Genomic DNA, 57259 nt, shown 5'->3' with positions numbered 1-57259 from the left:
TATCAGGCAGCTCGGCGACGGGCGCAATTTCGGGATCGCGCAGTAACCCCAACAGCGCCGACGGTTGCGGATCACCCAGTTCAGCGAGCAGCGCCGCCTTGGCTTTCAGCAATTTTGGCCACGGAGTGTCCAGGCCCGCGTTGGATAAGCCATAAACACCGGCCTCCAGTCGTTGCGGCTGCGCATTGACGGCACTCAGGTAAAACAACGAATCCGCCGTCCCAAGCAGCAAATTGAAGCCGCCATATTCCCCGGCGCGCCCCGCGACCTCTGCCAGATACTCCTCAGTGGGCTGCTCACCGGTCAAAAACCGCGACACCAGTTCGCCGCGAGAGCGTCGCCCCAGCGGATGATTCGGGTCGCGAATATTGGTCAGCGCTGCGAATCGGCCGTGGTTTCCGACGCCGAGCCACGTGCCACCGGCTTCCAGATCGCGCCCCGCATACACCCCAGGTGCATCGAGCCATTCAGTCAGTGGTTGGGTCGGGCGGGCATAAAACTCGTCGCGGTTGGCAGCGACGATCAAAGGTTGGCGGTGGGTGGGGCGCCAAGCGAAGACGATCAGGCACATTGCGAGCCTCCTTTTTTTGCCACTCTACCGCAGATCGATCCGACACCCACCCGCTCACACGGGTAGAGCTGAGGGCCATGCTTCCGTTACCATGCCGCATCGCCAATCGCAGACGGCAGTCCGCTGTTGCCCGCGCGTTTTAATTGAGGAGTCGCAATGCTGCCTTACCCGCAGATTGATCCAGTTGCATTGGCCATTGGCCCGCTGAAAATCCATTGGTATGGCTTGATGTACCTGATCGGCATCGGCGGCGCATGGTTGCTCGCGTCACGCCGGATGAACCGTTTCGACCCAACCTGGACCAAAGAAAAACTCTCCGATCTGATCTTTTGGTTAGCCATGGGTGTGATCGTCGGTGGGCGATTGGGTTACGTGCTGTTCTACGACCTGAGTGCCTACATCGCCAATCCGCTGTTGATTTTCGAAGTCTGGAAAGGTGGCATGGCGTTCCACGGCGGCTTTATCGGCGTGATGATCGCGGCTTGGTGGTTCGGCAGGCGCAACGGTAAGTCGTTCTTCCAACTGATGGATTTTGTCGCCCCAATGGTCCCGATTGGGTTGGGCGCTGGGCGTATCGGCAACTTCATCAACGCCGAATTGTGGGGCAAGCCGACTGACCTGCCGTGGGCCATGATCTTCCCGCCGTTCAGCGATCCGGCGCAGTTGCCGCGTCATCCGTCGCAGTTGTACCAATTCGCACTGGAAGGTGTGGCGCTGTTCGTTATCCTGTGGCTGTTCTCGCGTAAACCCCGTCCGACCATGGCTGTTTCCGGGATGTTCGCGTTGTTTTACGGGATCTTCCGCTTTGTTGTCGAATTCGTCCGCGTACCCGATGCACAGCTAGGCTATCTGGCGTGGGGCTGGGTCACCATGGGTCAAATTCTGAGCTTGCCGATGATTATTGGCGGTCTGGTACTGATCTGGCTGGCGTATCACCGCGCATCCGCTGCCAAAAGCGCTGCGGTCTAACACCGAAACGCCGGGTGTTTTGGCTCCCGGCGGGTTCATCGATGCAGGGTAATGTATGAAGCAATATCTCGATCTAGTCGCCCATGTGATCCAAAACGGAACGCTGCAAGCCAACCGTACCGGGGTCAATACCATCAGTTTTCCCGGTGCCATGTTGCGTTATGACCTGAAAGAAGGCTTCCCGGCGATCACCACCCGGCGCATGGCCTTCAAGTCGGCCATCGGCGAAATGGTCGGTTTTCTGCGTGGTGTGAGTAACGCAGCCGAATTTCGAGAGCTGGGCTGTAAGGTCTGGGACCAAAACGCCAACGAAAACGCGCAGTGGCTAGACAATCCGTTCCGCAAAGGCGAAGACGATCTGGGCGAAATCTACGGCGTGCAATGGCGCAAGTGGCCTGCGTACAAGCGTATTGAATCTGGCAACGTCAAGGCCATCGAGCTTGCGATCAGCCATGGTTATCAACAGATTGCGCAGTCCGAAGAAGACGGTCAGGCCTACGTGGTGCTGTACAAGGCCATCGACCAGATTCGCCAATGCGTCGACACCATCATGAAAGACCCCGGCAGCCGGCGGATTCTGTTTCATGGCTGGAACTGCGCGCAATTGGATGAAATGGCCTTGCCGCCGTGTCATCTGCTTTACCAGTTTCACCCGAACCAAGAGACCCGCGAAATCTCTCTGACGCTGTACATCCGCTCTAATGATTTGGGCTTGGGAACGCCGTTCAACCTGACTGAAGGCGCAGCGTTGCTGTCGCTGATCGGCCGCCTGACCGGCTACACCCCGCGCTGGTTCACGTATTTCATCGGCGATGCCCATGTCTACGAAAACCACTTGGACATGCTCAATGAGCAGCTCAAGCGCGAGCCGTTCCCGGCGCCGCAACTGGTGATCTCCGAGCGCGTGCCAGCGTTCGCCCAGACTGGCGTGTATCAACCGGAATGGCTGGAACTGATCGAACCGACTGATTTCTCGCTGGAAGGGTATCAACACCACCCGGCCATGACGGCGCCGATGGCGGTTTGATGTACCGTTTGGGGTGAACGATTTCTGTAGAGCCAACTTGTTGGCGAGGCTTTTTTCAAGACAGACCGCCTCGCCAACAAGTTGGCTCCTATGAGGATTTGTATTAAGCGAACGGGCGATCAATGCCCATGACTTCTGCCCACATGAGAGTGTTCACTCTCCACCGCCACCACCCCGCCACTCACTTCCAGCTGCTGCAAAATCCCACAGTGTTTCAGCGTGCCGTCGGTGCAGCGTTGGCGCAGTTCCAGTAACTGCGCCTGCAACGCTTGCAGGCTGGCGACCCGGGCGTTGACGTGTTGGATGTGCTCGTCGATCAACGCATTAACGCTCTCGCATTGGTCTTGCGGGCTGTCGCGCAAATTCAACAGGCTGCGGATTTCTTCGAGGGTCATGTCCAGGCTGCGGCAATTGCGGATAAACGTCAGCCGCTCAACATGAGCCTGGGTGTAGACCCGATAATTACCGTCACTGCGCGCGGGGGGCGGCAGCAGGCTTTCTCGTTCGTAGTAGCGGATAGTTTCCACTTGGCAATCGGTCAGTTTTGCCAGTTCGCCAATCTTCATGAACGTTAATCTCAAATAGTTGCTTGACCCTATAGTGGCTACAGGGTGTTCACTTGGCAATAAGCGCCATCAAGGACACCTTTATGAATTCCCCTGAACACCGCCACGTCAAATTGCCCGTCGCCAATGATCACGGCCATGACCACGGCCATGCCTGCTGTTCGAGCGACAGCGCTCCAGCCATCGTCAAAATCAGCACATCGGTTACTTCGGCCAGCCGACTGAGCAGTTTTCGCATCGAGCAGATGGATTGTCCCACCGAGCAAACGCTGATCCAGAACAAGCTGGGCAAGCTTGCCGGTGTGCAGCAATTGGAATTCAACCTGATCAATCGGGTGCTGGCAGTGACCCACGATTTGCCCTCCGTCGATCCGATCATTGACGCCATCAAGTCTTTGGGCATGCACGCCGAACCGGTTGAGAGGGGCGCCGATGCCGCTGTACCTGCGCCGATCCCGTTAAAAAAATCCTGGTTGCCGCTGGCCGTGTCAGGCGTCGCCGCGTTGGCCTCTGAAGTGATTCACTTCACTCAGTTGGCGCCGACTTGGGTGGTTGCAGTAGTGGCGATCATCGCGATTTTAAGTGGTGGCCTGAGCACTTACAAAAAGGGCTGGATCGCCCTTAAGAACTTCAACCTGAACATCAATGCCCTGATGAGCATCGCGGTGACCGGTGCGGTGTTGATCGGGCAATGGCCAGAAGCGGCCATGGTGATGTTCTTGTTCACCGTAGCGGAATTGATTGAAGCTAAATCCTTGGACCGCGCGCGCAATGCCATCGGCGGTCTGATGCAGATGACCCCAGACATTGCCACCGTGCTGCAAGCCGCCGGAACGTGGGTTGAACAGGACGTGAAACACATCGAACTGGGCGCTCGGGTGCGGATCAAGCCGGGTGAGCGCATCGGCTTGGACGGCGATGTGGTCTCCGGCAATTCGACTATTGATCAGGCATCTATCACCGGAGAAAGCCTGCCCGTGGAAAAGGCCGTGGGCGATAAAGTCTTCGCGGGCACCCTCAATCAATCGGGTTCACTGGAATACACCGTGACGGCGGCGGCCAACAATTCGACCTTGGCGCGCATTATCCATGCGGTGGAAGCGGCCCAGGGTGCACGAGCGCCGACCCAGCGGTTTGTCGACAGCTTCTCCAAAATATACACGCCAGCGGTGTTTATCCTGGCCTTGGCCGTGGCAGTCATTGCGCCGCTGTTCATGGGCGCGGTCTGGTTCGATTGGATCTATCGGGCGCTGGTGCTGTTGGTGGTTGCGTGTCCTTGTGCGTTGGTGATTTCCACCCCGGTGACCATTGTCAGCGGTTTGGCGGCTGCTGCGCGTAAAGGGATTTTGGTCAAGGGCGGTGTGTATTTGGAAAGCGGGCATCGGCTCAACTATTTGGCGCTGGATAAAACCGGGACCATCACCCACGGCAAGCCAGTGCAGACCGACTTCTTGCTGCTTGAGGTGCTGGCGACCGATGCGGTCGCCATTGCCGCCAGCTTGGCCAGTCGCTCGGACCATCCGGTGTCTCAGGCCATCGCCAAGGCCGCCGCTGAGACGCATAGCGTGCGGCATGAGGTGCAGGCGTTCGAGGCATTGGGCGGGCGCGGCGTTAAGGGCGAAGTCGCGGGTCAGATGTATCACTTGGGCAACCACCGCCTCGTCGAAGAGCTGGGGCTGTGTTCACCTGAACTGGAAGAAAAGCTCGACGTGCTGGAAAGCCAAGGTAAAACCGTGGTTTTACTGTGTGATCAGTCCGGTCCGCTGGCACTGTTCGCAGTGGCCGATACGGTCAAGGACAGCAGCCGCGAGGCGATCCGCCAATTGCATGCACTGGGCGTCCAAACCGTGATGCTGACCGGCGACAATCCGCACACCGCCAAGGCGATTGCCGAGCAAGTGGGGATTGATCAGGCGCAGGGTAATTTATTGCCAGCCGACAAGTTGCAGGCCATTGAGCAATTGTACGCCCAGGGCCATCGGGTCGGGATGGTGGGCGACGGCATCAACGACGCCCCGGCGTTGGCGAGGTCTGAGATTGGTTTCGCCATGGCCGCTGCAGGCACCGACACTGCCATTGAGACCGCGGATGTGGCGTTGATGGACGATGATCTGCGCAAAATTCCGGCGTTTATCCGGCTGTCACGTCAGACGTCGGCGATTCTGAAGCAGAACATTGTGTTGGCGTTGGTGATCAAGGCGGTGTTCCTGGCTATCACCTTCGCGGGCATGGCGACCATGTGGATGGCGGTGTTTGCCGACATGGGTGTGAGTTTGTTGGTGGTGTTTAATGGGTTGCGGTTGCTTAGAAAGTGATCGCAGCTGGAAACGATTCCCGAATGAATTCGGTCCCACGGAATTTCGGCGATGCACAGATTTCTGTCGGCGTACCGAAGGCTGCGATCAGCCGAAATTTCTGTGGGAGTTGGCTTGCCAACGAAAGCATCAATGCCGGCGACTCAGGTTTCAGGGCGACCTCAGTGGCGCGATGACGGGCCTCTTCGCAGGCAAGCCTGCTCCCACAGAGCGAGTTGGTATTCATCTGGAATACCGCTTCTGCCCCCACTCAATCATAACGTGCAGCAGGTTTTTCAGAACCTTTTGCGTCGGTTCGGCCAAGTCCTGGCGGTAGTTGAACGGCTCGTATTCTTCCATGTACGTGCTTTGCGCCAGCTCAAGTTGCACGGCGTGGATGTTGTTGGCCGGGTCGCCGTAATGGCGGGTGATGTGGCCGCCTTTGAAACGCCCGTTAAGTACGTGGGTGTAATCGGTGGCTGCTGCGCAGGTGGCATCCAGCAAGGTGGCCAGCTCGGTGTCGCAGCTCAGACCATTGAAAGTGCCGAGGTTGAAGTCCGGCAAACGGCCTTCAAACAAATGCGGAATCGAGCCTCGAATCGAGTGCGCATCGAACAGCAGCGCATAACCAAACTCGTCGCGCAAGCGCGCCAATTCTTGCTGTAATGTCTGGTGATACGGCGTCCATATCTGCGCCAGATACGTTGCGCGCTCATTGGTGCTGGGCACCTGGCCTTCGCGAAACAGCGGCTCGCCATCGAACAGAATGGCAGGGTACAACCCCGTGGTCGCACCGACGTACAGCGGCTTGTCATCCGACGGTCGATTAAGGTCGATGACGAAGCGCGAATACTCGGCCGCCAAGGTGCTGGCACCCAGTTCTTCGGCGAAGTCATACAGCGTCGGGATGTGCCAATCGGTGTCCGGCAGGCTGTGCGCCGCGTCCACCAACCCGGTTTTTACCGCTGGGGTCAGATGCAACCCGGCGTGGGGCATGCTGATCAGCAACGGCAACCGGCCGCGTTTGAAATTCAGAACCTTATCCACAAATGCCTCCTGTTAAAAATACCTAACTATTCGGATCGATTTACAAGGGACTGCATTACCTACAACGACTCAATACCATGCCGCACGATCCGCTTGTCCAAATCACCACCGAGCCAGTAGGCCAGATCTGCGGGTCGTTCGATCTTCCATGCCACAAAGTCAGCAAACTTGCCCACTTCCAGCGAGCCATGGGTGTCGCCCAATCCCAGCGCTTTGGCGGCGTTGAGGGTCACGCCAGCCAAGGCTTCTTCCGGGGTCATGCGAAATAAGGTGCAGGCCATATTCAGCATCAACCGCAGGGACAACGCGGGGGAGGTACCGGGGTTCAAGTCGGTGGCGATGGCGATATCGACCCCGTGCTTTCGCAGCGCATCCATTGGAGGCAACTGGGTTTCGCGGAGGAAGTAATACGCGCCCGGCAGCAATACGGCAACGGTACCGGCTGCGCCCATGGCAATAGCGTCGGCCTCGGTCATGAACTCCAGATGGTCCGCCGACAGCGCTTGATAGCGTGCGGCCAGACTCGATCCGGCCAGCGCTGACAACTGCTCGGCGTGCAACTTCACTGGCAATCCTAATTCGCCCGCGCAGATGAACACTTGCTCGACCTGTGCCGGTGAGAACGCCAGGTGTTCGCAGAACGCATCCACTGCGTCCACCAAGCCTTCCGCTGCCAATGCCGGGAGCATCACGCTGCAGATGTGGTGAATGTAGTCGTCGGCGCGATCTTTATATTCTGGCGGCAATGCATGAGCGGCCAGGCACGTACTGCGCACCGTGACCGGCAGCACGGTGCCCAAACGCCGAATGACCCGCAGGATTTTGCGTTCGCTGGCGAGATCCAGCCCGTAGCCGGACTTGATTTCCACGGTGGTCACGCCATCGTCCAGCAAACGCTTGAGGCGTTGTTCAGCGCTGGCGAACAGCTGGTCTTCGCTGGCCGCCCGGGTGGCGCGCACGGTGCTGGCGATGCCGCCGCCTACCGCCGCAATGTCCGCATAGCTCACGCCGTTCAATCGCTGCTCGAACTCACCGCTGCGATTGCCGCCAAACACGGTGTGGGTATGGCAGTCGATCAAGCCGGGGGTCACCCAGGCGCCGTCCAGATCGACGACGCTGGTGAAGTCTCCGGTTGGCGCATCAGCCTGTGGCCCAATCCACTCGATGAGTTCGCCCGAGGTCACAATGGCGGCGTCTTCGATAATTGAGTAGTTGCCCTGCGCCATCGTCGCAACGTGGCAATGCTTCCAGAGCGTTTTCATCTAGGGTCTCCGCAGTCAACTGTAGGAGCCAACGTGTTGGCGAGGCGGCGTATCAGGCATACCGCGTCAAACCTTCGCCAACACGTTGGCTCTTACAGGGAGTGGTTTATAAGCTTGGCAATACTTTTGCCGGGATTAACGTGTTCAAGCAATTGGACGCCAACAACTGCATGGCGGCTTCGATGTCTGGCGCAAAGAAGCGGTCTTTGTCGTAAAACGGTACTTTGCTGCGCAACGCGGTGCGTGCTTGTTCCAGTTTTGGCGAGCTTTTCAAGCCTTCGCGGAAGTCTAGGCCCTGGCATGCAGCCAACCATTCCACGGCGAGAATGCCGCGTACGTTTTCGGCCATTTCCCACAGGCGTTTGCCCGCAGCCGGTGCCATGGAAACGTGGTCTTCCTGGTTGGCCGAGGTCGGAATGCTGTCAACGCTATGTGGATGCGCCAATGCTTTGTTCTCGCTGGCCAAGGCGGCTGCGGTCACTTGGGCAATCATGAAACCGGAATTCACGCCGCCATTGGCTACCAGGAACGGCGGCAATTGCGACATGTGCTTGTCCATCATCAACGAAATACGCCGCTCGCTAAGGGCACCGATTTCAGCGAAGGCCAACGCCAGGTTGTCGGCGGCCATCGCCACCGGTTCGGCGTGGAAGTTACCGCCCGAGATCACTTCACCTTCAGCGGCAAATACCAACGGGTTGTCCGATACGGCGTTGGCTTCCACACCCAGAACTTCAGCGGCCTGACGCAGTTGAGTCAGGCAGGCGCCCATGACTTGCGGTTGGCAGCGCAGCGAGTACGGGTCTTGAACCTTGTCGCAATCTCGGTGGGAATCAGAAATCGGGCTGCTGTCGCCCAGCAGGTCGCGGTAGCACGCAGCGGCGTCGATTTGGCCGTGTTGGCCCCGGGCGGCGTGAATCCGCGCGTCGAATGGTGCACGCGAACCCAACACCGCTTCCACGGTTAACGCACCACAGGCCATCGCCGCAGCGAACAGGTCTTCGCCTTCGAACAAACCACGTAGGGCGAACGCGGTGGACACTTGGGTGCCGTTGAGCAATGCCAGGCCTTCTTTTGCGGCCAGTGTCAGCGGCTTCAAACCCGCCACGGCCAAGGCTTCGGTCGCTTCTAGCCATTCGCCTTTGTAGCGGGCTTTGCCTTCACCAAGCAGCACCAGTGACATGTGCGCCAAAGGTGCAAGATCGCCCGACGCGCCCACCGAACCTTTGAGCGGAATATGCGGATAGACCTCTGCATTGATCAGCGCGATCAAGGCGTTGATGACCTGACGACGAATACCGGAGAAACCACGGCTGAGGCTGTTGACCTTGAGTACCATGACCAGGCGCACCAGCTCATCGCTGATCGGCTGACCGATCCCGGCGGCGTGGGACAACACCAGCGAGCGCTGGAGGTTTTCCAGGTCTTCGCTGGCAATGCGCGTCGAAGCCAGCAGGCCGAAACCGGTGTTGATACCGTAGGCGGTGCGGTCTTCGGCAAGAATTTGTTCAACGCAAGCCACGCTGTTTTCGATCTGCTGTGATGCGCTTTCATGCAGATGAAGGGCAACCGGGTGGTGATAAATTTCACGCAGTTGCGCCAGGGTCAGGGTGCCGGGAATCAGGTTCAGCTCAGTCACTTCGTTACTCCATCAAATGGTGGCCACCCGCCGCTGGACGAACCGATTAACGTATTCGTCGGCGGGTGAATATAGAATTTCTTTGGGCGTACCCACTTGGATCAACTGACCGTCTTTAAGGATGGCAATGCGGTTGCCGATGCGCAGCGCTTCGTCGAGATCGTGGGTGATGAATACGATGGTTTTGTGCAGGCTGGCTTGCAGCGCCAGCAGTTGGTCTTGCATCTCGGCGCGAATCAGCGGATCGAGGGCGCTAAACGCTTCGTCCATCAAAATGATGTCGGTGTCAGCCGCCAGTGCGCGGGCAAGTCCTACGCGCTGCCGCATGCCGCCCGACAGCTGATGAGGGTATTTGTCTTCGTAGCCTTTGAGGTCCACGGCGCCGATCCAGTGCATCGCGCGCTCGGCACAGAACGCCTTGGACTCGCCGCGGACTTTCAAACCATACGCCACGTTGTCGAGCACGGTTTTGTGCGGCAGCAGGCCGAAGCTCTGGAACACCATACTGATTTTGTGCCGCCGGAATTGACGCAAGGCCTCCATGTCGTAACTGAGGATGTCTTCACCGTCCACCAGAATCTGCCCGCTGGTGGGATCGATCAAACGGTTGATATGGCGCACCAAGGTTGATTTGCCAGAGCCGGACAACCCCATGATCACGAAGATTTCGCCGCTTTCAATAGACAGCGACAAGTCATTGACCCCAACCACGCAGCCGGTTTTCGCCAACACTTGATCCTTGGACTTGTGGTCTTGAATCATCCGCAGCGCCTCTGCCGAGCGATTGCCGAAGATTTTAAAGACGTTTCTAACGACGATCTTGCTCATCGCATCGCTCATTGTTTCGCCTCATGCCGTGGCCGACCGTAGGCCTGGGTGATGCGGTCGATGACCACCGCCAGAATTACGATTGCCAGACCGGCTTCCAGTCCTTTGCCGACGTTGAGGGTTTGAATCCCGACCAGCACGTCTTCACCCAGCCCGCGTGCACCAATCATTGAGGCGATGACCACCATCGACAGGGCCATCATCGTGGTCTGGTTGATCCCGGCCATGATGCTCGGCAGCGCCAGCGGTAGTTGCACGCCGAACAACTGTTGCCAGCGATTGGCGCCAAAGGCATTGATCGCTTCCATGACTTCACCATCGACCTGGCGAATTCCTAGATCTGTCAGACGAATCAGAGGCGGCGCGGCGTAAATCACCGTGGCAAAAATTGCGGGCACTTTGCCTAGACCAAACAGCATCAGCACCGGGATCAAGTACACGAAGCTGGGCATGGTCTGCATGATGTCCAGCAACGGCATCATCACCGAACGCAGGCGGTTGTTGCGCGCCGACAGGATGCCCAGCGGAATGCCAATCGCCACTGAAATAATCGTCGCCACCAGCATCAGGGCAAGGGTTTGCATCAGTTTGTCCCACAGGCCTACGGCGCCCACCAAAAACAACAGACCGACAATTACCACGGTGGTCAACAGCTTGCGTGTCGCGTGCCAAGCAATGCCGCCGACAATCGCCAACATCAGCCACCACGGCGCCACGCGCAGGAGGGCTTCGAGGTTGACGATGGCCCACAGCAGGGTGTCCGAGATCTGACGAAACACGTCGCCATAGTTGGTCACCAGCGTGTCGACCCATCGATTGACCCAGTCGGCGATGGAGAAAGTGAAGCTTTCGGGGAACATAGAAGGCTCTCGATCAATTAGGAGTAGCAAAACGGCGGTCAGGCCGATCAGCTTAGGCGATTCGCGACGTACGTTGGTCATCCATGCTTGATTCGTCTTAGACGAAAACATGCACAGTCCCATCGTTTCAGCGCGCTGAATCGCTTCGGCGTTCACTATTGTTCCCATTAACGAGTGCATTTTATGGCCGTCAGTTCATTGCTGTCCGGGCCGGCGAATGTGTTGCCAGTGATTGCGGGGCATCGGTGTCCACTGGAAGAATCAGTCGGTCGGGAATTGCGCTGTGCCATTTCTTCGCAATCAGGTAATACACGGCGGCAGGTACGACCAAACCGATGACCCACGAAATATCGGTATCACCCAGGCGCTCTACCAAGGGACCGGTGTAGAACTGTGTGGCAATGAACGGCATTTGAATCAATACACCGAACACGTACACGCCGATGCCAACCCAGTTCCAGCGGCCATAACGGCCATCGGGATCGGACAACGCTGGGATGTCGTAGCGCTCTTTAGTGACGCAGTAGAAATCCACCAGGTTGATCGCGCTCCACGGCGTGAAGAACGCCAGCAGAAACAGGATGAACGCCGAGAAATCCTTGAGGAACGAGTCTTTGCCCGCCAAGGCCAGCAGCGTGGCGACGCCGACCATGCCGAAAATATAGGCCAGACGCAGACCGCTGGAGATGTGCCGGTTGCCCCGGAAGCCGCTGACGATGGTGGCAATCGACATGAAGCTGCCGTACGCGTTGAGGGTGGTGATCGTGACCTTGCCAAACGCGACGCTGAAATACAGCAGGGCCGCGACTACGCCGGTGCCACCGAGGCTGACGATGAACGAGACCTCATGGTGGGCGAAGGTCTTGCCGGCTAACGCCGCCGCGAACACACCGAACACCATGGACGCCTGCGCGCTGATTATCGATCCCAGGCCAACGGCCCAGAAGGTTTTCACTGCCGAAGTGCTGCGCGGTAAATAGCGCGAATAGTCCGCCACGTAAGGGCCGAACGCGATCTGCCAAGAGGCTGACAACGAAATCGCCAACAGGAAACTGGCGAGGGAAAAGTGCTTGTTACCCAACAGCGCACCGATGTCATTTCCCGCCAGCAACGCGCCGAAGAGGTAAACAAAGGCGACGATGCCAATTACGCTCGCCACCCGGCCGATCACATGGATCACCCGATAGCCAAAGATGGTCGCCACCACGATCAGCGCGGCGAAAATAACAATGCCTTGCCAGTCGGGGACGTGAATCAGTTGCGCCACCGCCTGCCCGGCAAGCACTGAGCCGCTGGCGGAAAAGCCGATGTACATCAAGCACACCAACACCAACGGGATCACCGCGCCGTACACGCCAAATTGCACGCGGCTGGAGATCATTTGCGGCAGGCCCAGCTTTGGACCTTGAGCCGCGTGCAACGCCATCACGCCGCCGCCCAGTAATTGCCCGATCAGCAAACCCACCAACGACCAGAACACATCCCCGCCCAGCACCACGGCCAAGGCCCCGGTGACGATGGCGGTGATTTGCAGGTTGGCGCCCAGCCACAAGGTGAACTGACTGAACAGGCGCCCGTGTCTTTCGGCGTCCGGGATGTAATCGATCGAACGCCTTTCGATCAGGGATTGGTTGGCAACGCGATCATCTGGAACAGCCATGCGACCACCTCTATGGGGGAATGCGGTAGGGACATCAGGGCACAGCGTGAAAACCTGTGGGACCGAATTCATTGGGGAAGCGGCATGTCTGACACACCGCGTTTATCCATTCCCGAATGAATTCGGTCCCACAATGGCGGGGTTAGCGATTCAGCATCGGCAGGTTCAAACCCTGCTCGTTGGCGCAATCAATCGCGATTTGATAACCCGCGTCGGCGTGGCGCATGACGCCGGTCGCCGGGTCGTTGTGCAGCACGCGGGCGATACGTTCTGCCGCTTCGTCGGAACCGTCGCACACAATCACCATGCCCGAATGTTGCGAGAAGCCCATGCCGACGCCGCCGCCGTGGTGCAGGGACACCCAGGTCGCGCCGCTGGCGGTGTTGAGCAGGGCGTTGAGCAACGGCCAGTCCGACACAGCATCGGAGCCATCCTGCATCGACTCCGTTTCGCGGTTCGGGCTGGCCACTGAACCGGAGTCCAGGTGGTCACGACCGATCACGACGGGTGCCGACAACTCGCCGCTGCGGACCATTTCGTTGAAAGCGAGGCCGAGCTTGGCGCGCTGACCCAAGCCCACCCAGCAAATACGCGCTGGCAAACCCTGGAACGCGATGCGCTCACGGGCCATGTCCAACCAGTTATGCAAATGGGCGTCGTCCGGGATCAGTTCTTTGACCTTGGCGTCGGTTTTGTAGATATCTTCCGGGTCGCCAGACAAGGCCGCCCAACGGAAAGGACCTACGCCACGGCAGAACAGTGGACGAATGTAAGCCGGTACAAATCCTGGGAAGTCGAACGCGTTTGCCACGCCTTCGTCTTTTGCCATCTGACGGATATTGTTGCCGTAATCGAAGGTCGGCACGCCGGCTTTCTGGAAGTCCAACATCGCTTGAACATGAACCGCCATCGACTGCTTGGCGGCTTTAACCACGTTCGCAGGCTCGGTCACCGAGCGCGCGCGGTATTCGTCCCAAGTCCAGCCAGCGGGCAAGTAGCCGTTGAGCGGGTCATGGGCGCTGGTCTGGTCGGTGACCATGTCCGGGCGTACGCCACGGCGAACCATTTCCGGGAGGATTTCGGCAGCGTTACCGCACAGCGCGATAGAGATGGCTTTGCCTTGCGCGGTGTACTTGGCGATACGGGCCAGTGCGTCGTCGAGATCGATAGCTTGTTCGTCGACGTAACGGGTTTTGAGGCGAAAGTCGATACGGCTCTGTTGGCACTCGATGTTCAGCGAGCACGCACCGGCCATACCAGCGGCCAGCGGCTGAGCACCGCCCATGCCGCCTAGGCCAGCGGTCAGTACCCACTTGCCTTCCAGGCTGCCGTTGTAGTGTTGGCGACCGGCTTCAACGAAGGTTTCGTAAGTACCTTGGACGATGCCTTGGCTGCCGATGTAGATCCAGCTGCCCGCAGTCATCTGGCCATACATGGCCAGGCCCCTGGCATCCAGCTCGTTGAAATGTTCCCAAGTGGCCCAGTGCGGCACTAGGTTCGAGTTGGCAATTAGCACCCGCGGCGCGTTGCTGTGGGTCTTGAACACGCCCACCGGTTTGCCGGATTGAATCAGCAGGGTCTCGTCGTCATTCAGGTTGGTCAGGCTTTCGACGATCTTGTCGTAGCATTCCCAGTTACGCGCGGCACGGCCGATGCCGCCGTAAACCACAAGTTCTTTCGGGTTCTCTGCCACTTCCGGGTCGAGGTTGTTCATCAACATCCGCAGCGGCGCTTCGGTCATCCAGCTCTTGGCGGTCAGCTTGGTCCCACGTGCGGCGCGAACTTCAACGTCACGATGGCGGGTCCAGGTTTCAGGGGTCCAGTGGTTATTGTCAGTCACGAAAAAACTCCTCAGCGAAGTGGTCAAGCCGGCCTGTGTCGCGTTTCTCGAAACAGACGAAGCGGGTTTAGCCAATAAAATTCATCGTTCGGATGCAGGGGCCAGCGGGGTGGTTACCGTCACGGCTAAACGCACACATCTTTACTTGTACATACAAGCATATGCAATCGTAAGACCAACTTCATTTAGCCGTCCAGAAGAAAGTTTTTCAGAAAGACAAAAGGCCCGAGCTAGAAGGGTTGTGGCGGGATTAAAAGAGATGGGCGGTGGTTGGGCGCGGTCGCCGGTTGGCGAATAAGCGAGCGACTTTGCGCCGTGCTGGGGCGTTCGGTAACAACGTGCGAGGGGTTGGTGCGCGCCTAGATGCGTTTTTGGTGAGTGCTGGCTATACCGCCTTTAAAACCCAACGCCACTCTTCACATCCGCCAACTCCGGGTGCGCCACCAGCTTGTCGATGTGCAGTTCGCTGTTGTTCAGCCAGGTTTCGCTGAGTACGCGGTAGTGCTCCATGTCCCGGCAGCGCATGCGCAGGCTGTAGTCAAACGGGCCGCTGATGAGTTGGCAGCCGAAGACTTGGGGGCAGGCTTTGATGCAGGCTTCGAAAGCTTTTTGTGCGGCGCGCCCGCTTTGGTTTGAGAGCGCAACCATCACCAGCAGCGACAGGCCGGGTGACACGACTTTGAGGTCGATGATTGCGCCGTAGCCTCGGATAACGCCGCGTCGTTCGAGCTTGCGTACCCGTTCCAGGCAGGGCCGAGGCGTGAGGTGAACCAGTGTCGAGAGTTTTTCGTAGGTGATGCGACCGTCATGGCGCAGCGCCTCGAGAATAGCTTCGTCGATGCGATCCAACGGGGAGTGGCTTAGCGGTTCGTTGTCCTGGGTGGCCATCGGTGTTCCGTTCAATCGGGCTAGTGTTCTGCGGACTTATCAAATCGCAGTCAGTTCAACCACACAGCATGTTCCGCTGACCGACAATTCCAACAGGCCGGGGTTACCGTCTAGTTGCAGGCAGTCATGCTTGCCAAGACCGTGGGTGGCGGTGCCGGTGGTGACACTCAAGCCCTCTATTACGCTGAAGACCAGCACTGTGCCAGCGGAACTGAAAAAACGCTGACGTCCGTCGATCCATTGAAGGCGGGCATTGTATCGGTTAGGGGCGTAAATCAGATTGAAGTCACGTATGTGCCCGCCGAGCAACGTACAACTGACTTGGCTCTCACCGCTAAATGCCAACGGATCCAAGGTCAGCAGCGCACGTGTGGATTGGCCGTCGACCTGCAATGTCATGCCATCGCCCTGTAGCACGGTGATGATTCGCTGATAACCGGGGAAGCTGGAAAAACCGCCTGATTCGGCGATATCGGCTATCGACAGGCGCCAGCCAAAACCGTCCAGGCCGTTGCCCGCATCGCGGGTGATTTCTTCGGTGCTGCCGCCACCGTTTTTCCATGGCATGCGCGGGTAGTTGGCGGCGCGTAGAACGGTCAGTTGACTCATTTGCTGAAACGTCCTTCCAGCCGATGCCGGGAGCCGGGGTGGATCAGGCGGGCGGCCGTCACTGGCTGGCGGCCAGACCAAGTGCGGCGACGAATCAGCAGGCACGGTTCACCGCGTTCGATTTGCAGCAGCTCGCACTCCAGTTCTTCAGCCAAAATGGCTTCGACCACATGCTCACCCTCGGTCAGCGGTGCGACTTGCGACAGATAAGCGTAGGGTGTTTGTTTGGTGAAATCCTGCATCAGGTAGTGCGGCGCTACCTGAGCGTTGACGAAGCGGTCTTCGATTTGCACCGGGATGTCATTTTCGAAATGCACGATCAGCGAATGAAATACGCGCTGACCTTCACGCATGTCCAAGGCCAGGGCCCGTTCGGAGCCTGCGGCTTCTTCGTTCAGGATGATGACTTTGCAAGTATGAACATGGCCGCGCGAGGCAATTTCATCGGCGATGTTGTGCACTTCAAAAAGCGCTGACTGGCTTTTGGGCTCGGCGACAAACGTACCGACGCCTTGCATACGCACCAACAGGCCTTCGGCGGTCAGTTCACGCAGGGCTCGGTTGATGGTCATGCGACTGAAGCCCAGTTGGGTCACCAGTTCACTTTCCGACGGCACGCGATGATGCGGCGCCCAGGTTCCGTTTTGGATTTGCTGGGCGATCATCTGCTTCACGCGCGCGTATAAAGGCGCCGGACTGTCACCCATCTGGGCAGCCAGTGGAGAGAGGGCAGGCGGAGTCGGCACAGTGAAATCCTTGTTCGATAGGTGATGATTCGGGAATTGGGTCTAAGGCGCAGAAGCGCTCAAGCTAACCATTAACCCGACCGACGACAAGCTTGCCGCAGTTTACCGAGCAGACAAACGTCTGTATATGTATATACAAATTACACGATGGGGTGCAGGTCCATGTCCGTCTTCTTTGCCGAGCGCGCATTATTGCCCACCGGTTGGGCCAACAATGTTCGTCTCGATGTCAGCGCCGACGGGGTGCTAACCCGCGTCCAAGTCGATACCGATGCCCAGGGTGCCGAGATCCTCAACGGTGCGCTGGTGCCAGGAATGCCCAACCTGCATTCCCACGCGTTCCAGCGTGCGATGGCCGGTTTGGCCGAAGTGGCGGGCAACCCCAATGACAGTTTCTGGACGTGGCGAGAGTTGATGTACCGCTTGGTGGGGCAGATCAATCCAGAGCAGCTTGGGGTCATCGCTCGACAGTTGTACATCGAGATGCTCAAAGGCGGTTTCACCTCAGTCGCTGAATTTCATTACGTACACCAGGACACCACCGGCAAGCCTTACGCAAACCCTGCTGAACTGGCCCTGCACATCAGCCAGGCCGCGAGTTCGGCCGGTATCGGCCTGACGTTGCTGCCGGTGCTGTACAGCCACTCTGGTTTTGGCGGTCAGGCGCCAAATGAAGGTCAGCGCAGATTTATCCACACCACTGACAGTTACCTCGACTTACACGCGCGTCTACGGCCGATGCTTGCCCAGCAGCCCGCTCAATCATTGGGTCTGTGCTTTCACTCGTTGCGCGCGGTAACGCCGCGTCAAATCAGCGATGTACTGGCCGCAAGCGACCCACACTGCCCGGTGCATATTCATATCGCCGAGCAGCAGAAGGAAGTGGATGACTGCCTGAGCTGGAGCGGTCGGCGTCCGCTGCAATGGTTGTACGAAAACGCCTCGGTTGATCAGCGCTGGTGCCTGGTTCATGCCACCCACGCTAACCCGGAAGAAGTGGCGCTGATGGCTGATAGCGGCGCGATTGCCGGCTTGTGCCTGACCACTGAAGCCAACTTGGGGGACGGTATTTTTCCGGCGGTGGACTACATCGCCCAGGGCGGCCGTTGGGGGATTGGCTCGGACAGTCATGTGTCATTGAGCGTGGTCGAAGAGCTGCGCTGGCTGGAATATGGTCAGCGTTTGCGTGATCAACGACGTAATCGTTTGTACCGCAGTGATCAACCGATGGTTGGACGCACGTTGTTCGATGCGGCACTCAGCGGTGGCGCGCAAGCAATGGGGCAGGCGATTGGTTCGCTGAACGTCGGGCAGCGTGCAGATTGGCTGGTGCTGGACGGTAACGATCCCTACCTGTCGACGGCCGCCGGTGATGCGATTCTTAACCGCTGGTTGTTTGCGGGCAGTGACCGGCAGATTCGCGACGTCATGGTCAACGGGCGTTGGGTGATCCGCAACGGTCGGCATGCTGATGAAGAGCACAGTAATCGTGCGTTTGCTCAGGTGCTGCGGGAATTGTTGGGTTAGCTTGCGCCGAGCCCAAACCTCTGTAATTGCGAATTCCCTGTGGGACCGAATTATTCGGGAAGGCGACAACTCGGTTCATCAATTAAACCGCGTCCGCCGCTTCCCGAATGAATTCGGTCCACAGAGTGAGGTCTAGAGCCGGTCCGGTTTGATGATCATCGAATCATCCACCCGCCAGATCAGCTTGGTTGTGTCGTAACCCTGTTGCCTTGCTCTGGCCAACAAATCTTCTTTTGTCGCGTCGGACACTTTCGATGTCCGCGACAAGATCCACAGGTATTTGCGATCCGGGTTCCCCACTAACGCAGTCTTGTAGCCGTCGTCGAGGTACAGCACCCAATAATCGCCCTTGGCCAAACCCGGGAACAGCCGCGAGAACCCGTTATCGAAGACGACCCACAGCTTGTCGGTTTTGCCCGCTACCTGCGGCGATGCCGTGCCTGTCGCTTGCTCCCACGTGCCGTCGAGTTTCCGGCAACGATTGGTTACGCCGATATTGCCATCCTCTTTGAGCACGTAAAGCGCCTGCGATTGAGCGCAATTACGCTGAAAGAACATCGGTAACCGTGCCAGCTCGTACCACGTCCCTTGATACCGCTTGAGGTCCACATGATCGACCGTCTTCGGCTCGACCAGCTCGCTCGAAGAATGTGCGCAACCCGCCAGAAACAGACTCGCCATCAACCCAACCCATAAACGCATCACGCTCTCCCTAACGGCTTATTTCAAGCCTTGGCCCGAATAGATCAGCACTTTATCGCCGCCGTACTGGACGCTGATAAAACTCACTTTGTCGCCCCACGTGCAACTGGACATACCCAGCGCACCCGAACATTCGGTCGGGCTACCCAATAAATTCTCGACTTGCGCCTTATCCATGCCTGCCGACAACTTCGAATAATTTTCCTGAGTGACCTTGCTGCAAGCGGCCAACAACACACAAAACGACAACAACGCGACGGTGCGCAAAGACATGAACAGTAGCTCCAACAGATTAGGGGGTGTCGCCACGCAGAAAACGCGGGCTGACAGCACAAGGTTAGAAGAGAAATAAGGAAACTGGTTCCCGGCCGGTAAAAGAGGATGCGTCTTCGCGTGGTCCTGTTCGCGCGCAATGGCCGGGCGGCCTGTAATGGGTATGTGAGTTGTAGGCTTCTTCTCCGGTATTTGTAAGGGTTTACAGCGGCATTTGTAGGACGTCTCTCCATTTTTTTGGCGATATTTTACTTCGGTTTTTTGGCTGGTAGGGTGGCGAAATTCCTGTCCGGAGGCAGCGCCATGACCCAGTGTTTCAAAGACCACATATGCGACAAGCAGCTGTTGAACCACCCCACCAAACCGATCGAAGAGTGCGAGACGCACAGGATCGAGTTGTACGGGGTCATGCAGGACGTCGTTGACGTGCCGTTTTTGACTTGCTCGGGAATCTGGCGAGTCTTCCAGCGCGAAGCCGAAGAAATCGTCGCCCCCGGCGGTGTCCTGATCGCCGACCCCATCGAACGCAACCGCGTGATCAACGCCGCCTATGCCCGGTTGTGGCTGCACGACAACCGCTTTCAGTGGGCCGGGCTGGCAGCCTTTGCCTCCAAGCAAGTCGGTTGCGGGTTGTTGCATGCGGCCGATATGACTGACGTTATTCAGGCTGAGCGCGACGCCAGGCAGCGCTTGATCGACTCCAATGCGGCATCGAATCCCGGTTTCCTCGGGGCTCATATCTTCAACGATACGGATCAGCAGGCGCTGGAGGATTACCGAGCCGCCCGCAGCAATAATCCCGTTCCTCTAAGCGACCTTGCTTTGGGCGCGGAACCCTCATCCTTGATGCAGCAACAGTTCCAGCACGTCTACGAAATGATGGCGCTGGGCAACACCACGTTGTTCCTCGATATCTTCCCATTGCATGCGTTTTACAAAAAGCGTGGGATTGAAGAGTTAAGGACCTGTCTTAAAGAACGCGAGGGTATTTATGGCCATCCGAAGTTTCCGGTGTGGTGGCCGGTGGACAAGGAAAAGCTCAAGTTTGGTCTTAACCATGAAGAAATCCTGCTGGCTTTCGAGGCGATAGAAAGAGGGGATATTGCTGAGAGCGTTAGGAAGTTGGCGGTACATGAGCAACGTAATATTCTGCAACCGACCATCTACCAAGACCAACAACTTAAACTGCTACTTCGCGGTAACCATGTCTCCTATGTCACCGGTTTTCCATCGGGTGTGGCTCAAGCGATTGAGCTGACCCTGACGAGCCAATGCCAGCCAGTTGTGGATGGACGCACCCTCGAATTCAGCAGCAACCCGTTTGCAGACTTATCAATTTACGAGCAGCGCATAGCCTTCGTATTGCAAGCCGCGGAACGTTTCGATGAGATGCTGGGCGACGAAAATCGTGCATTGCTGGAGCAGTCAATAAAAGATATCGCCGAAGGGGCGGGTGTCCGATGAAGCGGCGATATTGGTTCTGCTTGGCACTGCTAGCGGTATGGGGCGCCGATGTCGCGCGGTCGTTGTACGAACGGGAGATCGCCCTGGTGATAGGTGGAACCTACGAAGACATGCGAAAGCGTTCGTCAGCCCGCTTTACTTCACCTTATCCCGGCGGGGGGATATGGCCGGCCGTACCACATTCCGACGCGCAATTACGATTCACCGACCCGCAATATGGATTTATCACTCCAAAAAGCGCTGAATTTTTAGTTGTATTCAAGGACGACATTGTTCAGAGCCTAACTATACATCCGTATATCGAACCCTTGCTGCTCGATGATGCATTGAAGGTTGTCTTGGATCTTCAGGATCAATGGCGTCGAGGTGGTTGGATGGGTAATAAGCAGCCGCAATTTCCCCCCTTTGCCGATACACCGCAATGGCGTGCTCAGTTGCGCGACAAGGGAGGCACGACTGATTGGTATGCGGGCGACAAGTATCAGGCCATGCTCATAATGCATCGCGTTAAGGACCGCAAACACCCGGAAGAAGAGCGCTATAAAATTATCTTGAGCGTTTCCAAACCTTGGACGCCTTACCCATGACTCGGCGTCCTTGGGCGTTACTTATCGTTGTGGCGCTATTGGCCGCCTATATGTTGCGGTCGTGGTACGAACGGGAGATCGCCCTCGAAATAGGTGGAACCTATGACGAGATGGTTAAGGGTTCGTCAGCGCGCTTTAGTTCACGTTTTCCAGGTGAGGGAACATGGCCCGGCCGGCCAAAGTCCGACGCGCAGTTACGATTCATCGACCCGCAGTATGGATTTGTCACTCCAAAGAGCTCTGATTTTTACGTTATATTCAAGGGCGACGTTATTGAAAGCCTGACTATATATCCGCACATCGAACCCTTGTTGCTCGATGATGCATTGAAGGTTGTCTTGGAACTTCAGGATCAATGGCGTCGGGGGGGGTGGATGGATAAAAAACAAAAAAGATTTCCACCCTTCGCTGACACACCGCAATGGCGTGCCAAGTTGCGCGACGGCCCCAACGGTGGAACAACCTATTGGTATGCCGGTGATAAATATCAAGCCCTGTTAAGCGTGAATCGCTTTAAGGACCGCAAACACCCCGAAGAAGAGCGCTACAGAATTTTCCTGAATGTTGGTAAGCCTTGGACGCCTTACCCGTAAGTTGGCGTCGTTGCGTCTGTCTAATCGGTTTCGATGTAATCATTTCGTAAAAGTTATACCTAAACTCACGCTGTTTAAAACACCTATAACAAACCAAGGAGTAACCCCCATGTCCATGCCAACCTACTTAACCATTATCGGCGAAAAACAAAAATTGATTACTGGAGGCTGTTCGTCGTTAGAATCAATTGGCAATAACTACCAGCTCGGGCGAGAAGATCAAATTCTTGTGGAGTCATTTGATCAACATTTTGGTCGACCCCAAGGGGCGCAATCCGGCCATCGGATTCATGGGCCTTTCACCATTACCAAGATGCTCGACAAGTCGACCCCGTTACTGTTCGAAGCGTGGCGCACGGGTGAAACACTTAGCCTATGCACATTGGATTGGTATCGAGTTTCACCCGGCGGCTTTCAAGAACACTATTTCACCATGGTATACAAAGACGCCCTCATTACCGATATTCATATTTCAATGCCGCGTTGGCGCGATCCTGCAGTGGCTCATATCACTCCCTTGGAAACTGTTACGTTTACGTATCGGACCATCGCCTCGACTCATGAAACCTGTGGAACGATGGGTTCCGACTACTGGGATGAGGGGACTTCGGCATGAAGTTGGTGCATCGTCGCACACTCCAAATGGATGAGAAAAAATACGTCCATCCTCCCGCTGAAGCATTGGTGATAGTCAAAAGACTGTTAGCGGGGCATCGGGAAATCGAAGGTCTGGCCGAATTACGGCGCGCGTCGATGGTCTATCACGATCGTTATGTCTGGGAACAAGTCGAGCGCGGCGAGTGGGTGCTGACCAAGCCTGAGGCGCGCACGTTTGACTGGGGGGATTTCGAGCCGCACGCTCGCCATCGAAGAATGCTGGCAGCCTTAGAGAATCCCCCACCGCAGCCCAAGCCGCTTGTGCTGATATTTCGCGCCATCGATAGCGAAACGGCAGAATGGATTACTAACCGAAAATATATCGGCAGGCTTGATGGTGCAGAGGATTCGCGAAAGATTGACAGCGAGGGAGTTGGTTATATACCGCTGCCCTCGAAGAGGGCCAAAGTTTCCATGTCCCTGGTCGGTAGTTAGCACATCAGAATTTGGACTCACGCTCAGCAAAACAAAACCGCGAAACGCTGATGCGCTTCGCGGTTCTGATTTTTGTTACCAAACCACAGCTCGCCCTTGGCTTTCACAACTTCAAATGGCGATTCGGCTGAACCGAACCACCCTTCAAGCAGCGGCCTCGGTTTATTCCTTGTGGTAAGCCGTGGCGCGCTCGACTTCTTCTTTCGAACCGAGGAACACCGCCACCCGCTGGTGCAGGCCTTCTGGCTGAATGTCGAGGATGCGCTGGTGGCCGTCGGTGGACATGCCGCCGGCTTGCTCCACGATGAACGACATCGGGTTAGCTTCGTACATCAAGCGCAATTTGCCAGGTTTCGAAGCATCACGGCTGTCGCGTGGGTACATGAACATGCCGCCACGGGTCAGGATGCGGTGTACGTCGGCAACCATGGCGGCGATCCAGCGCATGTTGTAGTCCTTTTTCAGAGGACCTTCTGCGCCTGCCAGCAATTCTTCCACGTAGCGTTTAACCGGCGCTTCCCAGTGACGCTGGTTGGACATGTTGATGGCGAATTCCTGAGTGGACTCAGGAATCTGCATGTCTTCGTGGGTCAACACGAAGCTCCCCAATTCGCGGTCCAGGGTGAAGCCTTTAACGCCGTCGCCCAGTGTCAGAACCAGCATGGTTTGCGGGCCGTAGATCGCGTAACCGGCCGCGACCTGCTTGGTGCCCGGTTGCAGGAACGCTTGTTCGCTCAGGGTATCGTTCTGGCTCAGGTGGGCGTCTGGGCAACGCAGTACCGAGAAGATGGTGCCGACCGAGACGTTAACGTCGATGTTCGACGAGCCGTCCAGTGGGTCGAATACCAGCAGGTACGCGCCTTTCGGGTATTTGCCTGGGATCTGGTAGGCGTTGTCCATTTCTTCGGACGCCATGCCGGCCAAGTGACCACCCCACTCGTTGGCTTCGAGCAGGATTTCGTTGGAGATTACGTCGAGCTTTTTCTGCACTTCGCCCTGTACGTTTTCAGTGCCCATGCTGCCGAGCACCCCACCCAATGCGCCTTTGGAGACGGCATGGCTGATTTCCTTGCAGGCGCGCGCCACCACTTCGATAAGGAAGCGCAGATCGGCAGGAGTGTTGTTGCTGCGGGTCTGCTCAATCAAATAACGACTCAGGGTAACGCGGGACATGGAGAGCTCCGTAGGTGGGGGATAAAAAGCCCGCGCAGTTTAACGCGAGTGGGCACGTAATACTCCAGTCAGACCGGGATCTGACTCAGAGAGTTCATGTATGGGTTTGAGAGTAGCCTCAAAACGGAGATCAACAGGTGCGCCCGGTCAAGATTTTGCAGGCGGCGAAGGGATTCGTTTTAGATTATTAGATGCGGGCAAGCGCGCTCCTACAAAATAGATAGAAGCGCGTGCAGGTTATTCCTCCAATGCCCTCCAAATATCATTGGAATACTCACGGATAGTCCGGTCCGACGAGAACCAACCCATGCGTGCAGTGTTGAGCACGGCGGAGCTCCACCAGCTTTTCGGGTCATGCCACATCGCTTCGACCTTTGCTTGCGCCTGCCAGTAAGACTCGAAGTCCGCGCAGACCAGGAAGCGGTCATACGCCAACAACTGATCGATCAGGCCGACGTAGCGGTTCGGATCATCGGGTGAGAACACCCCGCCCCGAATCGCTTGCAACACATCATAGAGTCTTGGTGACGCGGCAACGTCCGCCCCGGCGCTGTAGTCGCCGATGCGTTTTCGCGCTTCGACTTGCTGGGAGGTCAGGCCGAAAATGAACATGTGCTCAAGGCCGATCTGTTCGCTCATCTCAACGTTGGCGCCATCCAGCGTGCCGATGGTCAGCGCGCCATTGAGGCCAAACTTCATGTTGCTGGTGCCCGAGGCTTCCAAGCCTGCCGTTGAAATCTGCTCCGACAGGTCGGCGGCGGGAATAATGCTTTCCGCCAAACTGACGTTGTAGTTAGGCATGAACACGACTTTGAGCATGCCGCGCAACGTTGGGTCGTTGTTCACCGTGCGGGCAATATCATTGGTCAACTTGATGATCAGTTTAGCCGTATGGTAACTGGCTGCCGCCTTGCCGGCGAAGATCTTGACCCGTGGCACCCAGTTTGTCCCTGGCTCTGCCCGCATCGCCTGATACAGCGCGACGGTGTGAAACAGGTTGAGCAGTTGCCGTTTGTATTCGTGAATACGTTTGACCTGAACGTCGAACATCGCTTCGGGGTTAACCACAATCCCCAAGCGCTCGTTAATGATATTCGCCAATGCCTTTTTGCTCTTCAGGCGCTGCTCCATGAACTGTTTGCGGAACGATGCCTTCTCGGCAAACGGCTCCAGCTCAATCAAGCGTGTTTCGGCGTTATCGAGTACATCCGCGCCCAGCGCCTCAACCAGCATCCCCGTGAGCAGCGGGTTGGCCTGATGCAACCAGCGGCGGAAGGTAATGCCGTTGGTTTTGTTGTTGATTCGGTCCGGGTACAACTTGTGCAATTCAGCGAACACGGTTTTGCGCATCAACTGCGTGTGCAGCGCCGAAACACCGTTGATGCTGTGTGAGCCGATGAATGCCAGGTTACCCATCCGAACCCGGCGGCCGTTGTCTTCTTCGATCAACGACACCGCGCGCAGCACGTCGAAATCGTGAATGCCCTTGGCGCGCAGTTGATCGATGTGCAGGGCGTTGATCAGGTAAATGATCTGCATGTGCCGAGGCAGCATCCGCTCCATCAAGCCGACCGACCAGGTTTCCAGCGCCTCGGGAAGCAAGGTGTGGTTGGTGTAGGCCAGGGTTTCAACCGTGATTTTCCAGGCGGCGTCCCATGGGATGCCGTGTGTGTCGATCAGCAAGCGCATCAATTCCGCGACGGCAATCGAAGGGTGCGTATCGTTCATCTGAATCGCGGCGTGATCGGCCAGGCTGTACAGCGTTTCATGCATGTTCAGGTGACGGCGCAGCAAATCCTGGAGCGACGCTGAAACGAAGAAATATTCTTGGCGCAGGCGTAACTCTTGGCCGGCTTCGGTGCTGTCATTGGGGTAAAGCACGCGAGAAATGCTTTCGGCACGGACCACTTCCGCCACGGCGCCAAAGTGGTCGCCGGCGTTGAACCGCTCAAGGTGCAGGTCTTCTACTGCCCGTGCGCGCCACAAACGCAACGTATTGACGCTAGACCCACGCCAGCCAACGACGGGGGTGTCATACGCAACGGCCCGGACGGTTTCACCCGGACGCCAGACTTGCCGTTGTTCACCGGCTTCGTTAGCCACGGTTTCGACGCTACCGCTGAAGCCGATGGGGTAGATCACCTCTGCGCGTTCGAATTCCCAAGGGTTGCCAAAGTCCAGCCAGTTCTCGGTTTGTTCCTGCTGCCAGCCGTCGACGATGGCCTGACGGAACAGCCCGTGCTCATAGCGAATTCCGTAACCGTGGGCGGCAACGCCCAGGGTAGACATGCTTTCCATGAAGCAGGCGGCCAAGCGACCGAGGCCGCCGTTACCCAGTGCGGCGTCGGGTTCCAGCAAGCGAATGCGTTCCAGGTCCACGCCCAGCTCGGCGATGGCCTCGCGGGCGATTTCCAGCAACCCAAGGTTGCTCAAGCTGTCGTAGAGCAAGCGGCCGATCAAGAATTCCAGAGAAAGGTAATAGACCCGTTTCTGCCCTTTGCGGTAAATCTGCCGCGTATGGTCCATCCAGTGCTCGACCATATGGTCGCGAGCGGCCAGGGCGACGGCTTCGAACCAGTCATGTTCAAACGCATGATCGGGGTCTTTGCCCACCGCATAAGTGAGTTTTTCGAGTACAGCGGCGCGGAAGGCAGCCACCTCGGTGTCACGAACAAGCGGTTCCTCTGACATCTATACGACCTCTAACGAGCAGACGAATTAGGAGTGGTGATGTTTTACTCTAGTCCCTTCGACAGGGGTACGACTGTCTGGTTCGCGAGTAATTACGATTGGCAAATTGCTTGCATTGATCGTTCCATCTGACCTTCCGTGGGTGAAGGCCCTTGCTTCTCTAAGGGCATGATCATTATGCGATTCGGGTTTATGATGCCGAACGGTAGATAAACAAAAGCCCCCTTTGGAGCACCTATGCAGACTTTGTACCCGCAGATCAAACCCTACGCCCGGCACGATCTGGCTGTGGAAAAGCCTCATGTGTTGTACGTCGATGAAAGTGGTTCGCCTGAGGGTTTGCCCGTCGTATTTATTCACGGCGGGCCGGGCGCGGGTTGTGATGCCCAGAGTCGTCGTTTTTTTGACCCGAACATGTATCGCATCATCACCTTCGACCAGCGCGGCTGCGGCCGTTCAACGCCCCACGCCAGCCTCGAAAACAACACCACCTGGCATTTGGTGGAAGACCTGGAGCGCATTCGTCAGCACTTGGGCATCGAAAAATGGGTGTTGTTCGGTGGTTCGTGGGGTTCGACCTTGGCGCTGGCCTACGCACAAACCCATCCTGAGCGCGTGCATGCATTGATTCTGCGCGGCATCTTTTTGGCCCGTGCGCAGGAAATCGAATGGTTCTATCAGAAAGGCGCGAGCCGACTGTTCCCGGACTACTGGCAGGACTATCTGGCGCCGATTCCACTGGATGAGCGCGGCGATTTGCTCAGTGCTTTCCATAAGCGCTTGACCGGTGCAGATCAGATCGCGCAAATGCATGCGGCCAAGGCCTGGTCAACGTGGGAAGGGCGCTGCGCGACGATGCGGCCCAATCCGGCAGTGGTCGATCGGTTTTCAGAGCCGCAGCGCGCGCTGTCCATCGCCCGTATCGAATGCCATTACTTCACCAACAATGCATTTCTTGAAGAGAATCAGCTGATTCGCGACATGCCCAAGATCGCTCATTTACCGGGTGTCATCGTACACGGGCGCTATGACGTGATTTGCCCGCTGGATAACGCGTGGGAATTGCACCAAGCCTGGCCAAACAGTGAATTGCAGGTGATTCGTGACGCGGGGCACGCTGCATCGGAACCGTGCATCACGGACGCATTGGTGCGTGCGGCGAACCAGATTGGTCGTCGTCTGCTCGATTTGCCACCCGAAGAGGCGTAAGCGTCAACGATGAAAGGTCTTTTACAGCGCGTGAGTAGTGCCCGGGTCGAAGTGGCGGGCGAAAATGTGGGCGCTATAGATCAGGGATTATTGGTATTAATCGGCGTAGAGCCTCAAGACACCCGATCCAGTGCCGACACGTTACTGCGCAAGCTGCTGAACTACCGCGTGTTCAGCGATGCTAACGGCAAAATGAACCTGTCACTGACTGACGTCGGCGGCGGTTTGCTGTTGGTCTCGCAGTTCACATTGGCCGCTGACACTAAAAGCGGCTTGCGCCCGAGCTTTTCAAAAGCCGCACCGCCCCTGTTGGCAGATGAACTGTTCAGCTATCTATTAGCGCAGGCTAAAGTCATGCATCGTTCGGTCAAAGCGGGCCAATTTGGTGCGGATATGCAGGTACACCTGGTCAATGATGGCCCTGTGACATTTTTGCTTGAGAGCTAAACAGGCGTTTGCCGTGGCACGTCCGGATTTATTAGATGGAAAAGCGATAAATAGTTCATCGGACCTGATGCGTTGTAACGCGGGCTACTAGATAATCGCGCGCTACGGGGATCAACGTTCGTTGACCCAATGATATAGCCAGAGGCTGGTCCGACGCTGTGCAGGGAATCATTACGCCCTTCCGGAGTCGGAACAATGCTCGCCAATTCGCCATGCGTTACCAGGCTGTTGGTTTTTTGATCTGTTTTTCGGCGAGGGTTGCTCGTGATTGTTAGTCCCTGTATTGCTCCAATGACACCTGCTAAACGGTTGCGCAGTGCTCTGCTGGCTGGCTCGGCACTGATCTGTCTGTTCGGCTCGAGTTCGCTTTGGGCGTTCGATCTTGAAGACGTCGCGGCCAAGGCTAAAGACCTTGCCGGGCAAAAATTCGAAGCGCCCAAGAGCAATTTGCCCAACGAATTTCGCGACATGAAGTTCGCCGACTATCAGAAAATTCGTTTCATTCAAGACAAGGGCCTCTGGGCTGGGGACAAGACGCCGTTCAAGGTGTCCTTCTACCACCAGGGTATGCACTTCGATACACCGGTCAAAATCAACGAAGTCACCGCTACTGACGTCCAGGAAATCAAATACGACCCCAGTCATTTCGATTTCGGCGACGTAAAGTTCGACCCAAAAGCCACTGAAAATCTCGGTTACGCCGGATTCCGTGTGCTGTACCCGATCAATAAAGACGACAAGAACGACGAAATCATGACGATGCTGGGCGCGAGTTACTTCCGCGTGATCGGCAAAGGTCAGGTTTACGGTCTGTCTGCCCGCGGCATGGCCATCGACACCGCGATGCCATCGGGTGAAGAATTTCCTAGATTCACCGAGTTCTGGATCGAGCGTCCAAACCCGGATGACAACCATCTGGTCATTTACGCACTGCTGGATTCGCCCCGCGCAACAGGCGCTTATCAACTGACCCTGCGCCCGGGCACTAACACCCTGGTTGACGTCAAATCGCGCATGTACTTGCGCGACAAGGTTGGCAAACTGGGCGTTGCTCCCCTGACCAGCATGTTCCTGTTCGGCGCCAATCAACCGTCCCGCGTGCTCAACTACCGTCACGAGCTGCATGACTCCAGCGGTCTGTCGATTCAGGCAGCCAATGGCGAGTGGATCTGGCGTCCGTTGAATAACCCGAAACACCTTGCCGTCAGTAACTTCTCGGTCGAGAACCCGCGCGGCTTCGGTCTGCTACAGCGTGGCCGTAACTTCAGCCATTACGAAGACCTGGATGATCGCTACGACAAACGCCCAAGTGCCTGGATCGAGCCAAAAGGCGACTGGGGCAAAGGCACCGTCGATCTGGTAGAAATTCCGACCGCAGATGAAACCAACGACAACATCGTTGCGTTCTGGAAGCCGGCCGTTGTTGCCGACCCAGGCCAACCGATGGACTTCAATTACCGGATCCACTGGACCATGGACGAAGATTCGATTCATTCGCCGGACTTGGGCTGGGTAAAACAAACTCTGCGTTCTACCGGTGACGTCAAGCAATCGAACCTGGTTCGTCAGCCTGATGGCAGCGTCGCTTTCCTGGTCGACTTCGAAGGCCCGGTGCTTACCAAGTTGGGTCAAGACCCGGCGATTCGTAGCCAAGTGACCACCGACGACAACACCGACCTGATTGAAAACAATCTACGCTACAACCCAGTGACTAAAGGCTGGCGCTTGACCCTGCGGCTGAAAGTCAAAGACGCCAACAAGTCGATCGACCTGAAGGCTTACTTACTGCGTGAAGTGCCTGCCGAGCCGGGTAAAGAACCTGCGCTTATCGCTGAAAAGGCTGACAAGAAGGTTCAGAAGAAGGCTGATACCAAGCCGGCTCCTGCGCCTGCCGCACCGAAGGATGAAAAAACCGTCAAGGCCGACACGGCCAAGCCGGCTGAGGCAACTAAACCTGCTGATACCAAGCCCGATGCTGGCAAGGCTGACGCCGCAAAAGCCGACGTAGCGAAAGCTGATGCGGCGAAAGAGAACAAAGAAGCCGCGCAGCCTGCTAACGAAGCTGCCCCAACTAATCCGGAACCGGCCAAGAGCATACAAGTCTTGACCGAGACCTGGAGCTACCAGTTGCCCGCCGATGAGTGATTCCCAAACCGTGCCAGTGTCTCTGACCGAGTACCTGGCGCATTTGCCAATGAACGATGCTCAGCGGGCGGAACTCGCCAACTGCACATCCTTCGCCCAGCTGCATGAACGTCTTTCCATGCAGCCGGCGGCAGATGCTGCCAACGCCGCTCAGGCGTCTGTTGGTCGTCGCCTGACATTGACCACCGCCGACGAACTGGAAGAGGCAGAAATGCTTGTTCTCGACGCCAGCGGTAGGGTTTGCCTCAAAGCCACGCCGCCGATTCGTCGGACCAAAGTCGTGCCCGAGCCTTGGCGCACCAACATCCTGGTGCGTATCTGGCGGCGGATGACCGGCCGCACCAATCTTCCTGATCCACCCCAGCGCGAATTGCCTCAGGCCCGTTGGCGGTTTGTAGGTTCGCTGCGCCGCTACATTTTGCTGGTGCTGATGCTGGGTCAAACCATCGTCGCCAGCTTCTACATGAAAGGCATCATGCCGTATCAAGGCTGGTCGTTCGTGTCGTGGGACGAAGTATCGAGTCAGTCATTGACCCAAACAGCGTGGCAAGTACTGCCTTACGCTCTGCAAACCAGCATTTTGTTGCTCTTCGGGATTTTGTTCTGTTGGGTGTCAGCGGGTTTCTGGACGGCGCTGATGGGCTTTCTGGAACTGCTCACTGGGCACGACAAATACCGCATCTCCGGTGCTAGCGCGGGTGACGAGCCGATTGAAAAGGGTGCCCGAACGGCTCTGGTGATGCCGATTTGCAACGAAGACGTCGCTCGCGTGTTTGCCGGTTTGCGCGCCACGTTCGAGTCAGTCGCTGCCACTGGCGATCTGGATCGTTTTGACTTCTTCGTGTTGAGCGACACCAACGACACGGACATTGCGGTGGCTGAGCAACAGTCCTGGCTTGACGTATGTCGCGAAACCAATGGCTTCGGCAAGATTTTTTACCGCCGCCGTCGTCGCCGCGTGAAACGTAAAAGTGGCAACCTCGACGACTTCTGCCGTCGCTGGGGCGGCGATTACCGCTACATGGTTGTGCTGGATGCCGACAGCGTCATGAGCGGTGAATGCCTGACCAGCCTGGTGCGCTTGATGGAAGCCACGCCAGACGCCGGCATTATCCAGACCGCGCCACGGGCGTCGGGCATGGACACGCTTTATGCGCGCATGCAGCAATTTGCTACGCGGGTATACGGTCCACTGTTTACGGCCGGCTTGCACTTCTGGCAGTTGGGCGAATCCCACTATTGGGGACACAACGCAATCATCCGTATGAAGCCGTTTATCGAGCACTGCGCTTTGGCGCCACTGCCTGGTAAGGGCGCTTTCGCCGGTGCGATTCTGTCCCACGACTTCGTCGAAGCTGCGCTTATGCGACGTGCCGGATGGGGCGTGTGGATTGCCTACGACTTGCCCGGCAGCTATGAAGAATTACCGCCTAACCTGCTGGATGAACTCAAGCGCGACCGTCGTTGGTGCCACGGCAACCTGATGAACTTCCGGTTGTTCTTGGTCAAGGGCATGCACCCGGTTCACCGTGCAGTGTTTCTGACCGGCGTGATGTCGTACTTGTCGGCGCCGCTGTGGTTCTTCTTTTTGGTGCTGTCGACCGCGCTGTTGGCGGTCAACACGCTGATGGAGCCGCAGTATTTCATGGCGCCACGCCAGCTCTATCCGCTGTGGCCACAATGGCACCCGGACAAGGCCGTTGCGCTGTTCTCGACCACCATCGTGCTGTTGTTCTTGCCTAAGCTGTTGAGCATTATCTTGATCTGGGCCAAAGGCTCGGTTGGTTTCGGCGGTCGGATCAAAGTGACCCTGTCGATGCTCATGGAAATGTTTTTCTCGGTGCTGTTGGCGCCGGTACGGATGTTGTTCCACACCCGTTTTGTATTGGCTGCCTTCCTGGGCTGGGCCGCAACCTGGGACTCGCCGCAACGCGATGATGGCTCTACGTCGTGGCTCGAAGCGACCAAGCGCCACGGTCCTCAGACCTTGTTGGGTGCGTGCTGGGCGCTGTTGGTGGCGTCGCTCAACCCAAGCTTCCTCTGGTGGTTGGCGCCTATCGTCGGTTCCTTGATGCTGTCGATCCCGGTCTCGGTGATTTCCAGCCGGGTCACGCTTGGTCTCAAAGCGCGGGACGAGAAGCTGTTCCTTATTCCTGAGGAATATGCGCCGCCGCCAGAGCTGATTGCGACGGACAAGTACAACCATGAAAACCGCTGGCATGCACTGAAACAGGGTTTCATTCGGGCGGTGGTAGATCCTCAGCAGAATGCACTGGCGTGTGCCTTGGCCACGTCGCGGCACCTGCAGTCAGAGCCGGTAGAAGGGACGCGTATCGAACGCGTTCGTCAGGCGATGAAGGTGGGTCCGGATAATCTCACCAACCAGGAGCGTCTGATGCTGCTAAGCGACCCGGTTGCCTTGGCGCGCTTGCATGAGCAAGTCTGGAGTGAAGGTCATCCGCAATGGCTGGCGGCATGGCGAGAGTCAATCGCTGCCGACCCGCACGCGCCCCTGTTGCCCCTGCAACCGGTGACCCACTCCTTAGAGCCGTTACTGGTTAACGCCTGATAACGTCCTGAAGTGAAATGAAAACGCCGCTGAGGTCATTCTCAGCGGCTTTTTTTTGCGCTGATTCCCTGTAGGAGCCAACGTGTTGGCGAGGGTCCGACTCGGTCCGTCTAAACGATAGCCTCGCCAACACTTTGGCTCTACAGATTAAACCGGCTCAACAATCCCTGAAGGCGAGTACCCAATCGCGCCAGTTCAATGCTGGAGGCGGCGGTCTCTTCGCTGGCGGCCGCAGTTTGTTCGGAGATGTCTCTGACGTTCAATACACTGCGGGTGATTTCCTCGGCCACGGCAGTTTGTTGTTCTCCTGCCGTCGCGATCTGTTGATTCATGCTCTGAATCGTCGACACCGTGCGGGTGATCTGTTCCAAGGCATGGCCGGCTTGACGGCTGAGTTCGACGCCTTTGTCGGTGAGGGTGCGGCTATTGTCGAGGGACGACGCGACCTGTTGCGTGCCGTTCTGCAAGGCAGCAATTAATTCTTCAATTTCTTCCGTGGACTGCTGCGTGCGCTTTGCCAGGCTGCGCACTTCATCAGCCACCACCGCGAACCCGCGCCCGGCTTCTCCCGCCCGCGCGGCCTCAATGGCAGCGTTTAGCGCCAATAGATTGGTTTGTTGCGACACCGACTTGATCACGTCCAGCACGCTGCCAATTTTGTCGCTTTCGGTCTTGAGCTGGGTCATGGCGTGAGTCGAATGCACAACCTCGGCCGCCAGCAGTTCAATTTGGGTGATCGCTTCGGACACTACTTTGTCCCCGTCACGCGCTTGTTGATCGGCCTGAGTAGCCGCGTGGGAAGCCTCTTCAGCGTTGCGTGCGACTTCCATAACGGTAGCGGTCATCTCATTCATGGCGGTGGCGACCTGATCGGTTTCGTCTTTTTGCGTGGTCACGCCGACGCTGGTCTGCTCCGTCACCGCAGACAACTGTTCCGCTGCGCTGGCGATTTGGGTCACGCCGTCGCCGATTCCGCCAATCAGCTCGCGCAGGCTTAGGGTCATTTGCTGCATGCTGGCTTGCAACTGGCCCATTTCATCACTGCGTTCGATGATCAGGTCGTGGCTTAAGTCGCCTTGAGCGATCCGGCCCGCGGCTACCAGGGTTTGCTGCAAGGGCACGATGATTTGCTGGGTCATCAACCACGCGGCGAAAAGACCCAGCAATAACGCCAGACTGGCGACACTGACCAGCGTCGTACGCGCTCGGGCCGCCTCAGTGTCGCGCTGAATCACCTGCTTGCTGCTCAACTCGGCGCTAGAGGCGAGCAGCGTATCGCCCAATGCTGCCATGGTCTCCTGCGCAGTCTCGGTTTTGACCTGCATTTCCTTGAACTCGCTGAGTCGGGCGCGATAATCCTGCAGCGTCTGATTAGCCTGTTGCAGTCCACCAACAGTGGCATCGGCTTGATCTTGGGCGATCTGGCTGACCTCTTTGATCGCTTCGTCGATGGCAGTGAGGGCCGCCAGTTCATAGCTTTCCTGACCGCTGAAGGTATAAGCCTGAACCTGATAGCGGGCCACCTGGATCTGCTGGCGTAACTGCGAAATATTGGTGAATTCCTCAAGCCGGTCGCTGCTGTCCTGCTCTTGACTGACCGCTTTCAAAACTTCAGTTTCCACCTGCGCTACTGTTTGCATGGCGTGCTCGGATTGTTTTTCGAGCTGTATGCGGGTCTTTTCGCGGTCTCTCAGGGTTTGGGCCAGTTGCTCAAATATACTTTCAAACTTACGCACATTTTCGCTCTGATCGGACAGCAGCGTCAGGCTGCCGGGGTCGTCCATGCTTTTGCGTAACGCGTCGAGTTGGTCTTCCAGCTCATTTAGACGCTTGACCACTGCAGCGGCGGACTCAGGTGTGTTCTCGATGCGAAAGAAGGTTCGCTCAATGCGTAAGTCTTTGGTCGCACTGCTCAGTTGCCCAATCGCGGACAGCGATTCCGAGCGCTCGACCATGGTGTCTAGCCCGTGCCAGCCGGTCAGTGTGATCACCAGCGTCAACAGTAAAACCAGGCCAAAGCCTACGGCGAGTTTGAGTTTGACGCGGGTATTGCCAAGCATTTTGGACAGGGATTGGAACATGAGAAGTTCTCCTGTGATGACGACGAGACGTCGGCGAAACAGAATTTCGCCTTGATCAGCGCATCGGCAGGAGAGGGTGTTGCGCGACCTGAATCGGTCGTAGGAAAATTCTGAATATTCAAAAAGGGAGCTCAGCCCCCAGTGTTTACTGGGGGCTGGCTAGCAGCGCGTTCTAGACTTTGAACGTGCCAACCAGTGTTTGCAGCTGATTGCCCAAGCGTGCCAGTTCGACGCTGGAAGCTGCGGTTTCCTTGCTGGCGGCGGATGTTTGTTCAGATACGTCGCGCACGTTCAGTACGCTGCGGTTAATCTCTTCGGCCGTAGCACTCTGCTGTTCAGCGGCGGCAGCGATTTGCAGGTTCATAGACTGAATCGCCGAAACGGTGCGTGTGATGTTTCCCAGCGAGCTACCGGCGCGACGGGTCAAATCGACGCTGCTGACGGTCAGGTTGCGGCTGTTTTCCATGATTTTCGCCACTTGCTGCGTGCCATTCTGCACGCCAGCGATCAGTTCTTCGATCTCCTCGGTGGACTTCTGCGTGCGCTGGGCGAGGCTGCGTACTTCGTCCGCCACCACCGCAAAACCTCGGCCCGCCTCACCGGCGCGTGCCGCCTCGATGGCGGCGTTGAGCGCCAACAGGTTAGTTTGTTGAGCCACGGACTTGATCACATCGAGTACGCTGCCGATTTTGTCGCTTTCGCGCTTGAGTTCGTTCATCGCTTCGGTTGAGTTGCCCACTTCACCGGCCAACAGCTCGATCTGGGCGATGGCTTCGTTGACCACTCGATCACCCTCGCGGGCTTGCTGATCGGCGGCAACGGCGGCTTCGGATGCTTCTTCTGCGTTACGCGCGACTTCTTGAACCGTAGCGGTCATTTCGTGCATGGCGGCAGCCACTTGATCGGTTTCAAGCTTCTGGCTATCGACGCCCGCGTTGGTTTTTTCGGTAACGTCCGACAGTTGCTCGGCGGCGTTGGCAATCTTGGTCACGCCCTCGCTGATGCCTGCGACTAATACCCGCAGGCCCACCGTCATGTGCTGAATGGCGCGTTGCAATTGGCCCAATTCATCCCGCCGTTCGACTTGCAAATCCTGGCTCAAGTCGCCTGAGGCGACTCGCTCCACGACCTTGAGTGTCTCTCGCAATGGGACCACGATTTGACGGGTGATGGCCCAGGCCGATATCACCCCAAACAACGCCGCGAGCGCCATGGCAAGGGTAAGCATGGACCGCGCTTGAGCGCTGTCTGCATCACGTCGGGCATTTTGCGAGTCGGTCAATTGAGTGCTGAGCCCTTGTAGGCGTTTGCCCTGGATCGCCATTTTTTCCAGCGCTTGCTTGCTCAGCATCTGCGCATCGCGGTATTGGCCGACAGCGTCACGGTAAGCCTTGAGCGCATCGCTGGCGTCTTTGAGTTTGACCAGGTACTCAGACGGTATTGAGCCCGGCAGGCTATTAAGACCGACTAATGCTTCGTCGATGGCCGCCGTAGCGCTCTTTTCGAATTCCGGCTTGGCGCTGTAGGTGTAACCGAGCACCTGAAAGCGCGCTTGTTGAATCAGCTTACTCAGGTACACCACATTGTTGAACTCAAGGATGCTGTCGCCTTGGAGCAGGGATTCCTCAATGCCGGACACTTTCTCCACGGCAAGGTCGGCGGTGGCCCCAAGATGGTCGCGGCTTGCTTCGCGCGTCTGGATGGCCTGGGTCATCTCACTGAAGGCGCGGCGATATAGGCTGTTCCCCTCTGCCTGCTCGTCGAGCATTTTTTGATCAGTTGGCGCTTCTAGCAGGGCGTGGGCTCGGGCGATGCCTTGCTCAATGTGATCGAGTGCGTCGGTCACTTCCTTCGCGGATTCTGTATTAAAAAACGACTCGTAGTGCAACCGTGCGATACGCAATTGGGTGGTCAAGTCAGTCAGTCGGGTGATAGATGCCAGCTTGTCGCCCCTATCAATCAGCGTCGACACGCTGAACCAGCCCGTCAGGGTGATCAGCACCGTTAGCACTAACACCGTGCCGAAGCCGCTAGCCAGTTTCAGACTAACGCTTACGTTTCCCAGGTTTCGCACTAACCAGCGGTACATGGCAGCCCCTCGACTTTTAGTTGTTATAAATGTGCTTGTCTATCGGCGGGATAGTTGGGAACTGTAGCGCTGACTTACCGACGGTTCGGTCAGGTTTAAAACAACCGGGCAAGGAGGGCGGTAACGGCGGTTTCAACGCGCAAAATCCGCTCACCTAGTTGCACAGGTTGAAGTCCGGCTTTGTTTAACAGGTCAACTTCGTAGGGTATCCAGCCGCCTTCTGGGCCGATGGCCAGCGTCACCGGTTGAGCGATGCCGCGTGGGCAGGCGGGGTAGTCGCCGGGGTGGCCGACTAACCCCAGAGTGCCTTCAACCAGTTGCGGTAGGCGGTCTTCAACGAAGGGTTTGAAGCGTTTTTCAATGATGATCTCGGGCAGCACGCTGTCGCGGGCTTGCTCCAGGCCGAGGATCAGTTGTTCACGGATGGCTTCAGGTTCAAGGAACGGGGTCTGCCAAAAGCTTTTTTCGACTCGGTAGCTGTTGAGCAAAATCACTCGAGGCACGCCCATTGTCGCGATCGTCTGGAACACACGGCGGAGCATTTTCGGCCGGGGAAGGGCCAGCAGCAGGGTCAGCGGCAGTTTGGCTGGCGGCGCACGATCAAGGTTGATTCGCAGCTCGGCCTCGTGGTTTTCCAGCCGCATTAGCTCGGCTGAGCCCAGCAGGCCGCCAAGTTGCCCTACTCGCAGCGTGTCACCCACCACTGCGCGATGCACCTCTTGCATGTGTTTGAGACGGCGGTCGCGCAGCACGACCCGATCAGCCGAAATAAAGTCGGCGTCTTCGAGTAACAGTAAATTCACGGCTGGGTCGCTGGTGGCTGGTCTTGCTTGTCTTCTTCATCGGGCTGGTCATCCGGGTGATCGCCACGTTTGACGATCATTCCGCTGCACAGCACCCCTATTTCGAACAGCACCCACATTGGCACTGCGAGCAAGGTCTGCGAGAAGATGTCCGGTGGGGTCAAAATCATCCCGACGACGAAGCAGCCAATGATCACGTACGGACGCATTTTCCTCAGGTATTTGACGTCGACAATGCCGATCCATACCAGCAACACCACCGCCACCGGAATCTCGAACGCAACGCCGAACGCCAAGAATAGCGTCGTGACAAAGTCCAGGTAGCTGGCGATGTCCGTCATCATCGAGACGCCTTCGGGCGTTACGCTGGCGAAGAAGTGGAAAATCAGCGGGAAGACCAGGAAGTAAGCGAAGGCCATCCCTGAGTAGAACAGGATGATGCTCGACACCAGCAACGGCACGGCGACGCGTTTTTCATGCTTGTACAGGCCGGGAGCGATGAACCCCCAGATCTGGTGCAGGATCACCGGCATCGCCAGGAACAGTGAGCACATCATGGTCAGCTTGAACGGCGTCAGGAACGGCGACGCCACGTCGGTGGCAATCATCGTCGCGCCTTCGGGCAAGTAAACCCGAAGCGGTGCAGAAACCAGCGTGTAGATCTTCTGGGTGAAGGTGAACAACCCGGCGAAGATCAAGAAAATCGCAAAGACGCAACGCAGCAATCGCGTACGCAATTCAGTGAGGTGAGAGATCAGCGGCATCTGCTGATCGTTTTCCGGGATTTCTGCGCTCATGGGGCTCGCGGTGGCAAAGTTGAATCGTTGGCGGAAGGCTCGCTCGGAACCGGGCTCACATGTGCAGCGGGCGTTGCCGTTGCTGTCGGCATTGACGTGTCATCGGAAGGGACCACAACGGCAGCCTCGGGCGACGCCAGCGGCGCGGCAGTTAATGGCGCGTCCACTACCGAAGCTGTCGGTGGGGCAATGCTGTGGGCTTCAGCCGATGGGCTGATCGTCGCGACGGGTTCGGCCTGCATTTGCTGCGGAGGCTGTAGCGGAGCGAAAATCTTCTTCGCGTCCTCTTCCAGCGACATGATGTGCTCGTTGTGAAGCTGACGACGAATTTCGTCGGCGCCGATTTCGCGCTCCACTTCCTGTTTGATCGCGTTGAAGCTGCGTTTCAGCCGCCCAATCCACAGGCCAGCCGTGCGCGCCGCACCCGGCAGGCGCTCAGGCCCGAGAACCAACAAGGCGACGAGGCCGACGAGCAGCAGTTCAGAGAAGCTGATACCAAACATTCAACACGACCTAGTCTTTACGGATGGGCTCTTCGACTTTATGCGCTTGCACGTCGATGGTTTGCGGTTCATGCAATGTGGACGCCTGAGGTGCGGCTTGCGGCGGCTGCATGGGTTGCACCGGCGGCTGCGGTTCTGCAGGCTTTACTTCTTCTTCATTCATGGCTTTGCGAAAGCCTTTGATCGTTTCGCCGACATCCGAGCCTAGGTTTTTGAGCTTTTTGGTGCCGAATACCAGCACGACAACGACCAAAATGATGATCCAGTGTTTCCAGTCAAAAATGCCCATGAAACATTCCTCTTAATAGTGATGCTTGTTTAATCGGCCGGGCGTGCGGCTTTTTCCACGTGCCCGGACAATCCAAAACGGCGATCCAGCTCATCCAACACCGCTTGGGGGTGTTGGCCTAAGGCTGCGAGCATGACCATGCTGTGAAACCACAGGTCTGCGGTTTCGTAGATGACATCGCTGCAATCCCCGCTCACGGCGGCATCCTTGGCGGCGATGATGGTTTCGACCGATTCTTCACCGACCTTTTCCAAAATCTTGTTCAAGCCCTTGTGGTACAGGCTGGCGACGTACGAACTGTCGGCAGCGGCGCCTTTGCGTGACTCAAGCACTTCGGCCAGGCGGGCCAGGGTGTCATTCATGTGTGTGTCCTGCCTGATAGATAGCGTGCGGGTCTTTCAACACCGGGTCGACAACCTTCCAGCCAGCGTCGTCATAGACCCGATAAAAACAGCTCTCACGTCCCGTGTGACACGCGATTCCACCGACCTGTTCAACCATTAGGATAATCACGTCGGCGTCGCAATCGAGGCGCAGTTCGTGAAGCTTCTGTACATGCCCCGATTCTTCACCTTTGCGCCAAAGTTTTCCACGGGAACGCGACCAGTAAATGGCTCGGTTCTCGGCGGTGGTCAAACTCAGGGCTTCGCGGTTCATCCAGGCCATCATCAGTACGCGGCCGGTTTTGTAATCCTGAGCAATGGCAGGCACCAGGCCGTCACTGTTCCAGTTGATTTCGTCTTGCCAGTCTTTCATTGTCGACTCCGGCGGCCAGGCCTACAGGCCCGGCGGGTTAAATAGTGTGCCAGTTGCGAGCTATCGACGCACGACCAGATACAAGCCAGCGGCCAGCATGATCCAGGCAGGCCACGCCGCCAATGCGACCAATGCGCTGCCGCCGGCCGCCAAGGTCGATGCCATTACCGCGCCACCCGCCAGCAATACCGCACCGATCAGCCTTAGCGCCCAGCCATCACCGCCCCGTGGCGGCCGCTCACGCCATGGCGCAGGCGGATCCGAAGCGTGGGGCTGAGACATGCGCTCCAGCAGGTCCCGGGTCATGCCGGCCAAGTGCGGTATCTGCTCGACCTGCGATTGCAGGTTATGCAGTAAAGTTTTCGGGCTGACGCGCTCGCGCATCCAACGTTCCAGAAATGGCTGTGCGGTACTCCACAAGTCCAGTTCCGGGTACAGCTGACGGCCAAGGCCTTCAATGTTGAGCAGGGTTTTCTGCAACAACACCAGTTGCGGCTGGACTTCCATATTGAAACGACGCGCGGTCTGGAACAGGCGCATCAGCACCTGACCAAACGAAATGTCCTTTAACGGTTTCTCGAAAATCGGCTCGCACACGGTACGAATCGCGGCTTCGAACTCATTGAGTTTAGTCTCCGCAGGTACCCAGCCCGAATCGATGTGCAACTGCGCCACGCGTCGATAGTCGCGCTTGAAGAACGCAAACAAGTTACGCGCCAGATAATCCTGGTCTTCCGGGGTCAGGCTGCCGACGATGCCGCAATCGATGGCGATGTACTGCGGGCTCCACGGATTGACGGTACTCACGAAAATGTTGCCAGGGTGCATGTCGGCGTGAAAGAAGCTGTCGCGAAACACTTGAGTGAAGAAAATTTCCACCCCTCGTTCGGCCAGTAACTTCATGTCGGTACGTTGATCGGCCAAGGTCGCCAGATCAGTGACTTGAATCCCGTAGATACGCTCCATCACCAGCACTTTCGGGCGGCACCAGTCCCAATACACTTGGGGCACGTACAGCAACGGCGAGCCTTCGAAGTTGCGTTTAAGCTGGCTGGAGTTGGCCGCTTCGCGCAACAGGTCGAGTTCGTCGTAAATGGTTTTTTCGTAATCGCTGACAACATCTACCGGGTGTAGCAAGCGGGCGTCGGCCGACAGTCGCTCAGCAATCCGCGCCAAAATGAACAGCCACGCCAAGTCTTGGCCGATGATCGGTTTGAGGCCGGGGCGCACGACCTTGACCACCACTTCTTCGCCGGTTTTAAGCCGCGCAGCGTGTACTTGCGCCACCGAGGCCGAGGCCAAAGGGGCAACGTCGAAGCGGCTGAACACGGCACTGATTTTTGCGCCCAACTGTTGTTCGATCAGATTGATGGCCAACTGCGAATCGAACGGCGGCACGCGATCCTGCAAATGCATCAGCTCGTCGGCAATATCCTCAGGGAGCAGGTCGCGTCGAGTCGAGAGCAGTTGACCGAACTTGATGAAGATCGGCCCGAGGTCTTGCAGGGCTAAACGCAGGCGTGCGCCTCGGCTCAGGTCCAGGGTTTTGCGCGGGAACCAGCGCCACGGCATGACATAGCGCAAGGCGAGCATCCACCACGGCAACGGCAGGGCGAATAGCAAGTCATCAAGACGGTAGCGAATAACCACGCGTTGGATGCGAAACAAACGGCGGACGGCAAGCAGCTTCATGCGTTATCGCTGGGTTTGAGGAGGAGGGCAAGGCGCTCAACACGCGCCTCGAGACGTTCAAGGTCTTGCTTGGTCTGGTCCAATTCAGCAAAGCGCGCTTGCGCTTCGCGGTGACCGACCAGTGTGCGCGACTCCTCACTGAGGTAGTCGGCAAGGTTGTGCGTCAGGTTGGCCACGCCGTCGCGGGTCCAGCGGGCGCTACTGCGCAGATGACCGCTGAGGAGCGGACTGGCAATAGGACCGAGCCAGCGCGAGAGTTCATACTCCCAATCCAGTTCAAGGTCTTGCAGCACCCCGGCCAGCTCCAGCAAAACCGCGCTATCACCTTCCAACTCAACGTCGGGGCCATGCAATACGGCAGTTTTGTCTTGGCTCATCGCTAGGCGCAGCAGCGTCGATGCCGGTGCCCGAAGGGTACAATCGGGCTCTGCTTCCCAGTGAGCGGCCAGCAGCAAGCCTTCGTTGCTGGGCAAGATGAATAGCTGCAGCGCCGGGCTACGGCAATCAACAGCAACCACTTTGCCTGTCAGGCGTTCCAGACGTGGCAAGGCGGTGCTGTCCATTCGCAGCACACGGTTGATGCCGTGTTCGACGCTAGCGAGCAAGCCCCTGAGTATCATCAGGGTTTGATGCCGCGATGCAGGGCGACGATGCCTGCGGTCATGTTGTGGTAAGTCACGCGGTCGAAGCCGGCTTCTACCATCATCGATTTCAGGGTTTCCTGATTCGGGTGCATGCGGATCGACTCTGCCAGGTAGCGGTAGCTTTCAGAGTCGTTGGTGATCAACTTGCCCATCAGCGGCATGAAGGCGAACGAGTACGCGTCATAGGCTTTGGACATCAGCTTGTTGGTCGGTTTGGAAAACTCCAGGACCAACAGGCGACCGCCGGGCTTGAGTACCCGCAGCATCGAGCGTAGGGCATCTTCTTTATGGGTCACGTTGCGCAGGCCGAAAGCGATGGTCACGCAGTCGAAATGGTTGTCTGGGAACGGCAGTTTTTCCGCGTCCGCCTGGACGAACTTGACGTTGCCCGCCACGCCTAGGTCAAGCAGCCGGTCGCGACCCACCTTGAGCATCGACGCGTTGATATCGGCCAACACGACTTCGCCGGTCGGTCCGACCAAATGCGAGAATTTTTTCGTCAAATCACCGGTGCCCCCGGCGATATCCAGCACTCGGTTGCCGGTCCGTACGCCGGACAACTCGATGGCAAAACGCTTCCACAGCCGGTGCATGCCACCAGACAGTAAGTCATTCATCAAGTCATATTTGGCCGCTACAGAGTGGAAAACCTCAGCAACCTTCTCGGCTTTCTGGCTTTCCGGCACGTTTTTGAAACCGAAGTGAGTGGTGGGTTCGGCATCGCTGCCTTTGCGCTGATCATTCATGTCGCTGTCACCGGAAGAGAATGCCGGTCATTCTAATCCCGGAGGCTGGCTTTGTCTTGGCAAGGCTTAATGTAAGTATAGTGACGCGCCGGGACCGATTGACGCATCCGACGTTAATTGAGTGCTGGCTGAACCTATGGATACAGGAGTTCTTCGATGGCCCGAATTAGCGTTGAACGTGCCCACGACCTAGGTCGTGAAGCAGCAAAAGAGAAAGCCGAAATACTGGTGCAGAAACTGGCCGAGAAATATTCGGTCGAGCCAAAGTGGTCAGGCGACACCGTCAAACTGGCGGGTTCAGGCGTGAGCGGCACCGTGAGTGTGTTTGATGAAGTGATCACCGTTGAGGTTGAAGTCGGCTTCCTGATGTCAGCGTTCAGCAGCACCATCAAGAGTGAAATCGAAAAAGCGCTGGATAAAGCGTTGGTGTGACAGGACTTCCCCACAGGTCTTGTGTTGGCTGCCGATAGCGCCCGGGTTGCCCGAAGTAGCCGTAGGAGCCAACTTGTTGGCGAGGGTCCTTCGGACCTGATCGCAGCCTTCGGCACCTGCTTCAGAAATCTGTGCAGCCCCAGAATCTGTGGGACCGAATTTATTCGGGAAGGCTTCAGTCCTGACACCCTGCAACCTCAAACCACACAAAGTGCCACCCAGTTTGCTGCGCGACAGCGCAGCGTCGAAGACGTGGCGGACCCTCCTACAGAGATTGCGTATCTACAAAGAGTGAACAACCTAGGGTGAGCATTCTAATTTTTCTGATTACTTTGGCTTCCATGCCCACTAACCGTCTGGGCAGTTCCTCCAACCCTTGAGCGTGAGGTGCACCATGGCCAAAGTAACCTTGAAAAAGAAAGTTGAAGCCGAACAGGCAACCGCCCTTTCCGAAGTAAAACTCTATGCCCGCAAGATCTGGCTGGCAGGCCTGGGTGCCTACGCCAAGGCCGGCTCTGAAGGCGCCGATTACGTCAAAGAGCTAATTAAGACCGGTGAAGTCGCCGAGCGCGAAGGCAAAAAAGTTATCGGTAAAAAAATCGAAGCTGCCAACAGCGAGATCAACAGTGATATCGACGACGTCAAACGTGAAGTCAAAGGCATGAAGGGCAAATTCGAAGTGCAATTCGAAAAAGTCGAGCATGCTTTTGACCGTCGTGTCTCTCGTGCCTTGAATCGCTTCGGAATTGCGTCTAAACATGATGTTGAGACACTGTCTGCTAAGCTCGATGGGCTGACGGCATTGCTTGAACGTATTGCGCGTAAACAATAAGGAGAGCGGGATGGCTGGTAAAAAGAAAATCGAAAAAGAAGGCAGCTCGTGGATCGGCGAGGTTGAGAAATACTCCCGCCAAATCTGGTTGGCTGGTTTAGGCGCTTACTCCAAGATCAGCAATGACGGAAGTAAGCTTTTCGAAACGCTTGTGAAGGACGGCGAGAAGGCTGAAAAGCAAACCAAGAACGGCGTCGACAAACAAGTTGACGCTGCCAAGGCAACCGCTAAAACGGCAAAATCCCGTGTCGGCGATGTCAAAGACCTGGCGATGGGCAAGTGGAGCGAGCTTGAAGGTGCGTTCGACAAGCGCCTCAATAGCGCCATTTCTCGCCTGGGTGTACCGAGCCGCAACGAAGTCAAAGCGCTGCACAGCAAGGTCGATTTGCTCACCAAGCAAATCGAAAAACTGACCGGTGCATCGGTGGCGCCAGCGTCGAAAGCGGCGGCTGCGAAACCTGTAGCAAAACCCTTGGTCAAGGCCGCGGCAAAACCCGCAGCCAAGCCAGCGGCAAAAGCACCGACGAAAACCGCAGCGGCCAAGCCAGCAACTAAAGCTGCTGCCAAACCCGTCGCGGCTAAACCGGCAGCCGCCAAGGCCGCCGTTAAATCTGCTGCAAAAGCAGTAACGACCAAGCCGGCAGCAGCAAAACCAGCAGCGGCTAAAAAGCCAGCAGCGCCTAAAGCGGCAACGCCTAAGCCTGCAGCAAAACCGGCTACAACCCCCGCCCCAAGCGCTTCAACCGCTCCAGCTGCAACCGCTGCGCCAGCAACGACCCCCTCGTCGACGCCAGCCAGCCAGTCCTGATTTTTGCGGACTGCCCAAGCCCGGCCGTGAGGTCGGGTTTTTTTATCTCGGAAATATGTCTGCCGGAAGGATCGCTCTGATTTTCGGAGGTGTCCTACAAGCTTCTAGGCTGTTCCCGATATTCGTGACGTTTTTCTCTCCGCACACTTTGGTTATCTTTCCGATGCGAAGAGGTTTCCATGTCCCAGGCCGCCGTCCCAGCCTTCACGCTGAATGTGAAAGGTGTTGAATCCCGCCATTTTCAAGTCCTCGCATTTGATGGCACCGAAGCCGTCAGCACGCCGTACGCCATCACCGTCGAACTGGTCAGTCGGTCGTCTGGTATTGAGCTGTCGGACCTGCTGCACAAGGCGGCTTTCCTTGGTTTTGGCCCGGACGGCGAAGGCATTCACGGGCAGATTCACTCCATCCACAAAAGCGATTCCAACGCCCGGCTGACGCACTACATTGCGGTGCTCAAACCCTCTCTCGCGTACTTGGAACACAGCAGCCAGCGCCGCTCGTTCCAGCAGATGAGCGTGCCCGCAATTATTCTTGAAGTGCTCAAAGAACACGGCCTGTTTGACGGCCTGGACGTGCAATTCGACAGTGGCGTGACCCGCGCTCCGATCCGTGACTATTGCGTTCAGTACGACGAAAGCGACCTGCACTTCGTCAATCGGCTGTGCGAAGAAGACGGCTGGTTTTACCGTTTTGAGCATTCGGCTGACGGCCATCGGTTGATTTTCGCCGATGACGAAATAATGTTTCCCCACGCGGCGCGGGTTGTGCTGCCGTTCAGACCGTTGAACGGCATGGTGCCCGAGGACTGTTCGATTCAGTCCTTCGGCGTGCGCCTGGCGGCGCGTACCAGCCATGTGGTGCATCGCGATTATGATTTTCAGAAAGCCGGTTATTTATTGGAAAGCGCTAGAAGTCCGCAGGCGACCCCAGCCCAAGCCCAAAGGGGTGAGGCCCTGCATGTCGATCCCAAGCTTGAGCATTACGTCTATCCCGGCCGCTTTCTGGAGGACGATCACGGCAGACGATTATCCAACCGAGACCTGGAACGGCACCGCAAGGATTTCCAACTGGCCGACGGCAGCAGCGATCACCCGGTGTTGCGCAGCGGGACGGTGATCCAGCTGGAAGACCATCCGCAGCTGAAATGGAATAACCCGTGGGTGCTGATTTCGATCAAGCACGAAGGGCGGCAGCCGCAGGTATTGGAAGAATTGGGCGCTGACGCCCCGGTCGCCGCCGGGAAAATCGCTCAGGGTTATCGGAATTCCTTCACCGCCATCCCCGAAACCATCCAGTTTCGCCCCGCCTTGAGGCACCCCAAACCGCTGATTCACAGCACCCAAACCGCCAAGGTTACCGGCCCGGAAGGCGAAGAAATTCACTGCGATAAATTCGGCCGGGTAAAGGTCAAGTTTCACTGGGACCGCCGCGAGCTGAATGACGAAACCACCAGCTGCTGGGTGCGGGTGGCGTCGAGTTGGGCGGGCAACAGTCATGGCGCGGTGACCTTGCCTCGGGTCGGCATGGAAGTGCTGATTTCTTATTTGGAAGGCGACGCGGATCGGCCGATTATCATGGGCTGTTTGCCGAACAGTCTGAATCCGGTGCCCTACGAATTACCGGCGAACAAAACCAAAAGCGTGTTTCGCAGCCGCAGCTCCAAGGCCAGCCAGGGCTTCAATGAAGTCTCTTTTGAAGATCGCGATGGCGCTGAACGGGTCTACCTGCGTGCCCAGCGCGACATGGAGCAATTGATTCAGAACGATAGCCGCCTTGAAGTGCGCGGTCAGCGGCTGGAGACGATCAAAGGCAACAGCACCACCGTTATCAAGGCCGAGCAACACCTCAAAGTCACTGGCGCGCGCAAGGTGCAGTTGTCAGCGGGGGATCATCTGCAAGTGGCCGGCTCCAGCCACACCCGGGTCGGCGGCGCACTGGTCATAGACGCGGCGGAAGAAGTACACCTTTCTGGCGCAAATATCGTTATCGATGGCGGCATCACGCTGACCCTCTCCATCAATGGTCAGCATCTGGTGCTCAACCCAGCGGGCATTTTCTCCAGTGTGCCGATTCTGTGCGGTGGCGCACCTGTTCCGGGGACGCCGGCTGTGCCGTTGTCGCCTGACGACGCCATGCTGCTAAGCACGGATGAACTGGATAGGACGCTCATTTATACAGGGCAAATACCGAGCGCGGGGCTCGACGTGGTCGCGTCAAGGCCTCCATCAGCGCCAACCCCCCGGTCCTCTAAAACCCCCGATGCCACTCCGTTCTCCAATTGATCGTTGGTAAATGAACCATGTCTGATTTTCAGTTCCCGATTCGCAAAGCCGACGGCAGCCCCTATAAAGACGCCGACCACGTTCATCGCCTGCTCGGAAACGAACAGTCAGGCTTCTACTTGTTAGGTCAAAATCGTTATTGGCACGGTGGCATACATATCAGCGACCGTAGCGCGCCGCAGTGCGTATACAACCAACCGGTTCGCTGTATAGCCGAGGGCGAAGTGGTCGCCTACCGCTTGAACAAAGACTATTTAGTTTCTCAGCTAGAACCTGAGTCAGACGCTCAGAAATTTCAGTATTCCACTTCGTTTTGCCTTGTTCGCCACACCCACAAATCGCCGCCTAATCCCGAAGAAGGTCCGAATCACGGGAAGCAAAACAGCCTGGTCTTCTACAGCCTGTACATGCATCTACTGCCATATGACTGTTATCGAAGCGATGACCCGACTTACAAGAAAAGGGTAGAAGTTGTCATCGGCGGTTGGTCTGCGCGCAATGTGCCATTGGGTGAGCCGGGCAGTATGAAGTTGGGCGTTATTTCACCCGGAACACAGTTCGATATCGTCGAAGAGAGTGCACCGTCCAATGGCTACCGCTTCGTAAAAGGCGTCATCGTCCGGGGGCAGGTAGGCAGGCTTAAAAAAGGCGATGAAGTCTGGTTCGCGGATCAGCGCGATGGGCAAGCGATTCGTGGGGAGCATGGCCAGTTACAGTTGAAACCGGTGGCGGCACCTGCGCGGACCAAACCCAAATACTGGCAAGGTAGGGTGACCGCGAGGGTCATCAACGAAAGCGGGATGCAAATGTACTGCCCGCGCGCGAACGGCGAATTTGGAGTACCGATTTCGTCAAACTGCCATTTACCCCATGGGTACGGCTTCAGCTTCGACAGCGAAAGCACTCATCCAGTGCGGATGCAGGATGGCAGTGTTCTACCCACCGCTGAGTGCATTCCCTATAACGCCGTCATCCGCGGAGAAACGATGCCGCAGAGTTACTGGGCGTTTGTAGACGACAAGAGCATCGAGCACCTGAGCGTGGAACCGTCTCGGCTGGACAGCGTTATCGTGCCCGGCACGCCTATTCCGATAAAAGCCGGCGATCCGATCGGTTACCTCGGTCTGTATGAAATGCCAGACGGTGCGAGTAAGAAAACCCCGCATCAAATGCACTTTGAAATATTCACCTGTGATCCGGGCCTGGACGCTTTCCTGAACAATGACGCCAAGCTCACGCACGGCAAGCAGTACCTTGAAGTCCTAAAGTTGCAACCGACTATCGTTGGGAGAGACACCGAAACCGATAACCCAACCTACTTGTTTAAAGACCATATATTTGCACTCAACGCCCTACCCATCGTTAAAGACGAGAACCGCAATGACGCCTACCAAATCACCGTCCAAGAGCGTGCCCGAACCAAAGGCAAACCCCTTCGGAGCCTCACTGCGCTAATCAAAAAAGACAGCGTCGATCAAGAGGGCTCTGGTGTCAGGATCGTCAACCAATACGACTTGAGCGCGATTGGTTTCAAAGTCGTCGAGCAGCATGCTCAAAACAGTTTCAATCCGCTGACCCCCGAACGAATCGACAGCTTCTACGCCCATCTCCATGCCCTTGCTGACCGAAACAGCGACGGCAACGTTACAGCTGAAGAACTCCAGGAAACCCTGAAAAACCCGGAATTCAGATCCCGTTGGTCAAAACTCATCGCCTACCACTACACCGAATGGCAAACCAAATCCGATGGCGACAGATGGCAAGCATACAGAGAGCAACTCAAAGACAATCCCAACTACCTGCGGCATGAAAGCGAACGTATCGACAACTTGGTGTTCTGGGATGACGTAGCGAAGGCAGTTGGGCTACCAGAAGATGGGCGCGTTTGGCACTTTCATCCGGTTGAGTTTGTGGCCGCGCTCAGCGACAACTTAATCGATGAAAACAGTTTAGATTGGCTGACGGTACCTCATGGGCAATTGACGTTTGATGTTGAAGGCAATGACGCGGCCGATCCCGCTAACGGACTTCATCGTTACTTCAGCAGAAAAATACACTGGCCTGGAGGCGCCTCCGGAATAACCATTGGACGCGGCTATGATTTGGGCCAGCGCCCGAATCCTGAAATTGATCTGGTATCTGCCGGTATTTCTGAGCCTCTGTTGGGTTGGTTGTTGGGGGCGAAAGGACTTAGCGGACAAGCTGCTCAAGCTTATCTAGGCGGTGCAACTGCTGGGATTAAAAATTCTGTGATATCGCGGAAACAGCAATATGAATTGTTTTTGCCGGTTTATGACGAAATGAAAAAGAACGTATTACGGATTTCAAGTGACAAGCGATTGTTAAGTGATTACGGTTCGCTAGATTGGAATAATACGCACCCAAAAATTCAAGACGTTACGGTAGATTTGATCTATAGGGGCGATTATACGGCACCTTCGAGAGCTTATATTCAGAGAAGTATAGTTGAAAATAATTTTCCAGCTTTTTGCCAAATAATTCGTGATCGCTCTCGTTGGCCAAATGTTCCGCCTGACCGTTTCAATCGGCGTGCGCTTTACTTAAGTGTGACGCAATGAATTGGTTCGCAGGAATAGTGATGCTATTGCCATTAAGTGCGTCGGCCTTGAATATTGAATATCAGAAAATAGCGACAGCTGAGTCGTCAAGAGTTGGAAAGTTAGTGGTCCGTTATTTCATGAGCTTTGAAGATCCTTGCCTGTATGTACAATTATTATCGCCGGGTGATAATTGGCAAGTCATAAAGTCTAGTTCGATTTGTAGCTTTCAAGGTCGTTCATTTTCAACTGAGTTCGCCCATGTCGGTTTCGAAAACATCTCTGTAAGCAACGGTGCGATTAATTTAGTGCTAAGGATATTTCCTTTGCGTGCGTCGGGCGAAGTACAAAGAAGTTGTACGATAGCGGTTGGGTCTGGCATTATTGGACCTCTCCAATGTGGCCCTCCGGTTAGCCCTGAGTATGATTGAAGACCGTAGCAAATAAGATCGGCGTCGGCCTGATTGCGGGGTTTGTATATTCTGGATCAATACCTCCCTAGGGAAGGTCTGAAATAAGACCTTCTTTTTCTGGCAAATCGGGCGTCAAGCGCTCCGAAAGAAAGTACTTCACTGAAATTTCGAAAATATCGGCTTTTATTGATGAATAAGCCGGTTTTAAGCACTTATTAACCCTTAATTTCCATACTGCGGACGCACCTGTCCTATAGGCTCCATCAAATGTCGGCGCGCCATCCACAGATTCGACAGTGCAAACAGTGTCACCAACTGCGCCGTGTTCTTTACCAACCCGCGAAACCGCACCTTGGTGTAACCAAACTGGCGCTTGATCACCCGAAACGGGTGCTCAACCTTGGCCCGAGTTTGCGATTTGGCGTATTCAATCTTGCGCAACGCACGGCCAATGACGCTTTTTTCTCCATGTTTGCGGCGGCTGCTGGGCCTGGCGGAGATCGACCAGATCATCTCGCGCCCCTCATGTTCAAGCCGCTTTTCTACGCCGGTGTAGCCCGCGTCGCCACAGAGATGGGTCTCTTCGCCGTGCAGCAACTGATCGACTTGAGTGACGTCCGCGACATTGGCTGCCGTGCCCACCACGCTGTGCGTCAGACCCGTATCAGCGTCTACTCCGATGTGCGCTTTCATCCCGAAAAAATATTGATTACCTTTCTTGGTCTGATGCATTTCGGGGTCGCGTTTACCCTCTTTATTCTTGGTCGACGTCGGCGCATGAATGATCGTGGCATCAACAATTGTGCCCTGACGAAGCATCAAACCTCGGTCTCCCAGGTAGCCATTAATGACCTCCAGGATTCCCCCGGCAAGATGGTTTTTCTCCAGCAGGCGACGGAAGTTGAGAATCGTGGTTTCGTCGGGAATGCGTTCCAGATTCAACCCCGCGAACTGGCGCAGAATCGTGGTCTCATAAAGAGACTCTTCCATTGCTGGATCGCTATAGCCGAACCAGTTCTGCATCAGGTGCACACGCAACATGGCCATCAAGGGATACGCCGGGCGGCCCCCTTCGCCTTTTGGATAATGCGGCTCGATCAAAGCGATCAACCCCTTCCAGGGGACGACCTTGTCCATCTCGCTCAGGAAAATCTCACGGCGGGTTCGCTTACGTTTACCGGCGTACTCGGCATCGGCGAAAGAAATTTGCTTCATGGGGGGGCAACCGCTCGGCTCATGTGATGGGGGACATTTCACCAGATTTGAAAACCTTTTTCAGAGTTTCCCTAGCTATATCGTTACAATGGTGCGGTGATGTCGTTTTGATGGGTCTCCTGAATCACCGCTTTCGGTACGCTAACTTTTATCATACAAACAGCGCATACCTTATTGAATTACAGACTCTAAATCGTAGGAGCGAACTTGTTCGCGAGGCGGCTTGCCGGGCACGCCGCTGAGAATGCTTCGCCAACAAGTGGGCTCAGTATTTGTGGAAACACCTACTGCTCCAAATACCGCTTCGCCCCGTCTTCAACCGCCTCCTTCGACCCTGCAATCAAATGCGGCGCGACGAGCATCATGATTTGGTAAACCACCACCCGAACTTGCCCTTCCTTACCCAAGATCCGCTGGTAATCCAGCGAGAACAGCAGGGTCATGCTGATCTGTTCGAGCAGTTGCCCCAGCGCTTGGGTGTCGCTGACCATTTGTCCTTGCGCTTTGAGTTGGGCGAGCAACGACGCCAAGGTGCGTTTGAGGGCGTTGAGCAGATTGCGGATGCCGCGCGCCAGTTTTGGCAGACGGCCGGCGAGATTGGACAGGTCTTGGAACAGGAACCGGTAGTGCGACAGATGTTCGACGATCAGGTGCAGGAACAACCAGTAATCTTCCGGTGCCAGCTGTGCGTTTGCCGGTGGATCGAGCAACGGCGTGAGTTCGGCTTGAAAGCGCTCGAACAGCCCCAGCACCAGCGGTTCTTTACCGTGAAAGTGGTAGTAAAGATTGCCAGGGCTGATGCCCATTTCGTTGGCAATTCCCAGGGTCGAGACGTTGGGTTCACCCTGCTGGTTGAACAGGTGCAGCGCACAATCAAGGATACGGTCGCGGGTTTTCATCCAGTCTTCTTGTTTGGATTGATTTTGCAAAATCTGTAGGAGCCAACTTGTTGGCGATGCGATTGACCGAGCACACCGCATCAAACCTCGCCAACCAGTTGGCTCCTACTGTTCATGTTGGCCGTCGCAGGATTTAACGCACATGCACATAGGTGCCAGGCGCAGCCTCCATGGGCGGATAGTTTTGGTTACCCAGCACCATCAGTGTTTCTCGTTGTTCGCCGGAGCGCTGTTGAATCCACTCCAGCCAGTTAGGCCACCAACTGCCTTCGACGGTTTTGCCATCATAAAACCAGGCGCGCGGATCGCTGCTGAGCTTGGGGTTTTCGACATAGTTGGATTTAGGGTTGCCCGGCGGATTCAGAATGCTTTGCACGTGGCCGCTGTTGGACAGGACGAATCGTCGATCGCCCCCGAGCAGCAGGGTGGAGCGATAGACCGCATCCCACGGGGTGATGTGGTCGTTGATGCCCGCCACGCTGAAGCTGTCCACGGTGACTTTTTGCAGGTCAATGGGCGTGCCGCAGACTTCCAAACCACCGACATGACTCAGCGGGTTGTGCTTGAAGAAGTCCAACAAGTCACCGTGCAATGCGGCGGGCAGGCGTGTGCTGTCGTTGTTCCAATACAGAATGTCGAACGGCGGCGGGCTTTTCCCCAGCAGGTAGTTGTTGACCCAATAGCTCCAGATCAAATCATTGGGGCGCATCCAGGCGAAGATTTTTGCCATGTCGCGGCCATCGAGAACGCCTTGCTGGTACGAGCGTCGCTTAGCCGCTTCCAGGGTCTGCTCATCGATAAAAAGCGTGGCCGGGCTTTCGATCTGGCTGTCTAAAAGGCTCACCATATAGGTTGCGCTAGAGATTCGACGTAATTGCCGTTTGGCCTGCAAATGCCCTTGCAGCGCCGCCATGGTCAAGCCACCTGCACAAGCGCCAACCAGATTGACTTCGCGGCTGGCGGTAATGGCGCGGACCACGTTCATCGCTTCTTCAAGGGCTTCGACGTAGCTGGACAGCCCCCATTCGCGGTGGCGCACGTCCGGGTTACGCCAGCTGATCATGAACACTTGCAGGTTATTTTTGAGCGCGTATTGCACGAAGCTGTTGGCCGGGCTGAGGTCGAAAATATAGTACTTATTGATTTGCGGCGGCACGATCAGCAGCGGCTTGGCGTACTGCTTTTCACTCATCGATTTGTACTGCATCACTTCCAGTAGCTCGTTGCGGAACACCACCGAGCCAACGGTAGTTGCGACGGTTTTGCCGACTTCGAACGCATCCTTGGTGGTCTGGCTGGGCAGTCCGTTGTTGTGTAACAGGTCATCAACCATGTGGCTGAGGCCCTTGACCACGCTGCTGCCGCCGGAGTTGAACAGCTCTTTGAGCGCCATGGGATTGAGCAAGGTGTTGGACGGTGCGAACGCATCGTTGATCAAGGAAAAGATGAAGTGCGCTCGGGCTCGGTCATCCTTGGACATGCTGCTGTCGTCGATCCAGCTTTTGAGCTGATGCTGCCAGCTCAAGTAAGCCTGCAAACTGCGTCGGTAAAAGGGATTTAGCTGCCACGTAGGATCGGCAAAACGTGCGTCACGCGGATTGGGCGGGTAGGGGACGTCGCCGATCAGTACACGGCCTAGTTGTCCGCCGAGGGCCAGTGCATGTCGGGCGCTGTGGATAGGGTGGCGCATGCTCTGTGCGGCCACGCTGCGCAAGGTGGAAAACAAGTCTTTACCGCGCAACCCAGTGATAGCGCTTTGCGCGTTAATAAAAGTGGCCGGGGTCGGCGCCGGGCTCAATGTGTTTTTGTTTCGCATCGGGGCAACACTCCTTCGTCAGGCCATCAACACATCAACACGCGCAAAACAGCCGCCGAACGAGCGCGCTGTTTTACGAGATTCTGCGCCGTGGAGCACTCCGGCCAGGGCGCAGTGGGTAAGCGATTTCTCCTGTAAAGCTACTTCAATGGCAGTCGAGCTGAAGGTTGAGTCGGTTATCGCTCCAGCGGTGCGGGTTGCGGATGCATGACCGCACGCTGTCGTTCTTCTTCGAGGAATTTCATGATGATCGGCGCCACGGCTTCGGCGCGGGTGATCAAAAACAAATGACCATCGTCGATTATGTGTAGCTGGGCATTGGGTATCCGCCAAGCCAGCAAGCGCATATTTACCAACGGTATAAGTGGATCGTCATCGCCCGCCAGCACCAGCGTCGGCTGATGGATTTTGTGCAGCCAATGAATACTGGTCCAGCCCATCCCGGCGAACAGTTGCCAGTAGTAGCCGAGCTTTCCGGACGAGCGGACTTTAGCGGCATGGTTGGCCGCCAGGTTAGGGTTGCGCCGAAAAGACCCGCCGTAGATTTCCGGTGCAATTCGAATCACGTGGGACGGTTGGATGTAGCGCCGTGGGCTAGCCATCAACCACAGCACCCGCGGTTTGCCCGGCACCATCACCATTCCTGCCGCCGTCGCCGCCAGCACCAGTTTTTTGCAGCGCTCCGGGTAGTCGTAAGCGAACTGCTGGGCCAGCGCGCCTCCCCAAGAAACGCCGATCACGTTGACTTGGCCGTAGTCGAGGTAATCGAGCATGCGGGCGGTCAGCTTGGCCAATCCCGAAAAGCGAAATGGCCTGCTCGGTGTGGAAGATCCGCCAACGCCCGGCACGTCGAACGCGATCACTTCGAGATCGGGGTCGAGTGCATCGACGAATGGAAACACCAACTCCAGGTTGGCGCCGATGCCGTTGAAAATCAGCAGCGGCGTCATGTGTTTCTTGCCTGGGCGCACGGCCGTGCGGATGGTATGGCCATCCAGGTCGACGGTACGAAAAACAAACGGTTGTGGCATGCGCGAAAGCCCTATGAGTTATACCGCTGGCAAAGCTGTCCTTTGCTTTGTCAGATCAGGTCGAGGTGGTCCTCGTACTACTTGTCACGTAATCGCGCATCGGAAGCTGAGCCGCCAGCCCCCATTGTTATTGTCTAGCGTTCGTGTACGTAAGTGCCCGGCGATGCTTCGCCGGCTGGATAGATTTTACTGCCTAGGCTGGTCGGCGACTTCTTCAGTTTGCCTGAACGGTCGGCCAGCCAAACTTGCCAGTGCAGCCACCAGGAGTCAGTGTGCTTGGTCCCGTTCTCTTGCCATTCTTTGGAATCGAGTGGCAGTTCAGGGTTGGTCATGTAGCGTGATTTCGGATTGCCCGGCGGATTCAGAATGCTTTGGATGTGACCGCTGCTGGACAACACGAATTCAGTTTTGCCACCGAACAAGCGTGCCGATTTGTAGCACGACCCCCACGGTGTGATGTGGTCGTTGGTCCCCGCGAGGCAGAACACATCGCTGGTGATTTTCTTCAGGTCGATGGGCGTGCCGCTGACTTCTAGCGCGTTCGGGCGAATCAACGGGTTGTTCTTGAACATTTCGATCAAGTCGCCGTGAAAGGCGGCCGGCAGTCGGGTGGTGTCGTTGTTCCAGAACAAAATATCGAAGACGGGTGGCTCGTTGCCCAGCAGGTAATTGTTGACCCAGTAGTTCCAGATCAAATCGTTGGGGCGCATCCAGGCAAAGATTTTTGCCAGATCGCGGCCTTCCAGCACGCCGGCCTGATAGGAATGACGCTTGGCCGATTCCAAGGTTTTTTCGTCGACGAACAGGGCGACTTCGGTTTCCATCGTGGTGTCGAGCACGCTCACCAACAATGTCAACGCGTGGACCTTTTGCTCGCCAAGCGCGGCGTAATGGCCTAGCAACGCGGTGCAGGTGATGCCGCCCGAACACGCGCCGAGCATGTTGATGTCTTTGCTGCCAGTGACGGCGATAACCACATCTACCGCTTCCTTGAGCGCGTCGATATAGGTCGACAGCCCCCACTCGCGCTGAGCCTTGGTCGGGTTGCGCCAACTGATAATGAACGTCTGGACGCCGCCACGCAGGCAAAACCGCGCGAGGCTTTTTTCCGGGCTCAGGTCGAACACATAGAACTTGTTGATCTGCGGCGGGACCACCAGCAGCGGCCGTTCAAGCACTTGTTCGGTGATGGGCTTGTACTGGATCAGCTCAAGCACGTCGTTGCGGAAAATTACCGAGCCTTCAGTGGTGCCCAGGCTCTTACCGACTTCGAACGCGTCCATGTTGACCTG

General features: G+C 56.7%; 50 protein-coding genes and 2 pseudogenes (2 of these 52 cut by a window edge). 18 read left to right on the top strand and 34 right to left on the bottom strand.

Translation table 11 applies throughout. The features are described from left to right. Positions 1 to 571, bottom strand: the 5' portion of a protein-coding gene (locus RHM59_RS14990; RefSeq protein WP_322224570.1) for an NRDE family protein. Its footprint begins 176 nt before the window's first position; 571 of the gene's 747 nt are visible here — the first part of the coding sequence; it begins with the start codon at positions 569 to 571; its stop codon lies beyond the left edge, outside the window. 156 nt (positions 572 to 727) lie between these two features. On the opposite strand from RHM59_RS14990, the gene lgt reads away from it, so the two are divergent. Together lgt and RHM59_RS14980 are read left to right on the top strand one after the other, a co-directional pair. Then, positions 728 to 1540, top strand: coding sequence for a prolipoprotein diacylglyceryl transferase (lgt, locus tag RHM59_RS14985; RefSeq protein ID WP_322224568.1), 813 nt, complete (start codon positions 728 to 730; stop codon positions 1538 to 1540). A gap of 55 nt (positions 1541 to 1595) precedes the next feature. Next, complete coding sequence (locus RHM59_RS14980) at positions 1596 to 2567, top strand: thymidylate synthase (RefSeq protein WP_322224566.1); 972 nt, start codon at positions 1596 to 1598, stop codon at positions 2565 to 2567. Positions 2568 to 2686: 119 nt separating this feature from the next. On the opposite strand, the gene cadR is transcribed toward RHM59_RS14980, so the two are convergent. Further along, the gene (gene cadR, locus RHM59_RS14975; protein ID WP_322167186.1) at positions 2687 to 3133 is read right to left on the bottom strand and encodes a Cd(II)/Pb(II)-responsive transcriptional regulator; all 447 of its coding nucleotides are present in this window, start codon (positions 3131 to 3133) and stop codon (positions 2687 to 2689) included. Positions 3134 to 3216: 83 nt separating this feature from the next. Between cadR and RHM59_RS14970 the strand changes: the two genes are divergently transcribed. Then, entirely contained in the window at positions 3217 to 5448 is a 2232-nt protein-coding gene (locus tag RHM59_RS14970) for a heavy metal translocating P-type ATPase (protein WP_322224564.1), read from the top strand. A gap of 222 nt (positions 5449 to 5670) precedes the next feature. On the opposite strand, the gene hutG is transcribed toward RHM59_RS14970, so the two are convergent. From hutG to hutC, 10 genes are all read right to left on the bottom strand, one after another. Continuing rightward, on the bottom strand, positions 5671 to 6474 hold the full coding sequence (gene hutG, locus RHM59_RS14965; RefSeq protein ID WP_322224562.1) for an N-formylglutamate deformylase: 804 nt from the start codon (positions 6472 to 6474) through the stop codon (positions 5671 to 5673). A gap of 59 nt (positions 6475 to 6533) precedes the next feature. After that, complete coding sequence (gene hutI, locus RHM59_RS14960) at positions 6534 to 7736, bottom strand: imidazolonepropionase (RefSeq protein ID WP_322224560.1); 1203 nt, start codon at positions 7734 to 7736, stop codon at positions 6534 to 6536. A 106-nt stretch (positions 7737 to 7842) separates the two neighbouring features. Then, positions 7843 to 9375, bottom strand: a complete 1533-nt coding sequence (gene hutH / locus RHM59_RS14955; protein ID WP_322224558.1) for a histidine ammonia-lyase — start codon at positions 9373 to 9375, stop codon at positions 7843 to 7845. A 12-nt stretch (positions 9376 to 9387) separates the two neighbouring features. Continuing rightward, positions 9388 to 10215, bottom strand: coding sequence for a glycine betaine/L-proline ABC transporter ATP-binding protein (locus tag RHM59_RS14950; protein ID WP_322167191.1), 828 nt, complete (start codon positions 10213 to 10215; stop codon positions 9388 to 9390). After that, on the bottom strand, positions 10212 to 11063 hold the full coding sequence (locus tag RHM59_RS14945; RefSeq protein WP_322286709.1) for a proline/glycine betaine ABC transporter permease: 852 nt from the start codon (positions 11061 to 11063) through the stop codon (positions 10212 to 10214). The genes RHM59_RS14950 and RHM59_RS14945 overlap by 4 nt, the downstream gene beginning before the upstream one ends. 190 nt (positions 11064 to 11253) lie before the next feature. Then, complete coding sequence (locus tag RHM59_RS14940) at positions 11254 to 12723, bottom strand: cytosine permease (protein ID WP_322224556.1); 1470 nt, start codon at positions 12721 to 12723, stop codon at positions 11254 to 11256. Between the two features lie 142 nt (positions 12724 to 12865). Beyond that, positions 12866 to 14563, bottom strand: a complete 1698-nt coding sequence (gene hutU, locus RHM59_RS14935; RefSeq protein WP_322224553.1) for a urocanate hydratase — start codon at positions 14561 to 14563, stop codon at positions 12866 to 12868. Between the two features lie 396 nt (positions 14564 to 14959). Next, on the bottom strand, positions 14960 to 15451 hold the full coding sequence (locus tag RHM59_RS14930) for an Lrp/AsnC family transcriptional regulator (RefSeq protein ID WP_322167194.1): 492 nt from the start codon (positions 15449 to 15451) through the stop codon (positions 14960 to 14962). A 39-nt stretch (positions 15452 to 15490) separates the two neighbouring features. Then, on the bottom strand, positions 15491 to 16060 hold the full coding sequence (locus tag RHM59_RS14925; RefSeq protein ID WP_322184305.1) for a HutD family protein: 570 nt from the start codon (positions 16058 to 16060) through the stop codon (positions 15491 to 15493). Beyond that, on the bottom strand, positions 16057 to 16767 hold the full coding sequence (gene hutC / locus RHM59_RS14920; protein WP_322170660.1) for a histidine utilization repressor: 711 nt from the start codon (positions 16765 to 16767) through the stop codon (positions 16057 to 16059). Before hutC ends, RHM59_RS14925 begins: the two co-directional genes overlap by 4 nt. Positions 16768 to 16968: 201 nt before the next feature. Here hutC and RHM59_RS14915 point away from each other — a divergent pair, with 201 nt between their 5' ends. Beyond that, complete coding sequence (locus RHM59_RS14915) at positions 16969 to 18333, top strand: formimidoylglutamate deiminase (protein ID WP_322224551.1); 1365 nt, start codon at positions 16969 to 16971, stop codon at positions 18331 to 18333. Between the two features lie 132 nt (positions 18334 to 18465). Here RHM59_RS14915 and RHM59_RS14910 read toward each other — a convergent pair whose 3' ends face one another. Further along, complete coding sequence (locus RHM59_RS14910) at positions 18466 to 19035, bottom strand: lipocalin family protein (RefSeq protein ID WP_322224549.1); 570 nt, start codon at positions 19033 to 19035, stop codon at positions 18466 to 18468. Between the two features lie 18 nt (positions 19036 to 19053). After that, complete coding sequence (bamE, locus tag RHM59_RS14905; RefSeq protein WP_322167198.1) at positions 19054 to 19308, bottom strand: outer membrane protein assembly factor BamE domain-containing protein; 255 nt, start codon at positions 19306 to 19308, stop codon at positions 19054 to 19056. 303 nt (positions 19309 to 19611) lie between these two features. Here bamE and RHM59_RS14900 point away from each other — a divergent pair, with 303 nt between their 5' ends. The 5 genes from RHM59_RS14900 (at position 19612) to RHM59_RS14880 (ending at position 23044) form a co-directional block, all read left to right on the top strand. Further along, positions 19612 to 20772, top strand: coding sequence for a DUF2515 family protein (locus RHM59_RS14900; RefSeq protein ID WP_322224547.1), 1161 nt, complete (start codon positions 19612 to 19614; stop codon positions 20770 to 20772). Next, the gene (locus RHM59_RS14895) at positions 20769 to 21359 is read left to right on the top strand and encodes a hypothetical protein (protein WP_322167200.1); all 591 of its coding nucleotides are present in this window, start codon (positions 20769 to 20771) and stop codon (positions 21357 to 21359) included. Before RHM59_RS14900 ends, RHM59_RS14895 begins: the two co-directional genes overlap by 4 nt. Further along, positions 21356 to 21952 (top strand): hypothetical protein, encoded by a 597-nt coding sequence (locus RHM59_RS14890; protein ID WP_322224545.1) that lies wholly within the window; start codon positions 21356 to 21358, stop codon positions 21950 to 21952. Before RHM59_RS14895 ends, RHM59_RS14890 begins: the two co-directional genes overlap by 4 nt. Before the next feature lie 109 nt (positions 21953 to 22061). After that, the gene (locus tag RHM59_RS14885; RefSeq protein WP_322224543.1) at positions 22062 to 22568 is read left to right on the top strand and encodes an Hcp family type VI secretion system effector; all 507 of its coding nucleotides are present in this window, start codon (positions 22062 to 22064) and stop codon (positions 22566 to 22568) included. Then, on the top strand, positions 22565 to 23044 hold the full coding sequence (locus RHM59_RS14880; protein WP_322224541.1) for a hypothetical protein: 480 nt from the start codon (positions 22565 to 22567) through the stop codon (positions 23042 to 23044). Before RHM59_RS14885 ends, RHM59_RS14880 begins: the two co-directional genes overlap by 4 nt. 162 nt (positions 23045 to 23206) lie before the next feature. On the opposite strand, the gene RHM59_RS14875 is transcribed toward RHM59_RS14880, so the two are convergent. After that, positions 23207 to 24217 (bottom strand): class 1 fructose-bisphosphatase, encoded by a 1011-nt coding sequence (locus RHM59_RS14875; RefSeq protein WP_322167206.1) that lies wholly within the window; start codon positions 24215 to 24217, stop codon positions 23207 to 23209. 237 nt (positions 24218 to 24454) lie between these two features. Next, the gene (locus tag RHM59_RS14870) at positions 24455 to 26908 is read right to left on the bottom strand and encodes a glycogen/starch/alpha-glucan phosphorylase (RefSeq protein WP_322167207.1); all 2454 of its coding nucleotides are present in this window, start codon (positions 26906 to 26908) and stop codon (positions 24455 to 24457) included. A gap of 237 nt (positions 26909 to 27145) precedes the next feature. On the opposite strand from RHM59_RS14870, the gene pip reads away from it, so the two are divergent. From pip to mdoH, 4 genes are all read left to right on the top strand, one after another. After that, a complete protein-coding gene (gene pip, locus RHM59_RS14865) occupies positions 27146 to 28117 on the top strand; it encodes a prolyl aminopeptidase (protein WP_322167208.1) in 972 nt (323 codons plus the stop codon). Between the two features lie 9 nt (positions 28118 to 28126). Further along, entirely contained in the window at positions 28127 to 28564 is a 438-nt protein-coding gene (dtd, locus tag RHM59_RS14860) for a D-aminoacyl-tRNA deacylase (protein WP_322167209.1), read from the top strand. Positions 28565 to 28822: 258 nt separating this feature from the next. Next, positions 28823 to 30709, top strand: a complete 1887-nt coding sequence (locus RHM59_RS14855) for a glucan biosynthesis protein G (RefSeq protein WP_322224538.1) — start codon at positions 28823 to 28825, stop codon at positions 30707 to 30709. Next, a complete protein-coding gene (gene mdoH, locus RHM59_RS14850; protein WP_322167211.1) occupies positions 30702 to 33278 on the top strand; it encodes a glucans biosynthesis glucosyltransferase MdoH in 2577 nt (858 codons plus the stop codon). The genes RHM59_RS14855 and mdoH overlap by 8 nt, the downstream gene beginning before the upstream one ends. 140 nt (positions 33279 to 33418) lie before the next feature. Here mdoH and RHM59_RS25550 read toward each other — a convergent pair whose 3' ends face one another. From RHM59_RS25550 to ubiE, 13 genes and pseudogenes are all read right to left on the bottom strand, one after another. After that, entirely contained in the window at positions 33419 to 34108 is a 690-nt protein-coding gene (locus RHM59_RS25550) for a methyl-accepting chemotaxis protein (protein WP_416195098.1), read from the bottom strand. Positions 34109 to 34321: 213 nt separating this feature from the next. Then, positions 34322 to 35233: pseudogene (locus RHM59_RS25545) on the bottom strand (methyl-accepting chemotaxis protein); the annotation flags it as partial. Positions 35234 to 35531: 298 nt separating this feature from the next. After that, positions 35532 to 36236 (bottom strand): methyl-accepting chemotaxis protein, encoded by a 705-nt coding sequence (locus tag RHM59_RS25540; RefSeq protein WP_416195097.1) that lies wholly within the window; start codon positions 36234 to 36236, stop codon positions 35532 to 35534. Between the two features lie 204 nt (positions 36237 to 36440). Beyond that, positions 36441 to 37448 (bottom strand): annotated as a pseudogene (locus tag RHM59_RS25535) (methyl-accepting chemotaxis protein); the annotation flags it as partial. Between the two features lie 95 nt (positions 37449 to 37543). Next, positions 37544 to 38251, bottom strand: a complete 708-nt coding sequence (locus RHM59_RS14835) for a 16S rRNA (uracil(1498)-N(3))-methyltransferase (RefSeq protein WP_322167214.1) — start codon at positions 38249 to 38251, stop codon at positions 37544 to 37546. Next, positions 38248 to 39048 (bottom strand): twin-arginine translocase subunit TatC, encoded by an 801-nt coding sequence (gene tatC / locus RHM59_RS14830; RefSeq protein WP_322167215.1) that lies wholly within the window; start codon positions 39046 to 39048, stop codon positions 38248 to 38250. The genes RHM59_RS14835 and tatC overlap by 4 nt, the downstream gene beginning before the upstream one ends. After that, entirely contained in the window at positions 39045 to 39551 is a 507-nt protein-coding gene (tatB, locus tag RHM59_RS14825) for a Sec-independent protein translocase protein TatB (RefSeq protein WP_322167216.1), read from the bottom strand. The genes tatC and tatB overlap by 4 nt, the downstream gene beginning before the upstream one ends. 10 nt (positions 39552 to 39561) lie before the next feature. Next, positions 39562 to 39840: a twin-arginine translocase TatA/TatE family subunit gene (locus tag RHM59_RS14820; RefSeq protein ID WP_322167217.1), complete on the bottom strand. Its 279-nt coding sequence runs from the start codon at positions 39838 to 39840 to the stop codon at positions 39562 to 39564. Between the two features lie 29 nt (positions 39841 to 39869). Beyond that, a complete protein-coding gene (locus tag RHM59_RS14815; RefSeq protein ID WP_322167218.1) occupies positions 39870 to 40202 on the bottom strand; it encodes a phosphoribosyl-ATP diphosphatase in 333 nt (110 codons plus the stop codon). Further along, positions 40195 to 40596 carry a phosphoribosyl-AMP cyclohydrolase gene (hisI, locus tag RHM59_RS14810; protein WP_322167219.1) on the bottom strand — a complete coding sequence of 134 codons (402 nt, stop codon included), beginning with the start codon at positions 40594 to 40596 and terminating at the stop codon, positions 40195 to 40197. The genes RHM59_RS14815 and hisI overlap by 8 nt, the downstream gene beginning before the upstream one ends. A 60-nt stretch (positions 40597 to 40656) precedes the next feature. Further along, positions 40657 to 42288 (bottom strand): ubiquinone biosynthesis regulatory protein kinase UbiB, encoded by a 1632-nt coding sequence (gene ubiB / locus RHM59_RS14805; RefSeq protein WP_322167220.1) that lies wholly within the window; start codon positions 42286 to 42288, stop codon positions 40657 to 40659. After that, positions 42285 to 42908 (bottom strand): ubiquinone biosynthesis accessory factor UbiJ, encoded by a 624-nt coding sequence (locus RHM59_RS14800; protein WP_322167221.1) that lies wholly within the window; start codon positions 42906 to 42908, stop codon positions 42285 to 42287. The genes ubiB and RHM59_RS14800 overlap by 4 nt, the downstream gene beginning before the upstream one ends. Beyond that, positions 42908 to 43678, bottom strand: a complete 771-nt coding sequence (gene ubiE / locus RHM59_RS14795) for a bifunctional demethylmenaquinone methyltransferase/2-methoxy-6-polyprenyl-1,4-benzoquinol methylase UbiE (protein ID WP_322167222.1) — start codon at positions 43676 to 43678, stop codon at positions 42908 to 42910. Before ubiE ends, RHM59_RS14800 begins: the two co-directional genes overlap by 1 nt. A 156-nt stretch (positions 43679 to 43834) precedes the next feature. Here ubiE and RHM59_RS14790 point away from each other — a divergent pair, with 156 nt between their 5' ends. The 5 genes from RHM59_RS14790 to RHM59_RS14770 all read left to right on the top strand — a co-directional run bounded on the left by RHM59_RS14790 (position 43835) and on the right by RHM59_RS14770 (position 50614). Then, complete coding sequence (locus RHM59_RS14790) at positions 43835 to 44110, top strand: polyhydroxyalkanoic acid system family protein (RefSeq protein ID WP_322167223.1); 276 nt, start codon at positions 43835 to 43837, stop codon at positions 44108 to 44110. Between the two features lie 394 nt (positions 44111 to 44504). Beyond that, positions 44505 to 44942: a phasin family protein gene (locus RHM59_RS14785; RefSeq protein WP_322167224.1), complete on the top strand. Its 438-nt coding sequence runs from the start codon at positions 44505 to 44507 to the stop codon at positions 44940 to 44942. Positions 44943 to 44952: 10 nt separating this feature from the next. Continuing rightward, on the top strand, positions 44953 to 45750 hold the full coding sequence (locus RHM59_RS14780; RefSeq protein WP_322184287.1) for a phasin family protein: 798 nt from the start codon (positions 44953 to 44955) through the stop codon (positions 45748 to 45750). 179 nt (positions 45751 to 45929) lie between these two features. Next, positions 45930 to 48035: a type VI secretion system tip protein TssI/VgrG gene (gene tssI / locus RHM59_RS14775; protein WP_322224534.1), complete on the top strand. Its 2106-nt coding sequence runs from the start codon at positions 45930 to 45932 to the stop codon at positions 48033 to 48035. A gap of 17 nt (positions 48036 to 48052) precedes the next feature. Beyond that, a complete protein-coding gene (locus RHM59_RS14770) occupies positions 48053 to 50614 on the top strand; it encodes a hypothetical protein (protein ID WP_322184283.1) in 2562 nt (853 codons plus the stop codon). A gap of 614 nt (positions 50615 to 51228) precedes the next feature. Here the strand turns inward: RHM59_RS14770 and RHM59_RS14765 are convergent. The 5 genes from RHM59_RS14765 to phaC (RHM59_RS14745) form a co-directional block, all read right to left on the bottom strand. Further along, positions 51229 to 52221 carry an IS5 family transposase gene (locus tag RHM59_RS14765; protein ID WP_322165339.1) on the bottom strand — a complete coding sequence of 331 codons (993 nt, stop codon included), beginning with the start codon at positions 52219 to 52221 and terminating at the stop codon, positions 51229 to 51231. A 284-nt stretch (positions 52222 to 52505) separates the two neighbouring features. Next, positions 52506 to 53120, bottom strand: a complete 615-nt coding sequence (locus RHM59_RS14760) for a TetR/AcrR family transcriptional regulator (RefSeq protein WP_322184281.1) — start codon at positions 53118 to 53120, stop codon at positions 52506 to 52508. A 133-nt stretch (positions 53121 to 53253) separates the two neighbouring features. After that, positions 53254 to 54936 (bottom strand): class II poly(R)-hydroxyalkanoic acid synthase, encoded by a 1683-nt coding sequence (gene phaC / locus RHM59_RS14755; RefSeq protein WP_322184279.1) that lies wholly within the window; start codon positions 54934 to 54936, stop codon positions 53254 to 53256. 176 nt (positions 54937 to 55112) lie between these two features. Next, positions 55113 to 55967: a poly(3-hydroxyalkanoate) depolymerase gene (gene phaZ, locus RHM59_RS14750; protein ID WP_322184277.1), complete on the bottom strand. Its 855-nt coding sequence runs from the start codon at positions 55965 to 55967 to the stop codon at positions 55113 to 55115. 134 nt (positions 55968 to 56101) lie between these two features. Further along, on the bottom strand, positions 56102 to 57259 hold the 3' portion of the coding sequence (gene phaC, locus RHM59_RS14745) for a class II poly(R)-hydroxyalkanoic acid synthase (protein WP_322224532.1). The gene runs 522 nt beyond the window's last position; the window shows 1158 of its 1680 coding nt (coding positions 523-1680); its start codon lies beyond the right edge, outside the window; the stop codon is at positions 56102 to 56104.

The organism is Pseudomonas sp. MH10, from assembly GCF_034353045.1.
GTDB lineage: Bacteria > Pseudomonadota > Gammaproteobacteria > Pseudomonadales > Pseudomonadaceae > Aquipseudomonas.
This window is presented reverse-complemented; position numbering and strand designations above follow the sequence as displayed.

Bases quoted from the DNA above. Each gene is read 5' to 3' on its own strand.
- lgt (WP_322224568.1), top strand. From the start codon at position 728: ATGCTGCCTTACCCGCAGATTGATCCAGTTGCATTGGCCATTGGCCCG.
- RHM59_RS14980 (WP_322224566.1), top strand. From the start codon at position 1,596: ATGAAGCAATATCTCGATCTAGTCGCCCATGTGATCCAAAACGGAACG.
- cadR (WP_322167186.1), bottom strand. From the start codon at position 3,133: ATGAAGATTGGCGAACTGGCAAAACTGACCGATTGCCAAGTGGAAACT.
- RHM59_RS14970 (WP_322224564.1), top strand. From the start codon at position 3,217: ATGAATTCCCCTGAACACCGCCACGTCAAATTGCCCGTCGCCAATGAT.
- hutI (WP_322224560.1), bottom strand. From the start codon at position 7,736: ATGAAAACGCTCTGGAAGCATTGCCACGTTGCGACGATGGCGCAGGGC.
- RHM59_RS14950 (WP_322167191.1), bottom strand. From the start codon at position 10,215: ATGAGCGATGCGATGAGCAAGATCGTCGTTAGAAACGTCTTTAAAATC.
- RHM59_RS14945 (WP_322286709.1), bottom strand. From the start codon at position 11,063: ATGTTCCCCGAAAGCTTCACTTTCTCCATCGCCGACTGGGTCAATCGA.
- RHM59_RS14940 (WP_322224556.1), bottom strand. From the start codon at position 12,723: ATGGCTGTTCCAGATGATCGCGTTGCCAACCAATCCCTGATCGAAAGG.
- RHM59_RS14930 (WP_322167194.1), bottom strand. From the start codon at position 15,451: ATGGCCACCCAGGACAACGAACCGCTAAGCCACTCCCCGTTGGATCGC.
- RHM59_RS14925 (WP_322184305.1), bottom strand. From the start codon at position 16,060: ATGAGTCAACTGACCGTTCTACGCGCCGCCAACTACCCGCGCATGCCA.
- hutC (WP_322170660.1), bottom strand. From the start codon at position 16,767: ATGGGTGACAGTCCGGCGCCTTTATACGCGCGCGTGAAGCAGATGATC.
- RHM59_RS14915 (WP_322224551.1), top strand. From the start codon at position 16,969: ATGTCCGTCTTCTTTGCCGAGCGCGCATTATTGCCCACCGGTTGGGCC.
- RHM59_RS14910 (WP_322224549.1), bottom strand. From the start codon at position 19,035: ATGCGTTTATGGGTTGGGTTGATGGCGAGTCTGTTTCTGGCGGGTTGC.
- bamE (WP_322167198.1), bottom strand. From the start codon at position 19,308: ATGTCTTTGCGCACCGTCGCGTTGTTGTCGTTTTGTGTGTTGTTGGCC.
- RHM59_RS14900 (WP_322224547.1), top strand. From the start codon at position 19,612: ATGACCCAGTGTTTCAAAGACCACATATGCGACAAGCAGCTGTTGAAC.
- RHM59_RS14895 (WP_322167200.1), top strand. From the start codon at position 20,769: ATGAAGCGGCGATATTGGTTCTGCTTGGCACTGCTAGCGGTATGGGGC.
- RHM59_RS14890 (WP_322224545.1), top strand. From the start codon at position 21,356: ATGACTCGGCGTCCTTGGGCGTTACTTATCGTTGTGGCGCTATTGGCC.
- RHM59_RS14885 (WP_322224543.1), top strand. From the start codon at position 22,062: ATGTCCATGCCAACCTACTTAACCATTATCGGCGAAAAACAAAAATTG.
- RHM59_RS14880 (WP_322224541.1), top strand. From the start codon at position 22,565: ATGAAGTTGGTGCATCGTCGCACACTCCAAATGGATGAGAAAAAATAC.
- RHM59_RS14875 (WP_322167206.1), bottom strand. From the start codon at position 24,217: ATGTCCCGCGTTACCCTGAGTCGTTATTTGATTGAGCAGACCCGCAGC.
- RHM59_RS14870 (WP_322167207.1), bottom strand. From the start codon at position 26,908: ATGTCAGAGGAACCGCTTGTTCGTGACACCGAGGTGGCTGCCTTCCGC.
- pip (WP_322167208.1), top strand. From the start codon at position 27,146: ATGCAGACTTTGTACCCGCAGATCAAACCCTACGCCCGGCACGATCTG.
- dtd (WP_322167209.1), top strand. From the start codon at position 28,127: ATGAAAGGTCTTTTACAGCGCGTGAGTAGTGCCCGGGTCGAAGTGGCG.
- mdoH (WP_322167211.1), top strand. From the start codon at position 30,702: ATGAGTGATTCCCAAACCGTGCCAGTGTCTCTGACCGAGTACCTGGCG.
- RHM59_RS25550 (WP_416195098.1), bottom strand. From the start codon at position 34,108: ATGGAAGTCGCACGCAACGCTGAAGAGGCTTCCCACGCGGCTACTCAG.
- RHM59_RS25540 (WP_416195097.1), bottom strand. From the start codon at position 36,236: ATGACCGCTACGGTTCAAGAAGTCGCGCGTAACGCAGAAGAAGCATCC.
- tatC (WP_322167215.1), bottom strand. From the start codon at position 39,048: ATGAGCGCAGAAATCCCGGAAAACGATCAGCAGATGCCGCTGATCTCT.
- tatB (WP_322167216.1), bottom strand. From the start codon at position 39,551: ATGTTTGGTATCAGCTTCTCTGAACTGCTGCTCGTCGGCCTCGTCGCC.
- RHM59_RS14820 (WP_322167217.1), bottom strand. From the start codon at position 39,840: ATGGGCATTTTTGACTGGAAACACTGGATCATCATTTTGGTCGTTGTC.
- RHM59_RS14815 (WP_322167218.1), bottom strand. From the start codon at position 40,202: ATGAATGACACCCTGGCCCGCCTGGCCGAAGTGCTTGAGTCACGCAAA.
- hisI (WP_322167219.1), bottom strand. From the start codon at position 40,596: ATGAAAGACTGGCAAGACGAAATCAACTGGAACAGTGACGGCCTGGTG.
- ubiB (WP_322167220.1), bottom strand. From the start codon at position 42,288: ATGAAGCTGCTTGCCGTCCGCCGTTTGTTTCGCATCCAACGCGTGGTT.
- RHM59_RS14800 (WP_322167221.1), bottom strand. From the start codon at position 42,908: ATGATACTCAGGGGCTTGCTCGCTAGCGTCGAACACGGCATCAACCGT.
- ubiE (WP_322167222.1), bottom strand. From the start codon at position 43,678: ATGAATGATCAGCGCAAAGGCAGCGATGCCGAACCCACCACTCACTTC.
- RHM59_RS14790 (WP_322167223.1), top strand. From the start codon at position 43,835: ATGGCCCGAATTAGCGTTGAACGTGCCCACGACCTAGGTCGTGAAGCA.
- RHM59_RS14785 (WP_322167224.1), top strand. From the start codon at position 44,505: ATGGCCAAAGTAACCTTGAAAAAGAAAGTTGAAGCCGAACAGGCAACC.
- RHM59_RS14780 (WP_322184287.1), top strand. From the start codon at position 44,953: ATGGCTGGTAAAAAGAAAATCGAAAAAGAAGGCAGCTCGTGGATCGGC.
- tssI (WP_322224534.1), top strand. From the start codon at position 45,930: ATGTCCCAGGCCGCCGTCCCAGCCTTCACGCTGAATGTGAAAGGTGTT.
- RHM59_RS14770 (WP_322184283.1), top strand. From the start codon at position 48,053: ATGTCTGATTTTCAGTTCCCGATTCGCAAAGCCGACGGCAGCCCCTAT.
- RHM59_RS14765 (WP_322165339.1), bottom strand. From the start codon at position 52,221: ATGAAGCAAATTTCTTTCGCCGATGCCGAGTACGCCGGTAAACGTAAG.
- RHM59_RS14760 (WP_322184281.1), bottom strand. From the start codon at position 53,120: ATGAAAACCCGCGACCGTATCCTTGATTGTGCGCTGCACCTGTTCAAC.
- phaC (WP_322184279.1), bottom strand. From the start codon at position 54,936: ATGCGAAACAAAAACACATTGAGCCCGGCGCCGACCCCGGCCACTTTT.
- phaZ (WP_322184277.1), bottom strand. From the start codon at position 55,967: ATGCCACAACCGTTTGTTTTTCGTACCGTCGACCTGGATGGCCATACC.